60 protein-coding genes, 1 other RNA gene and 7 pseudogenes are annotated in these 56727 nt (G+C 39.6%); 63 read left to right on the forward strand and 5 right to left on the reverse strand.

Going from position 1 to position 56727, the window contains the following annotated elements:
* Window positions 1-21: 21 nt before the first annotated feature.
* Window positions 22-165, reverse strand: a pseudogene (locus B4W83_RS08415) (IS630 transposase-related protein); the annotation flags it as partial.
* 272 nt (window positions 166-437) lie between these two features.
* Here B4W83_RS08415 and comW point away from each other — a divergent pair.
* The 10 genes from comW (at window position 438) to B4W83_RS08465 (ending at window position 7903) form a co-directional block, all read left to right on the forward strand.
* Complete coding sequence (gene comW, locus B4W83_RS08420; protein WP_000939541.1) at window positions 438-674, forward strand: sigma(X)-activator ComW; 237 nt, start codon at window positions 438-440, stop codon at window positions 672-674.
* 230 nt (window positions 675-904) lie between these two features.
* Window positions 905-2191 carry an adenylosuccinate synthase gene (locus B4W83_RS08425; RefSeq protein WP_001832534.1) on the forward strand — a complete coding sequence of 429 codons (1287 nt, stop codon included), beginning with the start codon at window positions 905-907 and terminating at the stop codon, window positions 2189-2191.
* 199 nt (window positions 2192-2390) lie between these two features.
* Entirely contained in the window at window positions 2391-2858 is a 468-nt protein-coding gene (tadA, locus tag B4W83_RS08430; RefSeq protein WP_001110109.1) for a tRNA adenosine(34) deaminase TadA, read from the forward strand.
* 32 nt (window positions 2859-2890) lie between these two features.
* Window positions 2891-2988: signal recognition particle sRNA small type (gene ffs, locus B4W83_RS08435), an RNA gene on the forward strand.
* A gap of 56 nt (window positions 2989-3044) precedes the next feature.
* Window positions 3045-3488, forward strand: a complete 444-nt coding sequence (locus B4W83_RS08440; RefSeq protein ID WP_000701987.1) for a dUTP diphosphatase — start codon at window positions 3045-3047, stop codon at window positions 3486-3488.
* Window positions 3448-4005, forward strand: coding sequence for a histidine phosphatase family protein (locus tag B4W83_RS08445; protein WP_007284855.1), 558 nt, complete (start codon window positions 3448-3450; stop codon window positions 4003-4005). The genes B4W83_RS08440 and B4W83_RS08445 overlap by 41 nt, the downstream gene beginning before the upstream one ends.
* 13 nt (window positions 4006-4018) lie before the next feature.
* The gene (gene radA / locus B4W83_RS08450) at window positions 4019-5380 is read left to right on the forward strand and encodes a DNA repair protein RadA (protein WP_079247629.1); all 1362 of its coding nucleotides are present in this window, start codon (window positions 4019-4021) and stop codon (window positions 5378-5380) included.
* A 72-nt stretch (window positions 5381-5452) separates the two neighbouring features.
* Window positions 5453-5950 carry a beta-class carbonic anhydrase gene (locus B4W83_RS08455; RefSeq protein WP_007285146.1) on the forward strand — a complete coding sequence of 166 codons (498 nt, stop codon included), beginning with the start codon at window positions 5453-5455 and terminating at the stop codon, window positions 5948-5950.
* A 24-nt stretch (window positions 5951-5974) separates the two neighbouring features.
* Complete coding sequence (locus tag B4W83_RS08460; protein ID WP_000749767.1) at window positions 5975-6790, forward strand: PrsW family intramembrane metalloprotease; 816 nt, start codon at window positions 5975-5977, stop codon at window positions 6788-6790.
* 144 nt (window positions 6791-6934) lie between these two features.
* Complete coding sequence (locus tag B4W83_RS08465) at window positions 6935-7903, forward strand: ribose-phosphate diphosphokinase (protein WP_000010164.1); 969 nt, start codon at window positions 6935-6937, stop codon at window positions 7901-7903.
* A 56-nt stretch (window positions 7904-7959) separates the two neighbouring features.
* Here the strand turns inward: B4W83_RS08465 and B4W83_RS08470 are convergent.
* A pseudogene (locus tag B4W83_RS08470) lies at window positions 7960-8807 on the reverse strand (IS630 family transposase).
* Window positions 8808-8919: 112 nt separating this feature from the next.
* On the opposite strand from B4W83_RS08470, the pseudogene B4W83_RS13155 reads away from it, so the two are divergent.
* The 4 genes and pseudogenes from B4W83_RS13155 (at window position 8920) to B4W83_RS13930 (ending at window position 12736) form a co-directional block, all read left to right on the forward strand.
* Window positions 8920-9890, forward strand: a pseudogene (locus tag B4W83_RS13155) (PD-(D/E)XK nuclease family transposase).
* A 334-nt stretch (window positions 9891-10224) separates the two neighbouring features.
* Window positions 10225-10583, forward strand: a pseudogene (locus B4W83_RS08490) (helix-turn-helix domain-containing protein); the annotation flags it as partial.
* Between the two features lie 39 nt (window positions 10584-10622).
* Window positions 10623-11841, forward strand: a pseudogene (locus tag B4W83_RS08495) (IS630 family transposase).
* Between the two features lie 52 nt (window positions 11842-11893).
* Complete coding sequence (locus B4W83_RS13930) at window positions 11894-12736, forward strand: choline-binding protein (protein ID WP_000757031.1); 843 nt, start codon at window positions 11894-11896, stop codon at window positions 12734-12736.
* A 222-nt stretch (window positions 12737-12958) separates the two neighbouring features.
* Here the strand turns inward: B4W83_RS13930 and B4W83_RS13460 are convergent.
* A pseudogene (locus tag B4W83_RS13460) lies at window positions 12959-13454 on the reverse strand (IS66 family transposase); the annotation flags it as partial.
* A gap of 441 nt (window positions 13455-13895) precedes the next feature.
* Here B4W83_RS13460 and polA point away from each other — a divergent pair.
* Both polA and B4W83_RS08515 read left to right on the forward strand, forming a co-directional pair.
* Entirely contained in the window at window positions 13896-16529 is a 2634-nt protein-coding gene (polA, locus tag B4W83_RS08510) for a DNA polymerase I (RefSeq protein WP_000358439.1), read from the forward strand.
* A gap of 84 nt (window positions 16530-16613) precedes the next feature.
* A complete protein-coding gene (locus tag B4W83_RS08515) occupies window positions 16614-17051 on the forward strand; it encodes a CoA-binding protein (RefSeq protein WP_000076468.1) in 438 nt (145 codons plus the stop codon).
* Between the two features lie 226 nt (window positions 17052-17277).
* On the opposite strand, the gene B4W83_RS08525 is transcribed toward B4W83_RS08515, so the two are convergent.
* Window positions 17278-18288 (reverse strand): YeiH family protein, encoded by a 1011-nt coding sequence (locus B4W83_RS08525; protein ID WP_000009161.1) that lies wholly within the window; start codon window positions 18286-18288, stop codon window positions 17278-17280.
* A 148-nt stretch (window positions 18289-18436) separates the two neighbouring features.
* Here B4W83_RS08525 and B4W83_RS08530 point away from each other — a divergent pair, with 148 nt between their 5' ends.
* The 7 genes from B4W83_RS08530 to B4W83_RS08565 all read left to right on the forward strand — a co-directional run bounded on the left by B4W83_RS08530 (window position 18437) and on the right by B4W83_RS08565 (window position 24320).
* Window positions 18437-19606 carry a pyridoxal phosphate-dependent aminotransferase gene (locus tag B4W83_RS08530; protein ID WP_000366350.1) on the forward strand — a complete coding sequence of 390 codons (1170 nt, stop codon included), beginning with the start codon at window positions 18437-18439 and terminating at the stop codon, window positions 19604-19606.
* Window positions 19603-20373, forward strand: a complete 771-nt coding sequence (recO, locus tag B4W83_RS08535) for a DNA repair protein RecO (RefSeq protein WP_000616123.1) — start codon at window positions 19603-19605, stop codon at window positions 20371-20373. Before B4W83_RS08530 ends, recO begins: the two co-directional genes overlap by 4 nt.
* Window positions 20370-21362, forward strand: a complete 993-nt coding sequence (plsX, locus tag B4W83_RS08540; RefSeq protein WP_000717445.1) for a phosphate acyltransferase PlsX — start codon at window positions 20370-20372, stop codon at window positions 21360-21362. The genes recO and plsX overlap by 4 nt, the downstream gene beginning before the upstream one ends.
* A gap of 5 nt (window positions 21363-21367) precedes the next feature.
* Entirely contained in the window at window positions 21368-21601 is a 234-nt protein-coding gene (locus B4W83_RS08545) for an acyl carrier protein (protein WP_000136446.1), read from the forward strand.
* 280 nt (window positions 21602-21881) lie between these two features.
* The gene (locus tag B4W83_RS08555; RefSeq protein ID WP_000976808.1) at window positions 21882-22739 is read left to right on the forward strand and encodes a C40 family peptidase; all 858 of its coding nucleotides are present in this window, start codon (window positions 21882-21884) and stop codon (window positions 22737-22739) included.
* A 112-nt stretch (window positions 22740-22851) separates the two neighbouring features.
* Complete coding sequence (locus B4W83_RS08560; protein ID WP_000748693.1) at window positions 22852-24021, forward strand: PspC-like choline-binding domain-containing protein; 1170 nt, start codon at window positions 22852-22854, stop codon at window positions 24019-24021.
* Between the two features lie 152 nt (window positions 24022-24173).
* Window positions 24174-24320 carry a smi_0057.1 family bacteriocin-like peptide gene (locus B4W83_RS08565; protein ID WP_000425303.1) on the forward strand — a complete coding sequence of 49 codons (147 nt, stop codon included), beginning with the start codon at window positions 24174-24176 and terminating at the stop codon, window positions 24318-24320.
* A 323-nt stretch (window positions 24321-24643) separates the two neighbouring features.
* Here the strand turns inward: B4W83_RS08565 and B4W83_RS13465 are convergent, their stop codons facing one another.
* A complete protein-coding gene (locus B4W83_RS13465; RefSeq protein WP_171042144.1) occupies window positions 24644-24817 on the reverse strand; it encodes a hypothetical protein in 174 nt (57 codons plus the stop codon).
* Between the two features lie 67 nt (window positions 24818-24884).
* On the opposite strand from B4W83_RS13465, the gene B4W83_RS13470 reads away from it, so the two are divergent.
* The 40 genes and pseudogenes from B4W83_RS13470 (at window position 24885) to purD (ending at window position 56566) form a co-directional block, all read left to right on the forward strand.
* Entirely contained in the window at window positions 24885-25700 is an 816-nt protein-coding gene (locus B4W83_RS13470; protein WP_007285090.1) for a GHKL domain-containing protein, read from the forward strand.
* Window positions 25697-26428: a response regulator transcription factor gene (locus B4W83_RS08575; protein WP_001221866.1), complete on the forward strand. Its 732-nt coding sequence runs from the start codon at window positions 25697-25699 to the stop codon at window positions 26426-26428. Before B4W83_RS13470 ends, B4W83_RS08575 begins: the two co-directional genes overlap by 4 nt.
* A gap of 369 nt (window positions 26429-26797) precedes the next feature.
* Complete coding sequence (locus B4W83_RS08580; protein ID WP_000658221.1) at window positions 26798-26926, forward strand: smi_0059.1 family bacteriocin-like peptide; 129 nt, start codon at window positions 26798-26800, stop codon at window positions 26924-26926.
* An 11-nt stretch (window positions 26927-26937) separates the two neighbouring features.
* On the forward strand, window positions 26938-27078 hold the full coding sequence (locus B4W83_RS12990) for a hypothetical protein (RefSeq protein ID WP_001004581.1): 141 nt from the start codon (window positions 26938-26940) through the stop codon (window positions 27076-27078).
* Between the two features lie 110 nt (window positions 27079-27188).
* On the forward strand, window positions 27189-27371 hold the full coding sequence (locus B4W83_RS08590) for a class IIb bacteriocin, lactobin A/cerein 7B family (protein ID WP_000435077.1): 183 nt from the start codon (window positions 27189-27191) through the stop codon (window positions 27369-27371).
* Between the two features lie 19 nt (window positions 27372-27390).
* A complete protein-coding gene (locus tag B4W83_RS08595) occupies window positions 27391-27582 on the forward strand; it encodes a hypothetical protein (RefSeq protein WP_000439598.1) in 192 nt (63 codons plus the stop codon).
* 29 nt (window positions 27583-27611) lie between these two features.
* Window positions 27612-27812, forward strand: a complete 201-nt coding sequence (locus tag B4W83_RS08600) for an SPPN_00645 family bacteriocin-like peptide (RefSeq protein ID WP_001055966.1) — start codon at window positions 27612-27614, stop codon at window positions 27810-27812.
* 192 nt (window positions 27813-28004) lie between these two features.
* A complete protein-coding gene (gene blpU, locus B4W83_RS08605; protein ID WP_001093485.1) occupies window positions 28005-28235 on the forward strand; it encodes a bacteriocin-like peptide BlpU in 231 nt (76 codons plus the stop codon).
* A gap of 2 nt (window positions 28236-28237) precedes the next feature.
* On the forward strand, window positions 28238-28363 hold the full coding sequence (locus B4W83_RS13830) for a PncF family bacteriocin immunity protein (protein WP_007284823.1): 126 nt from the start codon (window positions 28238-28240) through the stop codon (window positions 28361-28363).
* 606 nt (window positions 28364-28969) lie between these two features.
* Window positions 28970-29557, forward strand: coding sequence for a recombinase family protein (locus B4W83_RS08610; RefSeq protein ID WP_001268846.1), 588 nt, complete (start codon window positions 28970-28972; stop codon window positions 29555-29557).
* A 198-nt stretch (window positions 29558-29755) separates the two neighbouring features.
* On the forward strand, window positions 29756-30991 hold the full coding sequence (locus tag B4W83_RS13705) for an N-acetylmuramoyl-L-alanine amidase family protein (RefSeq protein WP_023935473.1): 1236 nt from the start codon (window positions 29756-29758) through the stop codon (window positions 30989-30991).
* Between the two features lie 46 nt (window positions 30992-31037).
* Window positions 31038-32435, forward strand: coding sequence for an N-acetylmuramoyl-L-alanine amidase family protein (locus B4W83_RS08620; protein WP_000725077.1), 1398 nt, complete (start codon window positions 31038-31040; stop codon window positions 32433-32435).
* Between the two features lie 29 nt (window positions 32436-32464).
* Window positions 32465-33511, forward strand: a complete 1047-nt coding sequence (locus B4W83_RS08625) for a DUF6287 domain-containing protein (RefSeq protein WP_000732623.1) — start codon at window positions 32465-32467, stop codon at window positions 33509-33511.
* Between the two features lie 492 nt (window positions 33512-34003).
* Window positions 34004-34132, forward strand: a complete 129-nt coding sequence (locus B4W83_RS08630; RefSeq protein ID WP_000658224.1) for a smi_0059.1 family bacteriocin-like peptide — start codon at window positions 34004-34006, stop codon at window positions 34130-34132.
* Window positions 34133-34143: 11 nt separating this feature from the next.
* Window positions 34144-34299: a hypothetical protein gene (locus B4W83_RS12995; RefSeq protein WP_001004586.1), complete on the forward strand. Its 156-nt coding sequence runs from the start codon at window positions 34144-34146 to the stop codon at window positions 34297-34299.
* Between the two features lie 34 nt (window positions 34300-34333).
* Entirely contained in the window at window positions 34334-34528 is a 195-nt protein-coding gene (locus B4W83_RS08640; protein WP_000180814.1) for a class IIb bacteriocin, lactobin A/cerein 7B family, read from the forward strand.
* Window positions 34529-34555: 27 nt separating this feature from the next.
* Complete coding sequence (locus B4W83_RS08645) at window positions 34556-34756, forward strand: hypothetical protein (RefSeq protein ID WP_000478865.1); 201 nt, start codon at window positions 34556-34558, stop codon at window positions 34754-34756.
* A gap of 8 nt (window positions 34757-34764) precedes the next feature.
* Window positions 34765-34932: a class IIb bacteriocin, lactobin A/cerein 7B family gene (locus tag B4W83_RS08650; protein WP_007284951.1), complete on the forward strand. Its 168-nt coding sequence runs from the start codon at window positions 34765-34767 to the stop codon at window positions 34930-34932.
* A gap of 3 nt (window positions 34933-34935) precedes the next feature.
* Window positions 34936-35151, forward strand: coding sequence for a bacteriocin immunity protein (locus B4W83_RS13485; RefSeq protein ID WP_079247587.1), 216 nt, complete (start codon window positions 34936-34938; stop codon window positions 35149-35151).
* 80 nt (window positions 35152-35231) lie between these two features.
* Complete coding sequence (locus B4W83_RS08660; protein ID WP_000846995.1) at window positions 35232-35411, forward strand: hypothetical protein; 180 nt, start codon at window positions 35232-35234, stop codon at window positions 35409-35411.
* 77 nt (window positions 35412-35488) lie between these two features.
* Window positions 35489-35695 carry a bacteriocin immunity protein gene (locus B4W83_RS08665; RefSeq protein ID WP_000673799.1) on the forward strand — a complete coding sequence of 69 codons (207 nt, stop codon included), beginning with the start codon at window positions 35489-35491 and terminating at the stop codon, window positions 35693-35695.
* A 401-nt stretch (window positions 35696-36096) separates the two neighbouring features.
* A complete protein-coding gene (locus B4W83_RS13490; RefSeq protein WP_000757185.1) occupies window positions 36097-36291 on the forward strand; it encodes a hypothetical protein in 195 nt (64 codons plus the stop codon).
* A gap of 20 nt (window positions 36292-36311) precedes the next feature.
* Window positions 36312-37205, forward strand: coding sequence for a helix-turn-helix domain-containing protein (locus B4W83_RS08675; protein WP_000343893.1), 894 nt, complete (start codon window positions 36312-36314; stop codon window positions 37203-37205).
* A gap of 542 nt (window positions 37206-37747) precedes the next feature.
* Window positions 37748-38044 carry an uberolysin/carnocyclin family circular bacteriocin gene (locus B4W83_RS08680; protein ID WP_000837726.1) on the forward strand — a complete coding sequence of 99 codons (297 nt, stop codon included), beginning with the start codon at window positions 37748-37750 and terminating at the stop codon, window positions 38042-38044.
* 6 nt (window positions 38045-38050) lie between these two features.
* Window positions 38051-39187: a hypothetical protein gene (locus tag B4W83_RS08685; RefSeq protein ID WP_000698831.1), complete on the forward strand. Its 1137-nt coding sequence runs from the start codon at window positions 38051-38053 to the stop codon at window positions 39185-39187.
* A complete protein-coding gene (locus tag B4W83_RS08690; RefSeq protein WP_001232096.1) occupies window positions 39184-39666 on the forward strand; it encodes a stage II sporulation protein M in 483 nt (160 codons plus the stop codon). The genes B4W83_RS08685 and B4W83_RS08690 overlap by 4 nt, the downstream gene beginning before the upstream one ends.
* Window positions 39663-40259, forward strand: a complete 597-nt coding sequence (locus tag B4W83_RS08695) for an ATP-binding cassette domain-containing protein (RefSeq protein WP_000687786.1) — start codon at window positions 39663-39665, stop codon at window positions 40257-40259. Before B4W83_RS08690 ends, B4W83_RS08695 begins: the two co-directional genes overlap by 4 nt.
* Complete coding sequence (locus B4W83_RS08700; RefSeq protein ID WP_000671988.1) at window positions 40240-40731, forward strand: hypothetical protein; 492 nt, start codon at window positions 40240-40242, stop codon at window positions 40729-40731. Before B4W83_RS08695 ends, B4W83_RS08700 begins: the two co-directional genes overlap by 20 nt.
* A gap of 381 nt (window positions 40732-41112) precedes the next feature.
* Entirely contained in the window at window positions 41113-43266 is a 2154-nt protein-coding gene (comA, locus tag B4W83_RS08710) for a peptide cleavage/export ABC transporter ComA (RefSeq protein WP_007284836.1), read from the forward strand.
* A 12-nt stretch (window positions 43267-43278) separates the two neighbouring features.
* Window positions 43279-44628: a competence pheromone export protein ComB gene (comB, locus tag B4W83_RS08715; RefSeq protein ID WP_000801595.1), complete on the forward strand. Its 1350-nt coding sequence runs from the start codon at window positions 43279-43281 to the stop codon at window positions 44626-44628.
* 169 nt (window positions 44629-44797) lie between these two features.
* Entirely contained in the window at window positions 44798-45505 is a 708-nt protein-coding gene (gene purC / locus B4W83_RS08720) for a phosphoribosylaminoimidazolesuccinocarboxamide synthase (protein WP_000043297.1), read from the forward strand.
* Between the two features lie 76 nt (window positions 45506-45581).
* Window positions 45582-45650 (forward strand): annotated as a pseudogene (locus tag B4W83_RS13935) (phosphoribosylaminoimidazolesuccinocarboxamide synthase); the annotation flags it as partial.
* 55 nt (window positions 45651-45705) lie between these two features.
* Window positions 45706-49431: a phosphoribosylformylglycinamidine synthase gene (locus tag B4W83_RS08730; RefSeq protein WP_000361189.1), complete on the forward strand. Its 3726-nt coding sequence runs from the start codon at window positions 45706-45708 to the stop codon at window positions 49429-49431.
* A 93-nt stretch (window positions 49432-49524) separates the two neighbouring features.
* Window positions 49525-50967 (forward strand): amidophosphoribosyltransferase, encoded by a 1443-nt coding sequence (gene purF, locus B4W83_RS08735; protein WP_000220649.1) that lies wholly within the window; start codon window positions 49525-49527, stop codon window positions 50965-50967.
* A gap of 212 nt (window positions 50968-51179) precedes the next feature.
* Window positions 51180-52202, forward strand: coding sequence for a phosphoribosylformylglycinamidine cyclo-ligase (gene purM, locus B4W83_RS08740; RefSeq protein ID WP_001284576.1), 1023 nt, complete (start codon window positions 51180-51182; stop codon window positions 52200-52202).
* Complete coding sequence (purN, locus tag B4W83_RS08745; protein WP_000717485.1) at window positions 52199-52753, forward strand: phosphoribosylglycinamide formyltransferase; 555 nt, start codon at window positions 52199-52201, stop codon at window positions 52751-52753. The genes purM and purN overlap by 4 nt, the downstream gene beginning before the upstream one ends.
* Window positions 52750-53124 (forward strand): hypothetical protein, encoded by a 375-nt coding sequence (locus tag B4W83_RS08750; RefSeq protein WP_001017822.1) that lies wholly within the window; start codon window positions 52750-52752, stop codon window positions 53122-53124. The genes purN and B4W83_RS08750 overlap by 4 nt, the downstream gene beginning before the upstream one ends.
* Before the next feature lie 43 nt (window positions 53125-53167).
* On the forward strand, window positions 53168-53632 hold the full coding sequence (locus tag B4W83_RS08755; RefSeq protein WP_000571266.1) for a GNAT family N-acetyltransferase: 465 nt from the start codon (window positions 53168-53170) through the stop codon (window positions 53630-53632).
* A gap of 1 nt (window position 53633) precedes the next feature.
* The gene (gene purH, locus B4W83_RS08760) at window positions 53634-55181 is read left to right on the forward strand and encodes a bifunctional phosphoribosylaminoimidazolecarboxamide formyltransferase/IMP cyclohydrolase (protein WP_000161905.1); all 1548 of its coding nucleotides are present in this window, start codon (window positions 53634-53636) and stop codon (window positions 55179-55181) included.
* 122 nt (window positions 55182-55303) lie between these two features.
* Window positions 55304-56566 carry a phosphoribosylamine--glycine ligase gene (gene purD, locus B4W83_RS08765; RefSeq protein ID WP_000772219.1) on the forward strand — a complete coding sequence of 421 codons (1263 nt, stop codon included), beginning with the start codon at window positions 55304-55306 and terminating at the stop codon, window positions 56564-56566.
* Window positions 56567-56727: the final 161 nt, after the last annotated feature.

The following is a 56727-nucleotide window of genomic DNA, read 5'->3' on the forward strand; positions in this document are numbered from 1 at the left end:
GACGACTCGCTTTTTCCTCTATAAGTGTCCTTGTTCACGTAAGTTCTTTTCCCACGTGAAGAGAGTTCTGACGCCGACATCAAAAACCTTGGCTGCCTCGACATGGCTGTTCCCCTCTTTGATGTAATCTAATGCTCTCTGTTTAAAATCTGTACTATATGCCATAGCTTTATTATAACATGCTTGTTTGAAACTAAGCAACTATACTATGCGTTTTTCTTATTTTAAGATTTTTACCTCAACTCTCTTTTAGTATTTAACGCAGTTAATAAGGTCTATAATAGTCTAATTTAGGTAGTAAATTTGTTCCTATTCTGTCAACTTTTCCTATTTTTTATCTTATTGAGGTTGGTATTTGTACAATTCAGGAATTATTAATGATTAATTAAAATTTTTTGTTAGAATAAGTTCATAAAAAAGAAAAGGAGTATTTGATTATGTTACAAAAAATTTATGAGCAGATGGCGGATTTTTATAGAAATATTGAAGAAGAGTATGGTACTGTATTTGGTGATAATTTTGACTGGGAACATTTTCATTTTAAATTTTTAATTTATTATTTAGTGAGATATGGTATTGGGTGTCGTAGGGATTTTATCGTTTACCATTATCGTGTTGCTTATCGTTTGTATCTTGAAAAGATGATAATGAAACAAGGTTTTATTTCTTGTTGAGATAGTCTGAGTTAATTTCCGAACAAATTTACTTTTTTATGGCAATATAACAATAAATAGCTGGTAATTTTTCTAAAACATTTTTTAATAGTTGGAAATAGCAAATCTTTCTATTGTTTCTTCTTGATAAAAAGGCGATTTTTTCTTATAATAAATTGTAAGATATAATTGCAGGTGAGAGTCCTGCCATGTATGTGAGAAAGGAAGAGCCTGAGGGCTCAGACAAGATTATGACTTCAGTTGTTGTTGTAGGTACCCAGTGGGGTGATGAAGGTAAAGGGAAGATTACAGACTTCCTTTCAGCGAATGCAGAAGTGATTGCACGTTACCAAGGCGGTGATAATGCAGGGCACACGATTGTGATTGATGGTAAGAAATTTAAGTTGCACTTGATTCCATCTGGAATTTTCTTTCCTGAGAAAATCTCTGTTATTGGGAATGGTATGGTTGTAAATCCTAAATCGCTTGTGAAAGAGTTGAGCTATCTTCATGAGGAAGGCGTTACAACTGATAACTTGCGGATTTCTGATCGCGCGCATGTCATTTTGCCTTATCATATCGAGTTGGATCGTCTGCAAGAAGAAGCTAAGGGCGACAATAAGATTGGTACTACAATTAAGGGAATTGGTCCAGCTTATATGGACAAGGCTGCTCGTGTTGGGATTCGTATTGCAGATCTTTTAGATAAAGATATTTTCCGTGAGCGTTTAGAACGTAACCTTGCTGAAAAGAATCGTCTTTTTGAAAAATTGTATGACAGTAAAGCGATTGCTTTCGATGATATTTTTGAAGAGTATTACGAATATGGTCAACAAATCAAGAAGTATGTGACAGATACATCTGTTATTTTGAATGATGCGCTTGATAACGGTAAACGTGTGCTTTTTGAAGGTGCACAAGGTGTCATGCTCGATATTGACCAAGGGACCTATCCATTTGTTACGTCATCAAACCCTGTGGCTGGTGGTGTCACCATTGGTTCTGGTGTTGGTCCAAGTAAGATTGATAAGGTTGTAGGTGTATGTAAAGCCTATACGAGTCGTGTAGGAGACGGTCCTTTCCCAACTGAGTTGTTTGATGAAGTGGGAGAACGTATCCGTGAAGTGGGTCATGAATATGGTACAACAACTGGTCGTCCACGTCGTGTGGGTTGGTTTGACTCAGTTGTAATGCGTCATAGCCGTCGTGTTTCTGGTATCACTAACCTTTCATTGAACTCTATTGATGTTTTGAGCGGTTTGGATACTGTGAAAATCTGTGTGGCCTATGATCTTGATGGTCAACGTATTGACTACTATCCAGCTAGTCTTGAGCAATTGAAACGTTGCAAGCCTATCTATGAAGAGTTGCCAGGTTGGTCAGAAGATATTACCGGAGTTCGTAATTTGGAAGATCTTCCTGAGAATGCGCGTAACTACGTTCGTCGTGTGAGTGAATTGGTTGGCGTTCGTATTTCTACTTTCTCAGTGGGTCCTGGTCGTGAGCAAACAAATATTTTAGAAAGTGTTTGGTCCTAAGAGATTTTTAAGATTTGTTTAAGATAGGTCGGGTATACTATAGACAGTTACAAGAAGACCTCCTAACTTGTTGTAACAAATATCCTAAACTTTTCTTTTTCATAATAATCTCCCTATAAAGTCACCGCATTCGGTGGCTTTTTTTGTCTTGGGATTCATGATATAATAATAAAATCGATAAGTAGTAAAAGGGAAATTGATGAATTATACAGTTGAAGAAAAAGAAGTCTTTATGAGGGAAGCTTTGAGAGAGGCTGAGATTGCTCTTGAACACGATGAAATTCCAATTGGTTGTGTGATTGTCAAGGACGGAGAAATCATTGGTCGTGGGCATAATGCGCGTGAGGAACTGCAACGAGCGGTTATGCATGCGGAGATTATGGCAATAGAGAATGCGAACCTAAGTGAGGAGAGCTGGCGCTTGCTTGATTGCACGCTTTTTGTGAGCATTGAGCCGTGTGTCATGTGTAGTGGGGCGATTGGACTTGCCCGTATTCCAAACGTGGTCTATGGGGCTAAAAACCAGAAATTTGGCGCTGCTGGGAGTTTGTATGATATCTTGACAGATGAGCGTCTCAATCATCGTGTGGAGGTTGAAACGGGAATTTTGGAAGATGAATGCGCAGCTATTATGCAGGATTTTTTTAGAAATAGACGGAAAAAATAATTTTGCTTTTAAAATGAATAGGAATGTGATATAATAAATAGTGGAGCAACAGTTCTGCGTGAAGCGGGTCAGGGGAGGAATCCAGCAGCCCTAAGCGATTTGAATTGTGTGCTCTTTTTTTCGTGCTTTTTCCGAATAAATAAGATAGAATAATCTAGAATAAATGATAATAGAAAAGAGAAGATGATGAAAATTCGTGGTTTTGAATTGGTTTCTAGTTTTACAGATGAAAATTTATTGCCCAAGCGTGAGACAGCGCATGCGGCTGGTTACGACTTAAAGGTTGCTGTGCGTACAGTTATTGCGCCAGGAGAGATTGTCTTGGTTCCGACAGGGGTTAAGGCTTATATGCAGCCGACTGAGGTTCTCTACCTCTATGATCGTTCTTCAAACCCTCGTAAAAAGGGCTTGGTTTTAATTAATTCAGTTGGGGTCATTGATGGGGATTATTATGGAAATCCTGGGAATGAAGGGCATATTTTTGCACAGATGAAGAATATCACAGATCAAGAAGTTGTTCTTGAAGTTGGAGAACGTGTTGTCCAGGCTGTCTTTGCTCCTTTCTTAATTGCAGATGGAGATGCGGCTGATGGCGTGCGAACTGGTGGATTTGGATCGACAGGGCACTAGAATGAAGATTATCTTTGTACGTCATGGGGAGCCAGATTATCGTGAGTTAGAGGAGCGATCTTATACGGGATTTGGGATAGATTTGGCACCCTTGTCTGAGATGGGACGGCAGCAAGCCCAGGAACTGAGAAAAAATCCTTTACTACCTTCAGCTGAAATAATCATATCTTCTGCAGTCACAAGAGCTTTAGAAACAGCTTCTTATGTGGTTTGTGCTACGGGTCTTCCTTTAAGAGTGGAGCCATTATTGCATGAATGGCAGGTCTATGAAAGTGGCACAGATAATTTTGAAAAAGCTCGTACTATGTTTCTAGAAAATAAGGGGGAGTTACTTCCTAATAGTCCTATTCAATATGAGACAGCTGAAGAGATGAAGTCTCGTTTTCTAGAATGCATGGCTAAGTATCGAGAACATCAGAGTGTGGTAGTTGTTGCTCATCGAATGCTCATGCGCCAGTTTGTGCCAAATGAGAAGATTGATTTTTGCCAAGTGATTGAGTGTGAGTTAGAGATATAGAAAGAGGTTTATCATCGCAAAGAAAAAAGCGACATTTGTATGTCAAAATTGTGGCTATAATTCCCCTAAATATCTGGGACGTTGTCCCAACTGTGGGTCTTGGTCTTCCTTTGTAGAAGAGGTTGAGGTTGCCGAGGTCAAGAATGCGCGTGTGTCCTTGACAGGTGAGAAAACCAAGCCCATGAAACTAGCTGAGGTGACTTCAATCAACGTCAATCGAACCAAGACAGAGATGGAGGAATTCAACCGTGTACTTGGAGGCGGAGTGGTACCGGGAAGTCTCGTCCTCATCGGTGGGGATCCTGGGATTGGGAAATCAACCCTTCTCTTACAAGTCTCAACCCAGTTGTCCCAAGTGGGGACGGTTCTCTATGTCAGTGGGGAGGAATCTGCCCAGCAGATTAAGCTAAGAGCAGAGCGTTTGGGAGATATTGATAGCGAGTTTTATCTCTATGCAGAGACCAATATGCAGAGTGTTCGAGCTGAGGTAGAAAGAATCCAGCCAAACTTCCTCATTATTGACTCCATTCAGACCATTATGTCTCCTGAGATTTCAGGGGTGCAGGGGTCTGTTTCTCAGGTGCGTGAGGTGACGGCTGAGCTCATGCAGCTGGCCAAAACTAATAACATTGCCATCTTTATCGTAGGACATGTGACCAAGGAGGGAACATTGGCTGGGCCGCGTATGTTGGAGCATATGGTGGATACGGTGCTTTACTTTGAAGGGGAGCGTCACCATACCTTCCGTATTCTGAGAGCGGTCAAAAATCGTTTTGGCTCCACTAATGAGATTGGAATTTTTGAGATGCAGTCGGGCGGATTGGTTGAGGTTCTTAATCCGAGTCAAGTTTTCCTAGAAGAGCGTTTGGATGGAGCGACTGGCTCATCAATCGTTGTGACCATGGAAGGGACGCGTCCTATTCTTGCAGAAGTGCAGGCCTTGGTGACACCGACCATGTTTGGAAATGCCAAGCGTACGACGACAGGACTTGATTTTAACCGTGCTAGCTTGATTATGGCTGTTTTGGAAAAGCGGGCAGGTCTTCTCTTGCAAAATCAGGACGCCTATCTTAAATCTGCTGGCGGTGTCAAATTGGATGAACCTGCCATTGACTTGGCCGTTGCTGTTGCTATTGCTTCGAGCTATAAGGACAAGCCAACTAATCCTCAGGAATGTTTTGTGGGAGAACTGGGCTTGACAGGAGAAATTCGGCGCGTGAATCGTATCGAACAACGTATCAACGAAGCTGCTAAGTTAGGCTTTACTAAGATTTATGTACCTAAGAATTCCTTGCCAGGAATCACTCCGCCCAAGGAAATTCAGGTCATTGGCGTGACAACGATTCAGGAAGTTTTGAAAAAGGTCTTTGCATAATCCGTGACAAATTCTCTTAAAAATGATAAGATAGGAGAAATATTTGACTATCAAATTTTCAAGGAGGGAATCGTGTCGTATTTTGAACAGTTTATGCAAGCTAATCAGGCTTATGTTGCCTTACATGGGCAGTTAAATCTGCCACTTAAACCCAAAACAAGAGTAGCTATTGTGACCTGTATGGACTCTCGTCTGCACGTTGCGCAAGCTCTGGGCTTGGCACTTGGGGATGCTCATATCTTGCGGAATGCAGGTGGTCGAGTGACTGAAGACATGATTCGTTCGCTAGTTATTTCCCAGCAACAAATGGGGACAAGAGAGATTGTGGTATTGCACCATACAGACTGTGGTGCTCAGACCTTTGAAAATGAACCTTTTCAGGAGTATTTAAAAGAGGAATTAGGTGTAGATGTGTCAGACCAGGACTTCTTGCCCTTCCAAGATATAGAAGAGAGTGTACGCGAGGATATGCAACTGCTTATCGAGTCTCCCCTAATACCAGACGATGTCACTATCTTTGGTGCCATTTACAATGTTGATACAGGAAGTATGACAGTCGTAGAATTATAAATACTTCATTTAGAAAGAAAGTGTATGAAGAAAAGCAGTATTTTATTTATTTTTATTTTATTGCTATGTATTGGTTTACAGTATGAAACCATCTACTATACGGACGGTTCGAGGTCAGGTGCGGAATATGGACTAATGGGAGTTTCTATCTTTCTAGCTCTCTTTTACATGATTCCGGCTCTTTATTTTCTCTTCCGTATTGGGAAAAAATGGGAATTGCCAAAGAAGGTTTTGATTCTGTCTTTATTGGGAGGGATGTTCCTTTCAGGCTGGTTGTCTAGCTTTGCGAATACCTATATCCATGATTTGCTGGGTATGCTTTTTCCAGATAGTACATTTTTAAATGCCTTTGAAAGTGCTATTGTGGCTCCTTTGGTAGAAGAACCCTTGAAATTATTGCCACTTGTTTTTGTTTTGGCTTTGATTCCTGTGCGAAAATTAAAATCTTTGTTTTTACTTGGAATTGCTTCCGGTTTGGGATTCCAAATGATTGAGGATATTGGTTATATTCGTACGGATTTGCCAGAGGGCTTTGACTTTACTATTTCGCGAATTTTAGAGCGTATCATCTCAGGAATTGCCTCTCACTGGACTTTTTCAGGTCTAGCTGTAGTAGGTGTTTACTTGCTTTACAGAGCCTATAAAGGACAGAAGGTTGGCAAGAAACAGGGCCTTATTTTTCTAGGTTTAGCCTTGGGAACTCACTTCTTGTTTAACTCTCCTTTTGTGGAGTTGGAAACAGAGTTGCCTTTAGCGATTCCAGTGGTTACGGCTATTGCTCTCTATGGTTTTTATCATGCTTATTGCTTTGTTGAGAAACACAATGAGTTGATGACCTAGAATATTTTTCAAAAGAATGATGCAAGGGTACAAATATGGTGCCCTTCTTTTATTTTTGATTGAAAAATAGTGCAAAAAGCGCTACAATGGTAGATGGAAAATCTTGTGAAAAGCACAAGTTATACATATATACCGGAGGAAATCATGTCTTTTTCTGATTTAAAGCTGTTTGCCCTTTCTTCTAATAAAGAATTGGCAGAACGTGTGGCGCAGGAGATTGGGATAGAGTTGGGGAAATCAAGTGTTCGCCAATTTTCAGATGGAGAGATTCAGGTCAACATTGAAGAATCAATCCGTGGGAAACACGTCTTTATCCTACAATCAACTAGTTCGCCTGTAAATGACAATCTGCTTGAAATTTTGATTATGGTAGATGCTTTGAAGCGTGCGAGTGCAGAATCTGTCAATGTTGTCATGCCTTACTATGGGTATGCACGTCAGGATAGAAAGGCGAGAGCGCGTGAGCCAATCACTTCAAAACTTGTCGCAAATATGCTTGAAGTAGCTGGAGTGGATCGTTTATTGACCATCGACTTGCATGCTGCGCAAATTCAAGGATTCTTTGATATTCCTGTGGATCATTTGATGGGTGCTCCTCTGATTGCAGATTATTTTGAGCGTCGTGGTATGGTTGGTTCTGACTATGTGGTTGTCAGCCCGGACCATGGAGGGGTGACTCGTGCTCGTAAGTTGGCAGAATTTTTGAAAACATCTATCGCTATTATTGATAAACGTCGTAGCGTTGATAAGATGAATACTAGTGAAGTTATGAACATCATCGGTAAGGTTGAAGGCAAGACTTGTATCTTGATTGATGATATGATTGATACCGCTGGAACGATTTGTCATGCGGCAGATGCTCTTGCGGAAGCTGGTGCTGTTGAAGTCTATGCAAGCTGTACGCACCCAGTTCTTTCTGGTCCTGCTACGGACAATATCCAAAAATCAGCTATTAAGAAATTGGTTGTTTTGGATACTATCTATCTGCCAGAAGAGCGTTTGATTGATAAGATTGAGCAGATTTCAATCGCTCATCTTCTAGGGGATGCTATCGTACGTATTCATGAAAAACGACCACTTTCTCCACTTTTCGGTATTGAGAAAAAAATTTAATGACCAAGCCTGAGATGGTTCTCAGGTTTTTTCGTCTTTTTTCCGAATAAATATAGTCAATTGAAACAAGAACAAGACAAAAGAGCCTCGTAAAAGGTATTGCAACTTGGTAATACCTTTTTGAGATGCTTTTTGATATGAGCCCATGTCTTCTCAATAGGATTGTACTCAGGTGAGTAGGGAGGAAGGGGTAAAAGTTTATGCCCAAACTCTTCACACAAGAATTCTATTCTAGCTATTCTATTGGAATCTTGCATTATCCATAATAATAACTGAGGGTGTATTTAATGTCGGTAAGAGAAATTTCTGAAAGCAAGCTTCAAAAAAGTCGCTCGTCATTGTTTCTTGGTAAGTTATTGGAGCGATTAACTCACCATTTGTTAGCCCTGCAACCAAAGAAATCCCCTGATATCTTCTTCCAGAGACTTTACCTCCTATTAACTGACCTTTTGATGAGCAACCATATTCTCGATAAAAGTAAGTATCGAATCCTGTTTCATCAATATAAACAGGTGCTAAGTGCTTTAAACTATTAAAATTCTTAAGAAATAAGGATACTTTTTCTGGGTCTTGTTCATAGTAGGTGTGGTTCTTTTTTTCGAGTGTACCCCATAAATTTGAGCGCATAGTGGATAGTAGTTGGATGACAGCCAAATTCAGAAGCTATTTCAGTCAAATAAGCGTCTGGATTGTCAGTAAGATAGTTTTTAAGTCTATCTTTATCAACTTTTCTTGGTTTTGTTCCTTTTACTTGATGGTTTAGCTCTTCTGTTCCCTCTTTTAGCCTTAACCAGCCATAAATGGTATTACGTGAGATTTGGAAAACCTGTGATGCTTTTGTTATACTACCTGTTCGCTCACAATAGCCGAGAACTTTTTTACGAAAATCTATTGAATATGCCATAAGAAGATTATACAACATTGTGTACTGTTTTTGGTTCATTTTACTATAGATAGAAGCAGTGAATCTAGCAAACCTAGATTTAAAAATGTGCTATAATGAAAGGAGAGAAAGAATGATTCTAAGACATCCGGGCATTAGCTCAACCAATGATTTGGACGCTAAGAAAATCTTTAGCAATCCAGAAATCACTTGTCAATTTATCCGCGATATGCTGGATTTACCAGCCAAAAATGTGACCATTTTGGAGGGAAGTAATATTCACGTCTTGCCTTCTCTGCCCTATTAAGCACAAGATTTCTATACCAGTATAGACGTCTTGGCGGAGTTGGATAATGGAACCCAAGTAATCATTGAAATTCAAGTTCATCATCAGAATTTTTTCATCAATCTCCTGTGGGCTTACTTGTGCAGTCAGGTCAATCAAAATCTAGAAAAAATTCGCCAATAAGAAGGAAACGCTCACCAAAGTTATAAACACATCGCATCAGTATACGCAATAGCTATTGTGGATAGTAATTACTTTCAGGATGATCAAGCTTTTCATAGCTTTAGTATGCGAGAGGGAACGACAGGTGAAGTCTTAACCATCACAAACAATGGACAGGAAAACCATCTAGTCAAGATGGTATTCTTGGAATTAAAAAATACAGAGAAACCAGCAAGGATAGCGTTCGCAAGCCATGGTTGGAGTTTTTCGGGAATAAACCCTTTACCCAGCGCCCCGAGCGAGCCATCAGCCAAGCAGACCAACTGCTAGATTACAAGAGCTGGTCCGAGGAGGACAGGAAAATGTTTAGTCAACTACGTATGCGTGAAGAACAAGCCTTACTCGCTCATGACTATGCATTGGAACAAGCGGAGGAAAAAGACTTAGAGCGTGGTCGTGCAGAGGGGATTGAACAGGGACTGGAGCGTGGTCTTGAACGTGGACGAGCTGAAGGGATTGAACAAGGGCGAGAAGAAGGCTTGGAACGTGGGAAACTTTTTGCCTTTCTGGATATGGTTCGCCAAGGACTTCTGACTTCCGAGGTTGCCAGCCATCAGCTGGGTATGAGCGTCGCTGAGTTTGAGTCCTTGCTATGAGGTCACATTTTTTTAATATAGTAGAAAGTTAATGAAATGGCGAGTTATTTCTAAAATACTTGTCATTTTTGTTTGACATTTGGAAGGGGGATAGGATAATACCATAGAAGTGAGTTCTGTCCAACTATCGATATGGATTAGATATGTGAAGTTTGACTCAAAGTTTAAGAAATTTGTGAGATTTTCACTTGGGAGATACGGTATTTGAAGGGTATTTTATCTCACAAAGGTGTTTTTCAACCTTTTTTGAAAAAAATGAAAGCTCTTCTAGGCATAAGAAAACACCTCTGTGTTATACTTGTTGTTCAACCACAAACACAAGAAAGGCACAGAGATGCAAGACAATTATACTACAAAAGCCAAACAAAAGAAGGAAAATCAAATAGAGAAATTGCCTCTTTGCTTGGAAAAGCTCCTCAAACTATCCACACTGAAATCAAGCGTGGGACAGTCTGACAATGTCTTGGAAAAGGGCGCTTCAAAGAGGTTTATTCTACCGACTATGCTCAACAGTCTTATGAAAACAATCGCAGGCGCTCGGTCAAGAAATCAAGCTTAACCAAAGAACTAAAGGAAAAGATTCTCCACTATCATAATCAAAAGTTTTCTCTTGAAATGATGGTTATGGCTAAAGGGGTTAACGTGGGAATTTCAACAATTTACTATTGGATTCATCATGGAAAATTGGGATTAATACTAGACTAAAATCAAAAAGCATTATATAATAGTAATATGAAATCAACTAAAGAAGAAATCCAAGCTATCAAAACACTTTTAAAAGACTCTAGTACAGCTAAATATCATAAACGCCTTCAAATCGTTCTATTTCGTCTGATGGGTAAATCTTATAAAGAGATTATAGAGCTTTTAGGCTGTAATCAAACAACGATTTGACCAACTGTAAAAAAATATGAGGAGTTCGGACGCGATTCTCTCCTTCAAGAAACACGTGGTGGTAGTAACCATGCATATATGACAATTGAGGAAGAGAAAGCCTTTCTTGCCCGTCATTTGAAGGCTGCAGAGGCAGGAGAATTTGTTACAATTGATGCCTTATTTCAGGCTTATACAAAGGAGTTAGGTTCTTCCTACACACGTGATGACTTTTATCAACTCTTGAAGCGCCATGGTTGGCGAAATATTAGGCCACGTCCAGAACATCCCAAGAAAGCAGACTCTCAAACCATTGTCGCGTCTAAAAATAAAATCTCAATTCAAGAAGACAAGAAAGCGCTTTAAAACCAGTAGGCATTTTCGTAAGGTTCGCTTGATGTACCAAGATGAGGCTGGTTTCGGTAGAATCAGTAAACTGGGATCTTGTTGGGCTCCAATGGGAGTAGATCCACATGTCCATAGTCACCATATACGAGAATTTTGCTATTGTTATGGAGCTGTTGATGCCCATACAGGCGAATCATTTTTCTTAATCGCTGGTGGATGTCATACTGAGTGGATGAACGCCTTTTTAGAAGAGCTTTCACAAGCTTATTCAGATGATTATCTTTTACTCGTTATGGACAATGCCATATGGCATAATAAGAGCGCTGAATCGGTCAATCAGGCTCTAAAACTCATCTTAAAACAAGACAAGATTCTGTCCATCACGGCAGATAATGGTACAGAATTTAACCGCTTGTCTGATGTATTTATATCTATTATGCGCACCCCTATGCCTCTTGGGAAAAGGGGAACTGATGAGAATCACAACAGGCTCATTCGGAGATGGTTACCTAAGGGAACTAAGAAAACGACTCCCAAAGAAGTCGCATTCATCTAAAATTGGATTAATAACTATCCTAAAAAATGCTTGAACTACAAATCACCCAGAGAAGACTTCTTGATGGCTAACTTGAACTTGAAATTTGGCTTTTTTGAAAAAATAGGTAAAAAGTTTAAAAACTCGAAGAAAACTCTTGACAAATCCTGCAAATATTTATATAATCTATGGTAGTAAGGTAGTCTTACGAAAAAATATTTTAAAGAAAAACAAAGGAGATAAAACGATGAAAAAAGTTTTATTGACAAGCGCAGTCGCTCTTGCAGCATTTGGTGCTGTACAAGCTGTTTCAGCTGATACAGCAACTTTTAGTGAGGCTAATGTTCAAACATTGCCAAATGCTAAACCTGCAGCTGATGAGAGAACAGAACCAAGTGCAGAAGTTTCTAAACTCTTTAAAGAAGCAGCAGAAGCAGCAGAAGCAGCAGCTAAACGTGGAGAAGAAGCAAGTGGTAAAGTTAATACTACTGAAAATGGTGATTTGACTATTGATGATATTAAGTCTCACCTTGCATCTCAACAATCTCAACAATCTAATAAACAAAGAGTTGTTACCGATAGATATGTTAAGGTTTATGATAAAGAAGGTAATGAACTGAAACTTGATGGTAAAGCAGTTGAGATTAAGTATGAAAAATCAGCTAAAAGTACTGTTGAAGTTAAAACTAAACGTGGAACATATAAATTAACAGTTCGAGTACAAAATGGTAAAGCAACCCTTTTGGAAATTCCTCAACTAGTAGCTTCTGCTGAAAAACCAGCTGCTCAAGCAGCATGGGTTCAATCAGGTTCTCGCTGGTGGTACAAACACGCTGATGGTTCTTACACAACTAATGGTTGGGAAAAAATCAACGGAACTTGGTACTATTTCGACCAAGCTGGTTGGATGGCAACTGGTTGGGTTAAAGATAACGGTACTTGGTACTACTTGAAATCATCAGGTGCAATGGCAACTGGTTGGTATCAAGTTGGTGGTAAATGGTACTACTCATACGCGTCAGGAGCTCTTGCAGTTAATACAACTGTAGATGGTTATAAAGTAAACCACAACGGTGAGTGGGTTAAATAATCCAAGATAATTTAAAACTAGGAGAGTTCTCTCCTAGTTTTTTTGCTCTTTGTTAGCTATAGGGGTAGAGTTTTTGGCATTTTCCTTGCAACTCCGTCTATTGGTTAGAAGAAAATAAAAAGTGAACAAGACGATATTTCAGTTGTAACCGCCTAATAACGAAGTATATTGAAAAATCTCCAGCCTAGAGAACTCACGGATAGTTCCTAATCTGTAGATTTCTTATTTGCACTTTTCTTGTACAACTTTAGCCCATGGTAAATAAGTCTCTAAAACCTCTTTGTTTACGAGAGTTTCCTCGTTCGGAAGACATTCTAGAAGATAGGATAGCTATTTCTTGCTATGTAATTGATGACGTTTAGCTGTTTCCAACAAGCTCATAATAATAGCTCTTGCTTTAGCTCCTTCAAAACTTTGAGAAAACAACCACCCTCGCTTTTTAAAATTTAGCTTAGGCTAAAAGAGTCCACTGGACTCTTTTACTCCGTCCCATAACCAATGATTTAATGGCGCGTTCAGCTAGATTATTGGAAAGGACCAGATGTCCGTCTTTTAAAATGGTCTTAAAGGTTTCTTCATACTTGAGGCTGTATTCAATAGCCCTTCCTAGTTTTGAACCTGCTAAAACTGACTGACATCGACACCAAGCAAAGAAATCTTCCATTAGGGGGTGGAGCTCTTCTTGACGTTTCTGTAGTCGTTCATCAGCTGGCAAAGCATGCAATCGCTTTTCACCTGCTTTTAAGGCCTAGTTTAAGACTAAGTTAGAACAAGGAAAACATTACAATGTAGCCATCATCCACCTTGCAAAAAAACTTATCCGAACCATGTTTTATCTCCTAAAAAAGAGCTACCATTTGACGAACAAAAAGTGATGTAATTTCTGAAATTAACACAAGATTACCTTTGAAAAAAATGGACTTTTTCAAGGGATTTTTGCCGTGCTCTAAAATCATCGCTAAATCATCAAATTGAAATAAGAAATATTTTAGATAAACTATTGACTTTTCTTATAGTTTGTCTTTCATTATAGCACATTTTTAAATCTAAGTTTACTAGTTTCAATGCTTCTATCTATTTATTCGGGAAAAAGTTTGAAAAATACTTGCTCTAGCTCTTCCCAATGGTATTTTTTGATTCTTTCCTTTATAATGGGTGTATGGATAAGAAAAAATTATTATTGATTGATGGGTCTTCTGTTGCTTTTCGGGCGTTTTTTGCACTCTATCAGCAGTTGGACCGTTTTAAGAATGCGGCTGGTTTGCATACCAATGCCATTTATGGTTTTCAGTTGATGTTGAGCCATTTGTTGGAGCGGGTTGAGCCTAGTCATATTTTGGTGGCTTTTGATGCGGGGAAGACGACCTTCCGGACAGAGATGTATGCGGACTATAAGGGTGGTCGGGCTAAGACTCCGGATGAGTTTCGTGAGCAATTTCCCTTTATTCGTGAGTTGCTGGATCATATGGGGATTCGTCACTATGAGTTGGCTCAGTATGAGGCGGATGACATCATTGGGACACTGGATAAGCTAGCAGAGCAGGATGGTTTTGATATTACCATTGTCAGTGGGGACAAGGACTTGATTCAGCTGACGGATGAGCATACGGTGGTTGAGATTTCCAAGAAAGGTGTGGCTGAGTTTGAGGCCTTTACGCCAGAATATCTCATGGAAAAGCTGGGCATTACACCGACGCAGTTTATTGATCTCAAGGCGCTCATGGGTGATAAGTCGGATAATATCCCTGGGGTGACCAAAATTGGTGAAAAGACGGGTATCAAGCTCTTGCTGGAGCATGGTTCGCTTGAGGGAATTTATGAAAATATTGATGGGATGAAGGCTTCTAAGATGAAGGACAATCTCATCAATGATAAGGAACAGGCTTTTTTGTCTAAAACACTAGCGACCATTGATACCAAGGCACCGATTGAGATTGGTTTGGAGGACTTGGTCTATAGTGGTCCAGATGTGGAAAATCTTGGGAAATTCTACGATGAGATGGGCTTCAAACAGCTCAAGCAAGCTTTAAATGTGTCGTCAGCTGATGTGGCTGAGAGTTTGGACTTTACTATTGTTGACCAAATCAGTCAAGATATGCTGAATGAAGAATCTATCTTCCATTTTGAGCTTTTTGGTGAGAATTACCACACGGATGATTTGGTTGGATTTGCCTGGTCTTGTGGAGATAAGCTCTATGCCACAGACAAGCTTGAGCTGTTGCAAGAGCCGATTTTCAAGGACTTCTTAGAAAAAACACCTCTGAGAGTTTATGACTTTAAGAAGGCTAAAGTTCTCTTGCATCGTTTTGGTCTTAATTTGCAGGCGCCTGCTTTTGACAGCCGTTTGGCTAAATACCTCCTTTCGACTGTGGAGGACAATGAAATTGCGACCATCGCTAGTCTTTATGGTCAGACTTATTTGGTTGATGATGAAACTTTCTACGGTAAGGGTGTCAAAAAGGCCATTCCTGAACGCGAGAAATTCTTGGAACACTTGGCTCGTAAGATTGCCGTTTTGGTTGAAACAGAGCATGTTTTACTTGAAAAACTCAGCGAAAATGGGCAGTTGGACCTTCTCTATGATATGGAGCAACCTCTGGCTTTTGTCCTTGCCAAGATGGAAATTGCTGGGATTACGGTCAAGAAAGAGACCTTGCTTGAGATGCAGGCTGAAAATGAGCTTGTCATTGAAAAACTCACTCAAGAGATTTACGAATTGGCTGGTGAGGAGTTTAATATCAACTCGCCTAAGCAGTTGGGCGTACTTCTCTTTGAAAAATTGGGGCTACCTCTAGAATATACTAAGAAAACCAAGACAGGTTATTCGACAGCGGTGGATGTGTTAGAGCGTCTAGCTCCTATTGCGCCAATTGTTAAGAAAATCCTAGACTATCGTCAGATTGCTAAGATTCAGTCTACTTATGTGATTGGCTTGCAGGACTGGATTTTGGCTGATGGCAAGATTCATACTCGCTATGTGCAGGATTTGACCCAGACAGGGCGTTTGTCTAGTGTGGATCCAAACTTGCAAAATATCCCTGTTCGTTTGGAACAAGGTCGCCTCATTCGGAAGGCTTTTGTGCCTGAGTGGGAGGATAGTGTGCTGCTTAGCTCGGACTACTCGCAGATTGAATTGCGCGTTTTGGCGCATATTTCTAAAGACGAGCACTTGATTAAGGCTTTCCAAGAGGGAGCAGACATCCATACTTCGACAGCCATGCGGGTCTTTGGCATTGAGCGTCCTGAGGATGTGACTGCAAACGACCGTCGCAATGCCAAGGCCGTTAACTTTGGAGTGGTTTACGGGATTTCAGACTTTGGCTTGTCTAATAATCTGGGCATCAGCCGTAAGGAGGCCAAAGCCTACATTGATACCTACTTTGAACGCTTCCCAGGTATTAAAAACTACATGGATGAAGTGGTGCGGGAGGCGCGTGATAAGGGCTATGTAGAGACCCTCTTCAAGCGTCGTCGTGAGTTGCCAGATATCAATTCGCGCAACTTTAATATTCGTGGTTTTGCAGAGCGGACTGCTATCAACTCTCCTATTCAGGGTTCGGCGGCAGATATTCTCAAGATTGCTATGATTCAGCTGGATAAAGCCTTGGTTGCAGGTGGTTATCAGACTAAGATGCTGTTACAAGTGCACGATGAAATCGTCCTTGAAGTTCCTAAATCTGAATTGGCAGAGATGAAAAAATTGGTCAAACAAACTATGGAAGAAGCCATTCAACTCAGTGTTCCCCTCATCGCAGATGAAAATGAAGGGGCAACCTGGTACGAGGCTAAATAAAAAGGGGGCTAGTCCTCCTTTTTTGTAGTAGAATTATGCAAGCCTTTTCAAAATGTGCTATACTGATGAAAAAGGAGGATTTCTATGAGTCAAGAATTTATCAATCCAAGTGATGGCGTGATTCGTCAGTATCTAGCAATGAGTAAAACCCTTGCTGTAGTGGGGTTATCAGACCGTGAGGAAACAACCAGCAATCGAGTGACCAAGGAAATGCAGGCTCGAGGTTATAAAATTATTCCAGTCAATCCCAAGGTGGCAGGTGGTGAAATCTTAGGTGAAAAGGCCTATGCTAGCCTAGCTGATATTCCTTTTCCTGTAGATATTGTCAATGTTTACCGTCGCAGTGAATTTCTGCCAGATGTGGCGCGTGATTTTCTCAAGGCTGATGCCAAGATTTTTTGGGCACAGCTGGGACTTGAAAGTCTAGAAGCGGAAGAAATCTTGCGTGCTGGTGGATGTGATGATATCGTGATGAATCGTTGTATTAAGAGAGAACATACACGCTTGATTGAGGAAGCATAAGAAAAAGGTAGCTGATGGGCTACCTTTTGTGTTATACTCAATGAAAATCAAAGAGCAAAGAGGAAATTAGCCGCAGGTTGCTCAAAACACAGTTTTGAGGTTGTGGATAGAACTGACGAAGTCAGCTCAAAACACAGTTTTGAGGTTGTAGATAAGACTGACGAAGTCAGTCACATATATACGGCAAGGCGACGTTGACGTGGTTTGAAGAGATTTTCGAAGAGTATTAGAAAATGCCGATAAGGATCTGTATACCAAGACTAGTGAGGATGATGGCAATCCAGCAGATGGCTCCAAGAAGAATGGATTTTCCACTGGATTTGACCATAGCGACCAGATTGGTTTTGAGACCGATAGCACTCATGGCCATGACAATAAGGAATTTAGAGAGTTCTTTGAGAGGGGTAAAGAAACTACTAGACACACCTAGAGAGGTGAGTAGTGTAGTGAGGAGAGATGCGAGGATAAAGTAAAGGATAAACAGTGGGAAGACTTTTTTCAGTTGTAGGCTTTGCTTGTTTTCTTGTTGGCGACTTTGCCAGTAGGATAGAAAGAGCGTGATAGGGATAATGGCCAAAGTACGTGTGAGTTTAACAATGGTTGCAGACTCGAGGGTATTGCTTTGGTAAAGACTGTCCCAAGCGCTGGCGGCAGCCGTTACAGAGGAAGTGTCGTTGACCGCAGTCCCTGCAAAGAGGGCGAAGCCTTCATTGGATAGATGAAGCCAGGTGCCGAGGGTTGGAAAGATGAGCGCAGCCAAGACATTGAAGAAAAAGATAACGGAAATGGATTGGGCTACTTCCTTTTCCTTAGCATCAATAACGGGCGCTGTCGCAGCAATGGCAGAACCACCACAGATTGAAGAACCTACTCCAACCAAGGTAGCCAGTTTTGTATCCAGGGCAAAGAAGCGCTGGAAGAAGTAGGCAATAATCAGAGCTATTGAAATGGTGGATAGGATGACAGGGAGCGAAGATTGCCCAACTGCGAAGACTTGCGAGATATTGAGACCAAAACCAAGCAAGACAACGGCATACTGGAGCAATTTTTTAGAACTAAAGGTCAACCCAGCATCCAGTTGTTTATAGGACGAGAGAAAGGGATGGAGAAGCATGCCCATAAAAATGGCAAAAACGGGCGCGCCAATGACAGGGAAGAATCCTCCTAAGTACCAAGATACGATAGAAATGAGAAGGCAGGCCAAGATACCTGCTCCATTTTTTGATAGAAATGACATAAAAACCTCCAAATAAAATCTTTTACCATTATAGACATAAAAACAGGAAAAGTAAAGTAGAAAGTGGAAAGTTATTCTATTATGTATTTTTGCGGTCGGGGGGCTTTTGTAGTATAATAGAGATACGTTTTTACAGTAGGAGGTATCTATGGACTTAACTAAGCGCTTTAATAAACAGTTAGATAAGATTCAAGTTTCGTTGATTCGTCAGTTTGACCAGGCTATTTCGGAGATTCCTGGGGTCTTGCGTTTGACCTTGGGGGAACCTGATTTTACAACGCCAGATCATGTCAAGGAGGCGGCCAAGCGAGCGATTGACCAGAACCAATCCTACTATACAGGGATGAGTGGTCTGCTGACTCTACGTCAGGCAGCCAGTGACTTTGTTAAGGAAAAGTACCAACTGGACTATGCTCCTGAAAATGAAATCCTGGTTACAATTGGGGCGACAGAGGCTTTATCTGCGACTTTGACAGCTATTTTGGAAGAGGGAGACAAGGTGCTCTTGCCAGCTCCTGCCTATCCAGGTTATGAACCGATTGTCAATCTAGTTGGGGCAGAGATTGTCGAGATTGACACAACTGAAAATGGTTTTGTCTTGACTCCTGAGATGTTGGAAAAGGCCATTTTGGAGCAGGGAGACAAGCTCAAGGCGGTTATTCTCAACTATCCAGCTAATCCGACAGGAATTACCTATAGTCGGGAGCAGTTGGAGGCCTTGGCAGACGTTTTACGCAAGTACGAAATTTTCGTTGTCTGTGATGAGGTTTACTCAGAATTGACCTATACAGGCGAAGCCCATGTATCTCTAGGAACGATGTTGAGAGACCAGGCTATCATTATCAATGGTCTATCTAAATCGCATGCTATGACCGGTTGGCGTTTGGGACTAATTTTCGCTCCTGCGGCCTTCACAGCTCAGTTAATCAAGAGTCACCAGTACTTGGTGACTGCCGCAAATACCATGGCGCAACACGCTGCGGTGGAGGCCTTGACGGCTGGTAAAAACGATGCGGAGCCTATGAAGAAGGAATATATCCAGCGTCGTGATTATATTATCGAGAAAATGACTGCTCTTGGTTTTGAGATTATCAAACCAGACGGTGCCTTCTATATCTTTGCTAAGATTCCAGCTGGTTACAACCAAGACTCCTTTGCCTTTCTAAAGGATTTTGCTCAGAAGAAGGCTGTTGCCTTTATCCCTGGTGCTGCCTTTGGGTGTTATGGAGAAGGTTATGTTCGCCTGTCTTATGCAGCCAGCATGGAGACTATCAAAGAAGCCATGAAACGACTTGAGGAGTATATGAGAGAAGCATGATTCAGTCTATCACGAGTCAAGGCTTGGTGCTCTATAATCGCAATTTTCGTGAGGATGACAAGCTCATCAAGATTTTTACAGAGCAGGTTGGCAAACGCATGTTTTTTGTCAAACACGCTGGTCAGTCTAAGCTGGCGCCTGTTATTCAGCCCTTGGTGCTGGCACGATTTCTCTTGCGAATCAATGATGACGGACTCAGTTACATCGAAGACTATCATGAGGTCATGACTTTTCCCAAGATTAATAGTGACCTCTTTGTCATGGCCTATGCGACCTATGTGGCAGCTCTTGCAGATGCTAGTTTGCAGGACAATCAGCAGGATGCTCCCTTGTTTGCTTTTTTGCAAAAGACTTTGGAGTTGATGGAAGCAGGCTTGGATTATCAGGTTTTGACCAATATTTTTGAAATTCAAATTTTGACTCGATTTGGGATCAGCCTTAATTTTAATGAGTGTGTCTTTTGCCATCGGGTCGGTCAGGCTTTTGACTTTTCTTTCAAATATGGAGCCTGCCTCTGTTCAGAGCATTATCATGAGGATGAGAGACGTTGCCATCTCAATCCCAATATCCCTTATCTGCTCAATCAATTTCAAGCCATTGATTTTGAGACCTTGGAGACCATTTCGCTCAAGCCCGATATCAAGCAAGACTTACGCCAGTTTATGGATCAGCTCTACGAAGAGTACGTTGGGATTCACCTAAAATCAAAGAAATTTATTGATTCCCTAGCAGACTGGGGACAATTACTAAAAGAGGAAAAGAAATGAAAAAAATCGCAGTAGATGCCATGGGGGGCGATTACGCACCTCAAGCCATCGTTGAGGGTGTCAATCAAGCCCTAGCTGACTTTTCAGATATCGAAGTTCAACTTTACGGAGATGAAGCTAAAGTCAAGCAATATCTGACAGCGACAGAGCGCGTCAGCATCATCCATACGGATGAGAAGATTGATTCAGACGATGAACCTACGAGAGCTATTCGGAAGAAGAAAAACGCCAGTATGGTCTTGGCGGCCAAGGCTGTCAAAGAGGGTGAAGCAGATGCTGTCCTATCGGCTGGGAATACAGGTGCTTTACTAGCAGCAGGATTTTTCATCGTGGGTCGTATCAAGAATATCGATCGTCCTGGACTTATGTCAACCTTGCCGACTGTAGATGGGAGAGGTTTTGACATGCTAGACCTCGGTGCTAATGCGGAAAATACAGCCCAGCACCTCCATCAATATGCGGTTCTAGGTTCCTTCTATGCTAAAAATGTTCGTGGCATTGCGCAACCACGCGTTGGCTTGCTCAATAACGGAACAGAAAGTAGTAAGGGTGACCCCCTTCGTAAGGAGACTTATGAATTACTAGCAGCTGATGAAAGTTTGAACTTTATCGGAAACGTGGAAGCGCGTGATTTGATGAATGGCATTGCGGATGTTGTCGTGGCAGATGGTTTCACGGGAAACGCTGTGCTCAAATCCATTGAAGGGACAGCCGTGGGAATCATGGGATTGCTCAAGACCGCTATTACAGGTGGTGGTCTTCGAGCGAAACTAGGCGCCCTCCTTCTCAAGGACAGCCTCAGAGGTTTGAAAAAACAGCTCAACTACTCAGATGTTGGTGGAGCAGTCTTGTTTGGTGTCAAGGCACCTGTTGTCAAGACTCATGGCTCAAGCGATGCCAAGGCTGTTTATAGTACGATTCGCCAGATTCGTACCATGCTAGAAACAGACGTAGTTGCCCAGACTGCGCGTGAATTTTCAGGAGAATAAAAGAGATGACAGAAAAAGAAATTTTTGACCGTATTGTAACCATTATCCAAGAGCGACAGGGAGAAGACTTTGTCGTGACAGAATCCTTGAGTCTGAAAGACGATTTGGATGCTGACTCAGTTGACTTGATGGAGTTTATCTTGACACTGGAAGATGAATTTAATATCGAAATCAGCGATGAGGAAATTGACCAACTCCAAAGTGTAGGAGATGTGGTTAAAATCATTCAAGGAAAATAGAAATCGGAGTTCCAAGGCATTTGCTTTGGAATTTTTTATTTGGCTTAATACTCTTCGAAAATCTCTTCAAACCATGTCAGCTCTATCTGCCACCTCAAAACAGTGTTTTGAGCAACCTGCGGCTAGCTTCCTAGTTTGCTCTTTGATTTTCATTGAGTATAAGTGACCGTTTAGGAACAGATTTAGTCTTTCTAGGGACAGTAGAAATCTGAGGACAAATAAGGGATATAATGGAGTCAGAAAAAATCAATCTCCAAAAAGGAGAAAAGAAAGGATTTTTATGATGAAAAAATATCTTTATTCTAGTTTGTTAGTTCTTGCAGGAGGCGTTCTCCTAGCAAATACTACGGTAGCCTATGCTGATTCCCCATCAGCAAGTGAGAAAGAAGCGATTGCTCAATTAGTTAATCAAGGCAAGATAAAAGCTGAAGAAGCTGATCAAGTAAAATTGATTGGTTTTGAAGATAAAGAAACCCAAGCAGAGGGCAATCAAGAGAAGAAAGCTTTCAATCAATATCGTGATCCGAAAGGAACATGGATGCAAACCAATGGTAAATGGTGGTTTAAATACGGTTCAGGTGGGTATGCTAAAAATTGGGAACAATTAGATGGCAAGTGGTACTATTTTGATGACCAAGGATGGATGAAAGAAAATACTTGGATTCAACCTGATGGTAATTATTACTACTTATCTGCTAGTGGTGCTATGGTCACTGGTTATCAACGTGTGAATGGTACACCATATTTCTTTAGAGAAAGTGGTGTATGGGTAGAAAATCGTGGGCAAGCTCTTGGTGAATACGCAAAGACATTTGTAGGAAAAATCCCATATGTTTGGGGTGGGGCAGATTTGAATAGTGGCGTAGATTGCTCAGGATTTACGATGGCTATTCATGCTAAGTTTGATATTAGTATTCCTAGAGTAACCTATGGTCAAGCGACAGGAGGAAGCTATGTAAGTAATGGCTCACAACTTCCTGGAGATTTAATATTGTACAATGGCGACCAAGGTTCAAATCAACATGTGGGTATTTATGTTGGTGGTGGCAAGGTAGTTCATGCTCCAGATAGAGGTCAAGATGTTTCTTATATGAATCAATATGGAATGGAACAAAATACAATTCGTAGATATTGGTAATATTGTCTAATTTTTCACAATATTATTGACTTTGACAATGAAAAGTATTAGAATATAGCTAAATAAAGAGGGAAAACCCTCTTATAGCTATTCAATAAAGGAGGAAATGGCTATGAAAAAATCTAAATTACTTACTCTTGGTTTGCTTGCAGGTGCTGGTCTGCTTTTGTCTATCAACCAAGCACAGGCTGCAGATACTTGGGTTAAAAATGGTGCTGACTGGAATCTTTCTCAAGATGGCAGCCTAGCTAAGGATAAATGGGTACAAAATGCTGGGTCATGGTATCACTTCGATAGCGCTGGTAAAATGCAGACAGGCTGGCTCAAAGACGGTGATACATGGTATTCTCTAGCAGATAGTGGTGCTATGCGCACTGGCTGGTACAAGGAAGGCAACACATGGTACTCACTAGCTAATAGTGGTGCCATGCGTACAGGTTGGTACAAAGAAGGGTCTACATGGTACTATCTTCATTTTAGTGGTTCTATGATGACAGGTTGGGTGTTCATAGATGGTAAATGGTCTTACTTTGAAAAATCAGGTGCTATGGTTGCAGATAGAGCTGTTCCAGCCAGTGATGGGGAAAGTTATGTCATTGGTAAGGATGGCTATCTAGCAAATAGAAAAGATGCTGGATACAGTATTCATGATATTGTCAAATTTGGAGATGGGCAAGAATATTTGCTAAATGCTAAAGGTGACGATGTTATTATTGAAAAAAATGCTTGGTATATCAGACCAGAGTTCAAGAAGTTTTCTAATAAATATGGAGATGAGGTTGCAAATACTACCTTAGCTTTAGTGGATAATAAAGAAGAAGGACAAGAAATTGATCCTAAGGCAGTTGTACAGAACTTCCAAAACTTACCAAATCGCTACTACTTTGATGAAAATGGACATCGTGTGATTAATATCCCAGCAATGACAACCTATTCAGATATTAAAAAAGTTGGCAATGATGTCTATTTAGAACATCCAGGTGCACGACTTCGTCTTGGAGCTACCCACTTTACAATCAATAACAATAAACTATACTATTTAGAAAATGAGCAAGGTAAGCTCAAAACAGGTTACTTTGTATTGATTGATGATGGTATGGCTACAACCCACTATCACATCCTAGCCTATGCGGATCAATCTGGTGAAATTCTTAAGATGAAACGCTTGCCATCAGGAGTTTCAGATTATCTGGATAAAGAAATCGATGGTTTATATGGTGAAAAAATTAAAATTGAATCTCCACACTCAAACGAATATTATAAAGTGGTTGTGGTTAAATAAAAATAACATCTTCACAACTAATCGTTAACGCTCTAACCAATATACCATTTTCAGGAGGCTTTAGATTTCTTGTATTTTAAAAGGAAACTAAAGCCTTTTGTAGATGGAGCAGGGGATAGAGTTATCTATAAAATAATGAAAAGGAGTCTGTCATGGAAATGAAAAATACATTTGTAGAATTGGAACAATTTGAAGAGTTAACTCCAGAGGTTTTGGAAGAAGTGAATGGTGGAGGGATTTTTGAAGATACCGTAAAATGGTGCGATAAATTATTTAGTACGGGTAGACACTTTGCTTAAATTCACAGTATTCGTTAGAGATTAGATTTATTTATGATTATTTTAGAATTCTTAGTTTCTGTGCTATATATACTGTTGGTAGTCGTTTCAACCATGGTTCCTACTATTTATTTGGGTGCTCAAATTTCCCCAGAATTTTATAAAAAACGTTATTGGGTCCTTGTATTTTTAATTAGTTTATCTGCTCGCCAAACATTTGGAGAATTATTTCATATAGGAATCATTCTCTTCTTTTACTGTATTTTTTTACTAGTATTGCACAAGGGAAAAGGGGAAGCTTTTTTTCTTTCTCTGTATCTTTTTCTCTTCTTTCAAAGTATTCGTTATTTATTTTTGACAATTTGGATTCGTGTATTATCTGGTGAGCCTTGTTGTTTTGTAGATTCGTTTTCCACTTTATATAGATCTGTATTTGATTTATTATCAATATTTCTATGTTCTACAATTATGAAACGTTGTTCTTTGGATTTGGATTTATTCTTTTCAGATGCTTTCAAAACCCACTATTATAAGAGTTTTTTCATTATCCTACCTCTGACTGGATTTAGGATATTCTCTTCGTTTATGACCAATAGAAATAGTTCGTTCTACGTTCGTTTTGATACGACCATTTCTCTCCTGATTTTCATTCTCTTTTTCTCTTGGCTCTTTTACATCAAGCATTTGGAGCAGGTTTATCGTGATGAGCAGACCATTCAGAGACAGGAAGATGAAAATCGTTCCTTGCAAGGAATGGTGGATAAGTTGGGACATCTCTATGATGAGGTTCGAGGTTTCCGTCATGATTTTGCGGGAATTGTCGCCAGCATGGAGCCTGCCATAGCAAATCAAGACATGGCTGAGGTATCTACCATTTATCAAGATGTCTTTCTAAAGACTAATGAAAAGCTGAGGAAGGCGGATTACACGGCCTTTAATCTTCACAATATCCATGATATAGCTATTCGCAATACCTTGGCAAAAGCCATGATTGTGGCAGATAAGCAGGGAATTCATTTTAGTTTGGAGACGGTGGGGGTTGTCGAAGAGCTGGCATTGCCTATGTTGGAGGCTATCCGTATCCTCTCTATCCTCACGACAAATGCTTTAGAAGCAGCCAGTGAGGCTGAAAATCCGCAGATTCGGGTTGCTTTATTGGCAGGTGATAGGAGTGTCCGTTTTATCATTGAAAACACTCGTAAGAAAGAAGAACTGAATCCCAGTATTCTCAGTCAAAAGGGTTACTCTACCAAGGATAACCACAGTGGACTGGGCTTGGCAACCTTGGAGGACATGGTTTTTCATTATGATTTAAACTTAGATACCCAGCTAGGAGAGACGACTTTTAGACAAGATTTAGAATTGCCATTTAAGGATGAGAAACGAGGGGGAGAGGAATGAGAATTTTAGTTTTGGAAGACGATAGAGTCCAGCAAGGACGGATAGAGCAGACTTTACTAGATATCGGTCGCTCTCGCAATTTAAGATTGGAAATTGATATTGCAAAAAACTATGGGGATGTTGAAAAGTATTCTCAGTATTTTGACCATTACCAGCTCTATTTATTAGATTTAGAGATTGATGGAGAGCGTGAACGGGGCTTTCAGGTTGCTCAACAGGTTCGGGAGCGGGATCCTTTTACAAGCATTGTCTTTGTGTCCACGCACTCGGAGGCCTTACCTCTAGCTTTTCGCTACCACTTGTCTGCCTTGGATTTTATTTCCAAGGATCAGCCAGAGGCGGACTACTGTCATCAGCTGGAGCGCTGTCTGGACTATGTACTGGCAGTAGATAAGAGGGAAAATATGCGTCTCTTTACCTATAGTTTTGAGGGAAGACGGGGCTTCACTCTGCCCTACCATGAAATTTTAGCCTTTGAAACTTCAGTGGAATCCCATCGTATCAAGGTCTATTATGCCAATCATTCTATCAAGACCATTTATGGCAGTCTCAAGGATATCGCTGCCAAGGCTGAAAAAGATTACTTTGTCTATGCCAATCGCAATACGTTAGTCAGTTTACAGGCTATTGAAGAGATGACTGCCACAGAAGTGACCTTGTTAGAAGGCTTGCATTTCCCCGTATCACGAACAGCCAGAAGAACCCTTAAAAAATATCTTAATGTCTAATATCTGTTAGATTTGAATGAGTTTATCAATAAGAATATCGGAAAATTTTCTGATATTCTTATTTTTTGACTTCTTTTTCGAATAGATAAGTAAGAGGAAAAGAAAAGGAGTTTGCTTCATGTATCTACCGATTTTCTATTCATGGTATATTAAATTATTTTTCAAATAAAATTTAATTTAGTTGTACATTTTCGAAATTTTTTTCGAATAGATAAGTAAGAGGAAAAAGAAAGGAGTTTGCTTTATGTATCTACCAATTTTCTATTCATGGTTCATTAAATTATTTTTTAAATAAAATTTAATTTAGTTGTACATTTTTGAAATTTTTTTCGAATAGATAAGTGAGAAGAAAAAGAAAGGAATAAAATAATGAAAGAACATTATTACGGATTTGTTGAGCTAACTTCGGAAGAATTGACCGATATTCAAGGTGGAGAAAATTGGACGAAGACCCTTGTAGATTGGTACATTGGATTTCGTAGAGGTTTTGGTTTTTAGGAGGATAAGAGATGAATGAAATGAATGATAAGTATACTATTGAAGTATTAAAGGAAAGCGACTTAGCCTTGCTGGTGGGTGGTAGTGAGGCAAGTTACCAACATGGTTTAATGGTGGGGTTCATTTTACGTCGTGCGTTATTTGGATTCTAAGATAATATTTAGAGAGTGAAGCTTACCTACAACAATGAACAGAATATATGAAAAAGGAAATACAAATAACTACCTTTTTCAATTGTTAAGAATCAAAAAAGGAGAATAAGATGGAACAAATTAAAAATATGGAAAATAATTTTCATGTAATGAGTCATGAGGAATTGGCCGATGTAGAAGGAGGCTTGCTATTTGGTCTGGTAGTAGTTGGAGGAGTCGCAATTGCAGGAACATTTTTATTGGGTGCGGTAGATGGTGCTTCAGGAGCACATGCTAAGCGTCGTGGACGTTAACAGGGAAGGAAGAGCGCTGATGGAACGCATAATAGAAAGTTGGATTACTAGGGTAGAGAATTTTTACAGTTTGCAGTCAATTCCTGTGAAAGTATTCATTTTCATAGTTGGAGTAGTTGGGATTTATGCTTTAGGGACATTACTTTTAGGACCGGTTTATTGGGCGGGGCAGAAGTTTGGCGAAACAATTTACAATTATTTGTTTCAATAAAAAATTATAGATAAAGAGGAACAGACATAATGAATATGATAAAAATTGAAGAAAAATTTACAAGTCTTACAGAAAAAGATTTGGCAACAGTAGAGGGTGGTCGAGTGTCATGGAGAGGTAATATTAACATCGATGTCCACAAAGTGATTGATAGTACGGGAAGATTTTTCGGTGGTATCTATAATGCTGGTAGATCATTTGGGCGAAATGTTTACAATGCATTTTATTAATATAGTTTATTAAAATGAATATCATATATTATATTTTTGAATTCGTTTTCGAATAGATAAATAAGAGGAATACAGGGAATGATTATTTCAGTAATTCAAGATTTGGATGAAACAATTTAATAAACACTGCTATACCAAACTTGTCAAGTTTGCAACAAGACAAGCATTAAAATAAAAAAGGAGGCATTCGTTATGAATACAAAAACGATGTCACAATTTGAAATTATGGATACTGAGATACTTGCTTGCCTTGAAGGTGGCGGATGCAATTGGGGAGATTTTGCCAAAGCAGGTGTTGGAGGAGGAGCAGCACGAGGTCTTCAGCTAGGAATTAAAACAGGAACATGGCAAGGTGCAGCAACTGGTGCTGCGGGAGGAGCTATATTTGGAGGTGTGGCCTATGCAGCGACATGTTGGTGGTAATTATGGATTTTAAAAGTTTTATTATTGGTTTAGTAGTTGGTATATTTGGTCCCTATATGGATGATCTAATTAGAAAAAAATTTTTAAAGTCTTCGGAGAAGAAAACAGAAAAATTTGTCAAAAAATAATCAAAACGATAAATGATGAATCTGATTCAAAATTATCTTGCACATGTAAAGAGGACCATCTCTCCTCTTATCAGGTAAATAGGAATCTTGCAGTAGCGAATCAAAAAAGGAGTAACTATGAATCGTAATTTAGAACGGTGTTATCTATTCTGACTATGAATAGATCATACCAGAGGTGGCTTATAAATAGCGGGGACATTAGAAATTGAAGTAACTTTAAATAGGATGTCGTAAATGTTGCTATCAATGATTTATTTGTCCCAAGCTTGCCTAGGGTGTCAGTAAAAAATCAATTTCCTTTCAAAATAGCATATTTTTAGTAGGTAGGACGTTTGTTCTGCCTATTTTTTGCTAAAAAGTGCAGTTGAAGTGTCTATTTGCATCATTTGGAGTTTTACATGTATTTTTGATAAAAAATAGGTATAGAAATTAGGAAAGTTGAAGAAAAGGAATGAAGGAGGTCTTAGTTTGTGATTTTTTACATACTTTTAAGGCTTGATGAACCAGTTTGAACTAATATATAATTGCTAGAAATTGAATACACTACTCCTTGAGGGCATTTTGCCCTTTTTTATATTTTACAATAAGTGTAAAAGGAGAGTTTTTATGCGTTACGGTTATGTTCGAGTATCTACAAGAGAACAAAATATTGATAGGCAATTTTCAGCATTGGTAGAAAACAAATTATCAAAAGAGAATATTTTTATTGATTACGTTTCAGGAAAAGATTTTGACAGAATGGAATATCAAAAATTATTAACTACCTTGAAAGAAAATGATGAATTGGTTATTAAATCAATTGATAGGTTGGGAAGAAACTATGATGAAATTTTAGAACAATGGCAAGCAATTACTAAGAAAAAGAAAGTAAATATAACTGTTTTAGATTTCCCCTTATTAAATACAAAGAATAGCAATGATAATATCACAGGAAAACTAATCTCCGATATCGTTTTACAAGTCCTATCTTATGTGGCACAGTTTGAAAGAGAACAAATCAAACAAAGACAAATGGAAGGAATACGGGAAGCACAGAAAAAAGGGAAGAAATTCGGCAGACCAAAATTGGTTGTTCCGAATAATCTCCCTGATGTGATAGCTCAATATAAGAAAAAAGAAATAACCTTACGAGAAGGTGCAGACATCTTAGGAGTATCAAAAAGCACCTTTCACAATTGGATAAAAAATTCATAGTTCTTGTCAAAAAACCTAGGATTTTTTGGACAGAAAATACAGTCTATTTTAGAAGCGTTTTCGTTAGAAAAAAGGTTCTAAAATCCAGCATTTTGACCAATTATTATTACACTTCCATTTTATCAAGTTTGTCCAAAAAAGTCTAGATTTTAGGACAAACTGATTATTTTACAATAAATAAAAATAGGGGGACACGAAATGGACACCAAAGCTAAAAAGTTCACACTTGCAACGATTTCAGCTCTATCACTTCTTGGGGTAGGAATTGTTACATCACAATCAGTAGTTGCTAATGATAGGCTGGTTTCCACTCAAGCAATCAAAGGTCAATCCTACAATATCTTAAACTCTGAGGTCACTAGTACTTCTTCTGGTACTACTCTAGTTGGGATTGAAGGGACTTTCTTAACGCCAGATAAACAGGCTATCTTAGATCGTATCAATGCTATTCGAAAAGAGGCAGCAGATGAAGGTCTAGTTACTAGCTATGTTCCGATCAAATGGTCAACTGAACTAGAAAAAACAGCCTTCGTTCGGGCAGCAGAAGCTTCTGTAACTAGGCATCATAAACGTTTATCTAATAAAGATATTTGGAGTGCCTGGCCTTCAGGGAATTTTTCACTAGCCGAAAACTTAGCTTGGAACTATGATGGATTTATGACAGCTATTAATCAATGGTATGACGAAAAAGCAGATTACGTCAAATCTCGTAGTGGGGCAAGTGTATCTGGTCAAACTGGACACTACGAATCCTTAATCAATTCAGAATTGACCTATATGGGTTTGGCAGCCTTTGAAAACCCTGTCACTCAAAATGGATGGATTACCGTTGCACAAAGTTTCGGAACATCATCTGGTGGCTCTGAAGAATTAGCTGGTGGTTATGGAAAGGCCATTCAATATACAGAAGCAAATTCTTCTCAGATTCAAACATTTGCGACTAAGGCGAATCTTTTTGACAAAGACTTGAAGGCAATCGGAACTCATACCAGTAAGAAAACAAAACAAGGTAAGTCTAACGGGACTAATAAACCAGGTTTCTTTTTTCAAATGCAAGATATTGGTAGGGGTATGGGTTTTTGGCGACAATCTGGTTCTCGTTGGTGGTTTATGCAACTTGATGGGTCTTACCCTTACAATCAGTGGGCAAAATTAGATAATATCTGGTATCACTTCGATAGTTCAGGTTGGATGCAAACTGGCTGGATAAAAGACAACGGCACGTGGTACTATCTCGACGGTTCAGGTGCTATGAAGACTGGTTGGTTCAAGGATAACGGTAGTTGGTATTATCTTGATAGCTCAGGTGCTATGAAAACAGGCTGGATGAAGGTATCTGGGAAATGGTACTATGCCTATAGCTCTGGTGCCCTAGCAATCAATACGACTACACCAGACGGCTATCGCGTCAATTACAATGGAGAATGGGTATAGGATAAGATTATAAAAAATAGATAAAAAGAAAAGGAATACAAAAATTATGAAAAAAATCGTTTTAACGACTACAGCAGTTTTATCACTCCTAGCAACAGGAGCTACAATTTCAAGTGTCAATGCAGCAAGTGGCGTCCCGATGGTCAAGTTCTGGTCTCCTGCAGCTAATGCTTATGTTGAAGAACCTGCTCCTGGGTATCGTGATACAGATTTAGTCGCAACAGATGTGACGCTTGTAGAAAAAAGAAAAGCACAACTTGGAGCATTTTCTGATGGTGAATTTACAACGGTTGATTGGGTAGATAATGCTTATAGACAAGAATTCTCTAAGCAATTTGCAAGTTTTGAATCCAACGGCATTGCTACATTCAACGGTAAAACAATTGTCTTTAAAGCAACAGACTATGGTATCTATACCATGAAGTTTGAATTAAATGGTACTCTCTATAAGTTAACTGCTGATGTCAGAGAAAATCTAGGAAAAGGAGGTCCTTTTTACACTTATGTAACCAAACTAGAAGTCTTATCAAATAATCAAGCAAATACTATCTCGAATACGAGTACTGAAAAACAAATAGAAGCAACAATTACAAAGGTTGAAATTCATCATTTTGGATTTAATTTTGAAGGTGTACTCTCAGAGCCACTACAACACGGAGGAGATAATGCAGCTAGAGGAAATGTTACTCTAATTGATAAGGCTACCGGAAAGATTGTGTACCAACATAATAATGATGTCATCTTTAGTGGTCTAACTAATGACGTCAACGACCAATTTCTTTTGCCTTTAATTTATAGTAATAAATTTAAAGGGGATGTTTTCGATATCAGACAGTTTCCTGCCGGAACATACATCTTGGAGATGTCTGGAGAAGCTGGCTCTCCGCACGATCACTCAGTTGATAATAGAAAACGTGTCTTTAAAGTTAGAAAAGAGGTGACTATCGGAAATCCTTCAACAAATTCAAATACTAACACCACAACTCAATCAGGTTCGAATTCATCTAGCTCGTCAACTTCTACAAGTTCGTCATCTGGAAACTATTCTAACACGGATACAACCATGACGACCCATCAGTCTAAATCTACTTGGATGTATTCGAATGGTCGCTGGTGGTATAAACACGAAGATGGCACTTATACAACTAATGACTGGGAAAAAATCAATGGTGTTTGGTATCGTTTTGATAACTCTGGTTGGATGCAAACTGGCTGGGTAAAAGACAACGGCACGTGGTACTATCTCGACGGCTCAGGTGCGATGAAGACAGGTTGGGTCAAAGATAACGGTAGCTGGTACTACCTTCAAGATTCAGGAGCTATGAAAACAGGCTGGATGAAAGTATCTGGCAAATGGTACTATGCCTATAGCTCTGGTGCACTCGCAATCAATACAACTACACCTGACGGTTATCGTGTCAGTTACAACGGTGAGTGGGTATAAAAACAATTTCAAATTGTAAGATTAAACATATGAAAAAATTATTTCTATTCAGTATTAGTATATTAGCTATCTCTATTTTAACGGCTTGCCAACATCAGAGTGAAAACACTTCTGCAACAAGTTCTGAAGCAATTGCTTCAAGTACTAGTTCAACTTTTTCTACATCGGAAGAGAAGAAACCTGATTACACCCTATATAATCCTGTTCTTAAAGAATATGCCAAAGTATTAGATGGTTCGTCAACTTCACATACAGAGATCAATTCAAAAGCAAACTTAAAAAACACTTATCCTAAAGAATATTCTGGATTACAGTATAGCTTGTATGATTTAGACCAAGACGGTACGGACGAACTTTTGATTGCCCTAAAAATGGATTCTAACTATTACGATTTATTAGATATTCGAACTCTTAAAAATGGTGAAGTTATTCGACTGACCAATGCAGAAAACAATCTGGACTTTATTGGAGAGCGAGTACATTTTAATCCTTTAGAAAATGGTTATTTTCAATTATCTACCCGAGTATCTACTAATCAAATCCAACTTAAACTATACAAGTTGAATCAGGATGGAACACTGTTAGAACTAGTCATTGAATCAGATACAGAAGAGGGACTGGGGACAAAACCACCTTCCCTTGACATAAGATCTTTCTTTTGGAAATCTGTCACAAGTCTTATAAATGGAGAAACAAGCCTTCCGTCAGAAAGTAAAGGGATGGATATTACTGCAATTCAAAATGGAGATTTTTCTAGTGTCGCAGGCACTTGGAGGAATCGTACAGGTATTGAATTTACTTTCGACAAAAATGGTTTAGTAAGTGATCATTCCAAGATTTCAATTGAACATGCTAAGGAAATTGACCACTATCTCAAGGCAAGTTCTGTTTCTAAAGATGGAGGTGCTGGTGCAGCTATTGCCTTTTTACCAGCAGGAATCCCTATAACCATGTCTGTCACCTCTTCTTCAGATAATGGCTATACTGACTCGTCTGATATTACACAAGACCGCTTATGGTTTGGACACCAACTTATCAATGGTAGTACCGAGGGATTTTTTTACAAGGTAGAATAGTTTTAATAGACTTACAAATTTATCAATAAGAATGTCGGAAAATTTTCTGATATTCTTATTTTTTTGACTTCCTTTTCGAATAGATAAGTAAGAGGAAAAAGAAAGGAGTCTGGTTTATGTATCTACCGATTTTCTATTCATGGTACATTAAATTATTTTTTAAATAAAATTTAATTTAGTTGTACATTTTCGAAATTTTTTTCGAATAGATAAGTAAGAGGAAAAGAAAAGGAGTTTGCTTCATGTATCTACCGATTTTCTATTCATGGTATATTAAATTATTTTTCAAATAAAATTTAATTTAGTTGTACATTTTCGAAATTTTTTTCGAATAGATAAGTAAGAGGAAAAAGAAAGGAGTTTGCTTTATGTATCTACCAATTTTCTATTCATGGTTCATTAAATTATTTTTTAAATAAAATTTAATTTAGTTGTACATTTTTGAAATTTTTTCGAATAGATAAGTGAGAAGAAAAAGAAAGGAATAAAATAATGAAAGAACATTATTACGGATTTGTTGAGCTAACTTCGGAAGAATTGACCGATATTCAAGGTGGAGAAAGTTGGGTGAAGACCCTTGCAGATTGGTACATTGGATTTCGTAGAGGTTTTGGTTTTTAGGAGGATAAGCGATGAATGAAATGAATGATAAGTATACTGTTGAGGTATTAAAGGAAAGCGACTTAGCCTTGCTGGTGGGTGGTAGCAAGGAAAGTTATCAACGGGGTCTAATTACAGGTCTATTGTTACGCGGTATATTTATTGGAACCCCATTTTTTAGAAGATAAGATTTAGAAAAAATAGAACAAGAGGAGAAAAAAGATGACAAATTTTGACAAAATGGAACAGAACTTTGTAGCTCTTACAGAAGAAGAGTTGATGGCTGTGGATGGGGGAGCATTGCCTCTTGTAATCGCCGGAGTGTCTATCTGGAAGATAGGTGCAGCAGTAGCAGGTGGAGCAGCAGCGCTTTTTGCTGGAGGAGCAGCTTTGGGGTATTATGCGAATAGACCATAATCTGATTGTAGTCAGAGAGGCATTTCTATGTTTTTAAAAAAAGAAGTGATATTATTAGGGGTATTGTTATCGCTACGTATTATTTTTACTATCGTTCAAATTTTAATTGATTATAAAATATTATCTGGACAGTATAGTATAAATTTTATGGATATTTCAGAAGTATTTACTTATCCAATACTCATTTTAATCATTTACATAGCAATAAAATATAATACAAAGGAGTAATGACGAATATGAACTTAGAACAATTTTATCAATTATCTGACGATGAATTAGTGGGAACAAAAGGTGGTTTTGGTCTTACGGAAGCAGTTGGGATTGCAGGAGTACTGAATGCTGCTGTACAAATTTTTAATGCTGGTTACAAATTTGGTTCAGATTTGGCTCGTCGTGGGCGTTAGATAATGAATAATCGCAACCTTAATCTCAATACATTGTTACCTAAACTAGCCACTATATTTCCTTTGTTGGGAATAATTCTTAATGTCGCGCTTCATGTGATTCGTACAGGTTCGTTAGTATACTTTAATTGGCAATGGACTTTGGTTGGTTTGCTTTTCTCAGCATATTTTGGTATTTTTCGCAAAGATTTGTCAAAAAATAATCAAAACTATAAATGAAGAACATGAATCAAAAGGATTTTGTGTATATGAATGGCAGCGTTTTCCCGCCATTCTTGTCAGGTAAATAGGAGCTTTCTATGAAAACATTTTTATTAGGCTTTACTGAGGGTTATTTTACCGTATCGCTCATAATCTACATCGCAACGTATTTGATTTTGAGAAATCCAATCAATACCCTATTTTATCCAGAAATTTACCCTGTTTTATTTGGGCTCTTTTATCTAGGATATAAGGTCAATAAAAAGCGAGTAGAGTAAACAGTTAAGAATGACTTGTTAGTCTGCGCTAAAATGGCTAGGCTAGAATCTAGGAATGCATCACATTGGAGTTTAATATGAAATTTGTTAAATCAATACTGAAAGTTTGGCCTGAAATCATGGTATTACTTAGTTCGATGTCTTATATCATCATCAGATTAGTAGCTGATATGAATAAAGTATCTTTACCTACTTGGTTTGATAGTTTCAATATACCAACGATTGCATTATTTATGATGGTCTTCATTCTTTTATACAGAAGTAAAGAAAAAAAGAATGGATAAATTTGAGGTAGTAGACGTTCTATAGGGAATAGGTGTCTTATAGTAACGAATCAAAAAAAGGAGTAACTATGAATCGTAATTTAGAACGGTGTTATCTATTCTGACTATGAATAGATCATACCAGAGGTGGCTTAGAAATAGCAGAGACATTAAAAATTGAAGTAACTTTAAATAGGATGTCGTAAAGGTTACTATCAATGATTTATTTGTCCCAAGCTTGCCTAGGGTATCAGAAAAAAATCATTTTCCTTTCAATAGCATATTTTTAGTAGGTAGGACGTTTGTTCTGCCTATTTTTTGCCAAAAAAGTGTATTTGAGCTGTTTATTTGGAGTTTTACATGTATTTTTTGATAAAATTTGATAAAATAGGTATAGAAATTAGGAGAGTTGAAGAAAAGAAATGAAGAAGGTTTTAAGATATTTTTTAGTATTTGTTTTTCTATTTTTGATGAATATTTTCATCTTTAAGATACTAGCAACTCTGGGATTTCAGCTGACAATGAGTGAAAAGAGTTATATTGTACCACCGCTGTTTTCGATTATCGTTTTGTACATGATTGACAAAAGAATTAGGAAGAAAAAGAAATCTTTGTAATCAACTTAAGGAGTATTACTATGGATGAGTTGAAACGTGAAATTGGTTATAAAATCAAAACTATTAGGCGATCTTGTGGAAAAACTCAGATAGATATTTGTGGTGATGAATCAGAGTTGACGATTCGTCAGCTAGCACGTATTGAAAATGGGCAAGTTTTAGCAACACTTCCTAAATTATTATTGATTGCGGATAAACTTGGAGTATCATTACAGAATATTGTGGATGTTAAGGTTATAGAGATTCCAAAAGGATTCCTAAAACTCAAAGATGAGCTGATTCATTCTCAAACCTACGCTGATAAGGGAAGAATCGAACGAAAAGAAGCTATACTTGAGGAAATATATGAAAACTATTATGAGAATTTGCCTGAGGAAGAGCAGTTAATTGTGGATGTGACACAAGCTCGTTTTGATATTTATGGTAGTTCAGATGTGACCTACGGTTTAGGGTTAGTGGAAGAATATTTCCAGCAGTTATTAAAAAAGAAATATTTTTCTGTAAATGATTTGTTGATTATTGAATTGTATTTCTTTTGTTGTGCTATGGGATTAGAAGATAAAGAACATTTTGAGGAGTTAGCTCAAAAAGTATTGCTATGTTCAGAATATGAAGATAAGGCTAGCCTAGCTCAGATGGAAAAAGTTCTTCTGAGCCTATTTATCCAAATTCAGACAGAAGATAGTCTGATATATATTCAAACATTTGAGAAAATTATTGCTAAAACAAGACATGTTTTTTACCGACCTCATCTATTTTTGCTAAAGGCAAAATATGCTTTATTTGTAGACAAGAATATTTTAGAGGCAGAAAGTTTCTATGAAAAGGCAATTTCTCTAGCAGAATTGCTAGATGATCAGATATTAGTTCAGAGAATCTTAGAAGAAAAACAAATAGATTTCCCAACAACCTGACTTCTAAGTCATGTTGTTTTTTTCATGTTTTTGTTATATTAAACCTATAAAGAAAACGCTCTCAAAAAGAAAGGAGGTTTATTATGGTTGGAACGTTATTTGTCCCTTTAAGTATAAGAGTTTGGTTCTATCTATAATATCAGGTAGAGATTAATGGAATAAAGTATTCTTATATTGGATTAAAGGAATGTTTTAATAGGTTTCCTACATTAGTATAGAGGATGAAACTCAATTTTCAATGATATAAAAGAGTGATTTGGAGATTGTGAGGGTTGAGTATGTTTATTTATGATGTAGGAAGTGTAAACTAAAAAGGAGGTAGTAATCGTATAAAAGTTAAATAGACATTATCTTTTATTGAGTCTTAGTGATATAAAAGTAATTTGATAATCTAGGAAAATGTAGTAGTAATTTATTTATTATAGATATGTTAATAAAAGTAGTATAAAATATAGACGAACATTTGAAGAGAGTTAGGAATACAACATGTGCGAATTAACTCTCAATAAAACATACATAATATACAAAAGGAGTACACTAAAATGAAATCTAAAAGAATGGAATTTCATAATAAATTTCTCATTGTTTCAGCAATGTTAGCAGTCATTAGTTGGTTAAGCTTAGGTGTTGTTTCTTTTCCTATGTTGGCTGGGACATTAGGAATTTCGACAAAAGCTGCTGCTACTGTAGTCAATTTGATTAGTGCTTATAGTACAGTTACAGCAGTAATTTCAATTGTAGGTGCAATCACAGGAGTAGGTTCTATTGGTTCGGGTATTGCAGCAACAGTTCTTTATATATTGAAAAAGAAGGGTGCTGCTAAAGCAGCTCTATGGTAGAACTAGATGAAAATACTTTCTAAAAAAGAATGTGAAAGTATTTTAGGTTATCTTAATTTTATTGGGATAACCCTTTTGTTTTTTGTTATCATAAGTTTGTCAATCTATTTTAAAAGCTATCTTCCTTTTCAAGGGAAATTATTTTTACTTTTTTTGGTAGTAGATTACGCTACTTTGAATCGTTATAATATGAAACTGCCTATCCAAAGTAAAAAAATAAATACTTTCTATATAAGGAAAAACTATATTTTTCTCTATCTTCTTGCCATTGTCAAGAAATATTATTCTTTCCAAATTTTACAATCATTCATTTATTTATTTATTTTGTATTTTCTAGATATTATTGGATATTTTTATTTATACATTACTCTTTGTTTGATAGTTATTCAAATTATTTCTTTAATTCTACCTAGTTTGTTTTCAATTATAAGTAAATTGTTCTTATTTTTATCTATAGGACTATTGTCTATAGAACAAGGACAAGTTGTAATTTATGTCATACTACTCAATTATTTTATTTTAGTTATGGGGATATTAGATAATCACGCGAGTAATTTCTATTTTAAAAGCAGTCGAATGAGCCAAAAAAGATTTCGTAGCAGTCTATTTATATTGCTTCGTTTTTGTTGGTTAAATAAAGGGTTAACTTTTTCTTTTATTTTGATTAGTATTCTTCTTTCCTATCTATTTTGGTATATGATGACGATGTTATCAATTGATGGTACAAAAATACCAATATTGTTTCTTTATACCTCAATATATATCACATTAATGGAGGCAATAATAGGGAATCATAAATCCTCAATTGGGGTAGATCTAGCTTTACTTCAATTATCTGCTCTTAATCATTCTAAAATGAATTTCTTTTTTAAGAATGCACAACTAATGATGTTGACGCATTTAATCTCTTTCTTACAATTTTCATTGTTGTTATGTTTGATTCCGGTGACAAGTTATAGTAATGATATAAAAAGTATTTTGTTGAATTTGTTATTGATTCCATTCAATTATTTTATAGCCTATGTCTATTATAAGAAAGCTCTATTTTTAATTAAAGGTACAGTTAGTTTATTGAGATGGAGTTTTCTGGTTTTATATTGTTTTCTGATATTATTTGTAACTTTAGTAGGGGGCATTAGATGAGAAAAAGTGGTTTTCTGATTTACTATGTGTTATTTTGTACGGTCTGTTTTTCACTAGGTTTACTTTTAAGCTTTATATTAAAAAGTGAGACTTTTGCTACTATACCTCCGAAACTGGAATTACAATTTACATTGACAGTTTTACAGGCAAATTCTACAAATTTTTTGCTATATCTATTCTGTTTTCCGATTTCGCCCTTATTGCAACTTTTTGATTTGCTATCTTTAGGAATACAATTGGGTATATCTGGTCAGATGATTGGAATAGTAGCTACAATAAAAGGAATATTACCTCATGGTCTTATTGAAATACCGAATTTTATTTGGTATCAAGGTATGAGTCAGTATCTTTTATACCGATTATTGAAGGATAGGGGAATTGAAAATATACTTATTTATATAAAAAGTAATTTAAAATGGTATATCATTTCTTATATTTTATTAATTTTAGCAGCGTTGATAGAGGGAATTAAATTATGAAAATTGAAAATGAATCTAAAAGTTATGATAAATGTATACTGAAAAATATATCACTAGAGATTGATAAGGGAATTTACAGAGTTGAAGGAGAGAATGGTTCAGGAAAGAGCACCCTTCTACAACTTTTAGCTGGGCTAGAGACTTTTGATAGTGGTTTAAAGAATTGTGTCTCCAAAGATGTACTATACCTTGATACCAATCAGCTTGGGGTTATTCCATTTACTATAGAAGAAAATTTGCAGTTGTTGTGTGATTCTTTTCAAATCCATCTATCATTTGAGGATAAAGAACAAATTAATACTTTTTTTGATAATAAAATCGGAGATAACTATATGACAGCATCTACTGGAACAAAATTCAAATTAGGCTTATCCTTAATTTTTGCTAAAAATTGGGATTATATTTTTATTGATGAGACCTTATCAACAGTGGATGCAAGAAGTATTGATATGATTGCTAAACGTTTAATTTCCATGAAAGAAAGCTCTACTATTATATATGTATCTCATAATTTATTGAATCAAGAATTGATTAGCAAATCTCAAAGGATTTTAATAGAGGAAGGACGGGTTTATGAAATTTCAAACAAATAATAGTTTATACAAATTAATGAATCTGATTATTTATCTTTTTCTTTTATATTTGTTTATTGATTTACTGATGAAGTCGGGAATTTTAGATGAACAAATTGATAAATTATCTGAACTATCTAATCTTTTTACAATTAAAATAGAAACAATATTGACAGTGATTTCTGTTGTTTTCACATTTATAGCAACTCTTATTGAATATGGATTTTCTCTCTTTCTGATTACATTATTTTTTGATAAGGATAAGAGGAACTTTGGAGATATTCTTTTATCTAAAAATATAACCTTAAGTTTTAGCATTTTACTTTGTTACTTATTTAATCCATCGGATATAAAGTTTGCTTATTTCAGCATATTGACAGTATTACTAATTGGGATAACAAATTATGCGAGATTTAAAAATTTAAGATTGACAGTAGTATTTTCTGTACCATTTTTATTTAATGCTATAGTGTCTATTATAAATAGTTTTTAGAAATACTAAAATTTCTTTTCTTTACTTAATAATGACACGAAATCATTTCGGTTTTATTAACTTGGAATTCTTATATTTTCTAGGTAGAACGTTTGTTCTGCCTATTTTCTTTATCCAAAAAGTGCAGTTGGGAGGGAGATAGGCGCATTTGGGGAGGAAGTCCAGTTTTTGTTTGAGGATTGGGGTAAGATAGTTGTTATCAGATGAGTTTATACTCTTCGAAAATCAAATTCAAACCACGTCAACGTCGCCTTGCCGTATATATGTGACTGACTTCGTCAGTCCTATCTACAACCTCAAAACAGTGTTTTGAGCAGCCTGCGGCTAGTTTCCTAGTTTGCTCTTTGATTTTCATTGAGTATTAGGAAAAAGGAGATGAAGATGAAATTTGGGAAACGTCACTATCGTCCGCAGGTGGATCAGATGGACTGCGGTGTAGCTTCATTAGCCATGGTTTTTGGCTACTATGGTAGTTACTATTCTTTGGCTCACTTGCGAGAATTGGCCAAGACGACCATGGATGGGACGACGGCTTTAGGCTTGGTCAAGGTGGCAGAGGAGATTGGTTTTGAGACGCGAGCAATTAAGGCGGATATGACGCTTTTTGACTTGCCAGATTTGACTTTTCCTTTTGTTGCCCATGTGCTTAAGGAAGGAAAATTGCTCCACTACTATGTGGTGACTGGGCAGGATAAGGATAGCATTCATATTGCCGATCCAGATCCTGGGGTGAAATTGACCAAACTGCCACGTGAGCGTTTTGCGGAAGAATGGACAGGAGTGACTCTTTTTATGGCACCTAGTCCAGACTACAAGCCTCATAAGGATCAAAAGAATGGTCTGCTCTCTTTTATCCCTATATTAGTGAAGCAGCGTGGCTTGATTGCCAATATCGTTTTGGCAACACTCTTGGTAACCTTGATTAACATTGTGGGTTCTTATTATCTGCAGTCTATCATTGATACCTATGTGCCAGATCAGATGCGTTCGACGCTTGGGATTATTTCTATTGGGCTGGTTATCGTCTATATTCTCCAGCAGATTTTGTCTTACGCTCAGGAGTATCTCTTACTTGTTTTGGGGCAACGCTTGTCGATTGATGTGATTTTGTCCTATATCAAGCATGTTTTTCACTTGCCCATGTCCTTCTTTGCGACACGCAGGACAGGGGAAATCGTGTCTCGTTTCACGGATGCTAACAGTATCATCGATGCACTGGCTTCGACAATCCTTTCGATTTTCCTAGATGTGTCAACGGTTGTCATTATTTCTCTTGTTTTATTTTCACAAAATACCAATCTCTTTTTCATGACTTTATTGGCACTTCCTGTCTATACAGTGATTATCTTTGCCTTTATGAAGCCTTTTGAAAAGATGAATCGTGATACCATGGAAGCCAATGCGGTTCTGTCTTCTTCTATCATTGAGGACATCAACGGTATTGAGACTATCAAGTCTTTGACCAGTGAGAGTCAGCGTTACCAAAAGATTGACAAGGAATTTGTGGATTATCTGAAAAAATCCTTTACCTATAGTCGGGCAGAGAGTCAGCAAAAGGCTCTGAAAAAAGTTGCCCATCTCTTACTCAATGTCGGCATTCTCTGGATGGGAGCTGTTCTGGTCATGGATGGCAAGATGAGTTTGGGGCAGTTGATTACCTATAATACCTTGCTTGTTTACTTTACCAATCCTTTGGAAAACATCATCAATCTGCAAACCAAGCTTCAGACAGCGCAGGTTGCCAATAACCGTCTGAATGAGGTTTATCTGGTAGCTTCTGAGTTTGAGGAGAAGAAAACGGTCGAGGATTTGAGCTTGATGAAGGGAGAGATGTCCTTCAAGCAGGTTCATTACAAGTATGGCTATGGTCGAGATGTCTTATCGGACATCAATTTGACCATTCCACAAGGTTCTAAGGTAGCTTTTGTGGGGATTTCGGGGTCAGGTAAGACGACTTTGGCCAAGATGATGGTTAATTTTTATGATCCAAGTCAGGGAGAGATTAGTCTGGGTGGTGTCAATCTCAATCAGATTGACAAAAAGGCTCTGCGCCAGTACATCAACTATCTGCCTCAACAGCCCTATGTCTTTAACGGAACGATTTTGGAGAATCTTCTTTTGGGAGCCAAGGAGGGGACGACTCAAGAGGATATCTTACGGGCGGTCGAATTGGCAGAGATTCGGGAGGATATTGAGCGCATGCCACTGAATTACCAGACAGAATTGACTTCGGATGGGGCAGGGATCTCAGGTGGTCAACGTCAGAGAATTGCTCTGGCGCGTGCTCTCTTGACAGATGCGCCGGTCTTGATTTTGGATGAGGCAACTAGCAGTCTGGATATCTTGACTGAGAAGCGAATTGTCGATAATCTCATGGCTTTAGACAAGACCTTGATTTTCATTGCTCACCGCTTGACCATTGCTGAGCGGACAGAGAAGGTTGTTGTCTTGGATCAGGGCAAGATTGTTGAAGAAGGAAAGCATGCTGATTTGCTTGCACAGGGTGGCTTTTACGCCCATTTGGTCAATAGCTAGAAAGAGGAGAGGATGAAACCAGAATTTTTAGAAAGTGCGGAGTTTTATAATCGTCGTTACCATAATTTTTCCAGTCGGGTGATTGTCCCCATGTCCCTTCTGCTTGTGTTTTTACTTGGATTTGCAACATTTGCAGAGAAGGAGATGAGTTTGTCTACTAGAGCTACTGTCGAGCCTAGTCGTATCCTTGCAAATATCCAGTCAACTAGCAACAATCGTATTCTTGTCAATCATTTGGAAGAAAATAAGCTGGTTAAAAAGGGAGAACTGTTGGTTCAATATCAAGAAGGGGCAGAGGGTGTCCAAGCGGAGTCCTATGCCAGTCAGTTGGACATGCTCAAGGATCAAAAAAAGCAATTGGAGTATCTGCAAAAGAGCCTGCAAGAAGGGGAGAACCACTTTCCAGAGGAGGATAAATTTGGCTACCAAGCCACCTTTCGCGACTACATCAGCCAAGCAGGTAGTCTTAGGGCTAGTACATCGCAACAAAATGAGACCATCGCGTCCCAGAATGCAACAGCTAGCCAAACCCAAGCTGAAATCGGGAACCTCATCAGTCAAACAGAGGCTAAAATTCGCGATTACCAGACAGCTAAGTCAGCTATTGAAACAGGTGCTTCCTTGGCCAGTCAGAATCTAGCCTACTCTCTCTACCAGTCCTACAAGTCTCAGGGTGAGGAAAATCCGCAAGCTAAAGCTCAGGCTGTTGCGCAGGTTGAAGCGCAACTTTCTCAGTTAGAATCTAGTCTTGCTACTTACCGTGTTCAGTATGCAGGTTCAGGTACCCAGCAAGCCTACGCGTCTGGTTTAAGCAGTCAATTGGAGTCTCTCAAATCCCAACACTTGGCAAAGGTTGGTCAGGAATTGACCCTTCTAGACCAGAAAATCTTGGAAGCAGAGTCAGGTAAGAAGGTACAGGGAAATCTTTTAGACAAGGGGAAAATTACGGCGAGTGAGGATGGGGTACTTCATCTCAATCCTGAGACCAGTGATTCTACCATGGTAGCAGAAGGTGCCTTACTAGCCCAACTCTATCCGTCCTTGGAAAAAGAAGGGAACGCCAAACTTACAGCTTATCTCAGTTCGAAAGATGTAGCAAGGATCAAGGTCGGTGATTCTGTTCGCTATACTACGACTCATGATGCCAAGAATCAATTTTTCCTAGATTCTACTATTACAAGTATTGATGCGACAGCTACTAAGACTGAGAAAGGGAATTTCTTTAAAATCGAGGCGGAGACTAATCTAACTTCGGAGCAGGCTGAAAAACTTCGATATGGGGTGGAAGGTCGCCTGCAGATGATTACGGGCAAGAAAAGTTATCTGCGTTATTATTTGGATCAATTTTTGAACAAAGAGTAATGTTCGTGTTTTTAGAGTTAAATGATTTTAAAACTGTGAGAAAGATGTTTCTTGCAGTTTTTTCTTTATGATTTTTGACGTCACTACGCTATTTATTCGGTTAAATTCTTGTATTTTTTGGTTTTTTATGGTAGAATGTGCTCAAGTAATACGAAAGGCGAACTTTAAAATGTCAAAACAATTGATCTATTCGGGAAAAGCTAAAGATATCTATACAACAGAGGATGAAAATCTTATTATTTCAACTTACAAGGACCAGGCGACTGCTTTCAATGGTGTCAAGAAGGAGCAGATTGCAGGTAAGGGAGTCTTGAATAATCAGATTTCATCTTTTATTTTTGAGAAGTTAAATGCAGCTGGTGTAGCGACTCACTTTGTGGAGAAGCTTTCAGACACGGAGCAACTCAATAAAAAGGTTAAGATTATTCCTTTGGAAGTCGTGCTCCGAAACTACACGGCTGGTTCCTTTTCAAAACGTTTTGGTGTAGACGAAGGAATCGCATTTGAGACTCCGATTGTCGAATTTTACTATAAAAATGATGATTTGGATGACCCGTTTATCAATGACGAACATGTGAAATTCCTACAGATTGCGGATGACCAGCAAATCGCCTACTTGAAGGAAGAAACTCGTCGTATCAATGAACTTTTGAAGGTCTGGTTTGCTGAGATTGGACTTAAGTTGATTGACTTTAAGCTAGAGTTCGGTTTTGACAAGGATGGCAAGATTATCTTATCAGATGAATTTTCACCAGATAACTGCCGCTTGTGGGATGCGGATGGCAACCACATGGATAAGGATGTTTTCCGTAGAGGATTGGGAGAACTAACCGACGTTTATGAAGTTGTTTGGGAGAAGTTGCAAGGTTTGAAATAATCTGTTTGCAACGGAAAACCTTCGTCTCTCAACTAAAAGGACTCAGGCTGAAAAGGTCCCCCAGACCTTTTCACTCCGTAGGGGATTAGGAGAGCTAACAGACGTTTATGAGATTGTTTGGGAAAAGTTGCAGGAATTGAAATAACAACCTCAAGGTCGTTGGGAACATTGCAAGAGCTGAAATAAAGGAATAAGGATTGATGGATAAACGTATTTTTGTTGAAAAAAAGGCTGATTTTCAGGTCAAGTCAGAGAGTTTGGTGAGAGAACTCCAGCATAACTTGGGACTTTCAAGCTTGAAAAGTATTCGTATTGTGCAAGTCTATGATGTCTTTGATTTGGCGGAGGACTTGTTTGCACCTGCAGAGAAGCACATCTTCTCTGAGCAGGTGACCGACCATGTTTTAGATGAAGTATCTGTGCAGGCGGATCTTGCTAATTATGCTTTCTTTGCCATTGAAAGCCTGCCAGGGCAGTTTGACCAGCGTGCAGCTTCTTCGCAAGAAGCCTTGCTTTTGCTGGGAAGTTCGAGTGATGTAACGGTCAATACAGCACAATTGTATTTGGTCAATAAGGATATTGATGCGACTGAGTTGGAAGCGGTCAAGAACTACTTGCTCAACCCAGTTGATTCTCGTTTCAAGGACATCACGACAGGGATTGCCAAGCAGGAATTTTCTGAGTCAGACAAGACCATTCCTAAATTGACTTTCTTTGAAAGCTATAGGGCAGAAGACTTTGCTCGCTACAAGGCCGAGCAAGGGATGGCCATGGAAGTGGATGATTTGCTCTTTATCCAAGACTACTTTAAGTCAATCGGGCGCGTGCCGACGGAAACAGAACTCAAGGTTTTGGATACTTACTGGTCTGACCACTGCCGTCACACGACTTTTGAGACAGAGTTGAAACAGATTGATTTCTCAGCTTCTAAATTCCAAAAGCAATTGCAGTCAACCTATGACAAATATATCGCTATGCGTGATGAGTTGGGACGTACGGAAAAACCGCAAACCTTGATGGATATGGCAACTATTTTCGGTCGTTATGAGCGTGCCAATGGACGTTTGGACGACATGGAAGTGTCAGATGAAATCAATGCTTGCTCAGTAGAAATCGAAGTGGACGTTGATGGTGTGAAAGAACCATGGCTCCTAATGTTCAAGAATGAAACTCACAACCACCCAACGGAAATTGAGCCATTTGGTGGGGCTGCTACCTGTATCGGTGGAGCCATTCGTGACCCATTGTCAGGTCGCTCATATGTTTACCAAGCCATGCGGATCTCAGGTGCTGGTGATATTACAGCACCGATTTCAGAAACTCGCGCTGGGAAACTGCCACAACAAGTCATTTCTAAAACAGCGGCTCATGGTTATTCTTCATACGGTAACCAGATTGGGCTTGCAACAACCTACGTTCGTGAATATTTCCACCCAGGTTTCGTTGCTAAACGTATGGAACTTGGTGCCGTTGTTGGTGCGGCTCCCAAGGGCAATGTTGTCCGTGAAAAACCGGAAGCGGGCGATGTCATTATCCTCCTCGGTGGTAAGACTGGACGTGACGGTGTCGGTGGTGCGACAGGTTCTTCTAAAGTTCAAACGGTTGAGTCTGTAGAGACTGCTGGTGCTGAGGTTCAAAAAGGGAATGCCATCGAAGAACGCAAGATTCAACGTCTGTTCCGTAATGGCGATGTCACTCGTCTGATCAAGAAGTCTAATGACTTTGGTGCTGGTGGTGTCTGTGTAGCTATCGGTGAATTGGCAGACGGTCTTGAAATCGACCTTAATAAGGTGCCTCTTAAATACCAAGGATTGAATGGTACCGAAATTGCCATCTCTGAATCTCAAGAACGGATGGCAGTCGTGGTTCGTCCTGAGGATGTAGATGCCTTCGTTGCTGAATGTAACAAAGAAAATATTGACGCTGTTGTGGTGGCGACAGTGACGGAAAAACCAAATCTTGTCATGCACTGGAATGGTGAAACCATTGTCGACTTGGAACGCCGTTTCCTTGATACCAATGGTGTGCGCGTGGTCGTTGATGCAAAGGTTGTAGATAAGGATGTCAAACTCCCAGAAGAACGCACAACAAGCGCTGACACACTGGAATCAGATACTCTTACGGTTCTATCTGACCTCAACCATGCAAGTCAAAAAGGATTACAGACTGTCTTTGACTGCTCTGTTGGACGCTCAACGGTTAATCACCCACTTGGTGGTCGTTACCAACTCACACCAACTGAGGCATCTGTGCAGAAATTGCCAGTTCAACACGGTGTGACTCATACTGCGTCGGTCATTGCTCAAGGTTTCAACCCATATGTAGCTGAATGGTCTCCATACCACGGTGCTGCTTATGCGGTTATCGAAGCAACTGCTCGTTTGGTGGCTGCTGGTGCCAACTGGTCTAAGGCTCGTTTCTCTTACCAAGAATATTTCGAGCGGATGGACAAGCAAGCAGAGCGTTTTGGTCAGCCAGTAGCCGCCCTTCTAGGCTCTATTGAAGCTCAGATTCAACTTGGCTTGCCATCTATCGGTGGGAAGGACTCCATGTCTGGTACCTTTGAAGAATTGACCGTTCCGCCAACCTTGGTTGCATTTGGGGTGACGACGGCAGATAGCCGTAAGGTGCTCTCTCCAGAATTTAAAGATGTTGGGGAAAATATCTACTACATCCCAGGTCAAGCCCTCTCTGCAGAGATTGATTTTGACTTGATTAAGAAAAATTTTGCTCAGTTTGAAGCAAGCCAAGCTGACCATAAAGTGACGTCTGCATCAGCTGTCAAATACGGTGGTGTAGTTGAAAGTTTGGCTCTTGCTACCTTTGGAAACTATATTGGTGCAGAGGTGACCTTGCCTGAACTTAAAACAGCTTTGACAGCTCAATTAGGCGGCTTTGTCTTCACATCTCCTGAAGAAATCGTTGGATTGGAGAAGATTGGACAAACAAGTGCAGACTTTACACTAACTGTCAATGGTGTGAAGCTAGATGGACACAAACTTGACAGTGCCTTCCAAGGAAAACTGGAAGAAGTTTACCCAACAGAATTTGCCCAAGCCAAAGAACTAGCTGAAGTAGCAGCTGTAGCATCAGATGTTATGATTAAAGCAAAAGAAAAGCTTGAAAAACCGGTAGTTTATATCCCAGTCTTCCCAGGAACCAACTCAGAGTATGACTCAGCTAAGGCCTTTGAAAAAGAAGGTGCAGAGGTCAACTTGGTGCCATTCGTGACCTTGAATGAAGAAGCCATTGTCAAGTCTGTTGAAACCATGGTTGACAACATCGGCAAGGCTAATATCCTCTTCTTTGCAGGTGGCTTCTCAGCTGCGGACGAGCCAGATGGTTCAGCCAAGTTTATCGTCAATATTCTGCTCAATGAAAAAGTCCGTGTGGCTATTGATAGCTTTATTGCCCGTGGTGGCTTGATTATCGGTATCTGTAATGGATTCCAGGCCTTGGTCAAATCAGGTCTTCTTCCATACGGGAACTTCGAAGAGGTCAGCAGTACTAGCCCAACCCTCTTCTACAATGATGCCAACCAACACGTGGCCAAGATGGTGGAAACTCGCATTGCCAATACTAACTCACCATGGCTTGCTGGAGTGGAAGTTGGTGAGATTCATGCCATTCCTGTTTCGCACGGTGAAGGGAAGTTTGTCGTGACAGCTGAGGAATTTGCAGAGCTCCGTGACAATGGTCAAATCTTTAGCCAATATGTTGACTTTGACGGCAAACCAAGTATGGACTCTAAGTACAATCCGAATGGTTCTGTCCATGCCATCGAAGGAATTACCAGCAAGAACGGCCAAATCATCGGTAAGATGGGCCACTCAGAACGCTATGAGGAAGGTCTTTTCCAAAATATCCCAGGAAATAAAGACCAGCACCTGTTTGCGTCAGCGGTTAAATACTTTACTGGAAAATAAGACTTGCAGATGTTTTAATAGATAGTATCAGTAATGTAAAAGTCATGTAGATTTAGCTCTTGGTGCTACACAAATAAAAATTAGGTATAAAAAATGACATACGAAGTAAAATCTCTTAATGAAGAATGTGGTGTTTTCGGTATTTGGGGACATCCAGATGCTGCTAAATTGACCTATTTTGGTCTCCATAGTCTTCAGCACCGTGGTCAGGAGGGGGCAGGAATCCTCTCCAACGATCAGGGACAATTGAAGCGCCATCGTGACATGGGACTTTTATCAGAAGTCTTCAGAAATCCTGCTAATTTGGATAAATTGACAGGAACTGGTGCGATTGGGCATGTGCGTTACGCGACTGCTGGCGAAGCTTCTGTTGATAACATCCAACCCTTCCTCTTTCGATTCCATGATATGCAGTTTGGTTTGGCTCATAATGGAAATCTGACCAATGCAGCCTCTCTCAAGAAAGAACTGGAACAAAGAGGCGCGATTTTCAGCGCGACTTCGGACTCGGAAATCTTGGCCCACCTCATTCGTCGCAGTCACAATCCTAGTCTGATGGGCAAAATCAAGGAGGCGCTCAGCCTTGTCAAAGGTGGCTTTGCTTATATCCTGTTGTTTGAGGATAAGTTGATTGCTGCGCTTGATCCTAATGGCTTCCGTCCTCTTTCTATCGGGAAAATGGCTAACGGAGCGGTGGTTGTTTCCTCTGAAACTTGTGCTTTTGAGGTTATTGGTGCAGAATGGATTCGTGATTTGAAGCCAGGTGAGATTGTGATTATTGATGACGAGGGCATTCAGTATGACAGCTATACAGATGATACCCAGCTGGCAATCTGTTCTATGGAGTATATCTACTTTGCTCGCCCTGATTCTAACATTCATGGTGTCAATGTCCATACGGCACGTAAACGTATGGGTGCTCAATTGGCGCGTGAATTCAAGCATGAAGCAGATATTGTGGTCGGTGTGCCCAATTCTTCCCTTAGCGCGGCTATGGGATTTGCGGAAGAATCTGGTCTGCCAAATGAAATGGGACTTATCAAGAACCAATACACCCAACGTACCTTTATCCAACCGACTCAAGAATTGCGGGAGCAAGGGGTGCGGATGAAACTGTCTGCTGTTTCAGGCGTTGTAAAAGGCAAGCGTGTGGTTATGATTGATGACTCTATTGTACGTGGGACGACCTCTCGTCGTATCGTCCAGCTTTTGAAAGAAGCGGGTGCGACTGAGGTTCACGTTGCCATTGGTAGTCCAGCGCTAGCTTATCCATGCTTCTATGGAATTGATATCCAGACTCGTCAGGAACTGATTGCGGCCAATCATACGGTTGAAGAAACTCGCCAAATCATTGGTGCGGACAGTCTGACCTATCTTTCTATTGAGGGGTTGATTGATTCAATTGGGATTGAAACGGATGCGCCAAATGGTGGTCTCTGTGTCGCTTACTTTGACGGTGACTACCCAACACCTCTCTACGACTATGAAGAAGACTATCGTAGAAGTTTGGAAGAAAAGACCAGTTTTTACAAATAGACAATAGATCCTCCATTAAAGAAAAGGAATATAAAAATGACAAATAATAATGCTTATGCTTCACGTCTCACCACTGACTAAAAGCTAAAGCATTTGTCAGTAGACGCTTTGTCCTATAGGATTAAAGCTAGAGGCCTGACTAGTATTTTTAAATAAAATAATTGTTTATCTAAAAATACGTTGCAATCTTCTCAAAGAAAAGGAAAAATAAAATGGCAAATAAAAATGCTTACGCTCAATCGGGTGTGGATGTTGAAGCGGGTTATGAAGTTGTTGAACGGATTAAAAAACACGTGGCTCGTACGGAGCGTGCAGGTGTCATGGGAGCTCTGGGTGGCTTTGGTGGCATGTTTGACCTTTCAAAAACAGGTATCAAAGAGCCAGTCTTGATTTCGGGTACTGACGGTGTTGGAACCAAGCTCATGCTGGCTATCAAGTACGACAAGCACGATACCATCGGTCAGGACTGTGTGGCCATGTGTGTCAATGATATCATCGCTGCAGGTGCGGAGCCCCTCTATTTCCTTGACTACGTAGCGACAGGCAAGAATGAACCAGCTAAGCTAGAGCAAGTGGTTGCTGGTGTGGCAGAAGGTTGTGTGCAGGCTGGTGCTGCACTCATCGGTGGGGAAACTGCTGAAATGCCGGGCATGTACGGCGAAGATGACTATGACTTGGCTGGTTTTGCGGTCGGTGTAGCTGAAAAAAGCCAAATCATCGACGGTTCAAAGGTGGCAGAAGGAGATGTTCTTCTCGGACTTGCTTCAAGTGGGATTCATTCCAATGGTTACTCCCTCGTCCGTCGTGTCTTTGCGGATTACACAGGTGATGAAATCTTACCAGAATTGGAAGGCAAGAAACTCAAGGAAGTTCTTCTTGAGCCGACTCGTATCTATGTCAAGGCTGTTTTGCCACTCATCAAGGAAGAGTTGGTCAACGGCATTGCCCACATCACTGGTGGTGGCTTTATCGAAAATGTCCCTCGTATGTTTGCAGATGACCTAGCTGCTGAGATTGATGAAAGCAAAGTTCCAGTGCTTCCTATTTTCAAAGCCCTTGAAAAATATGGTAAAATCAAACATGAAGAAATGTTTGAAATCTTCAATATGGGTGTGGGACTTATGCTAGCAGTCAGCCCTGAAAATGTAGGTCGTGTCAAAGAATTGCTGGATGAACCAGTCTATGAAATTGGTCGCATCGTCAAGAAAGAAAACGAAAGTGTCATCATCAAATGAAAAAAATAGCGGTTTTTGCCTCTGGTAATGGCTCAAATTTTCAGGTGATTGCCGAAGAATTTCCAGTGGAGTTTGTTTTTTCAGACCATCGTGACGCCTATGTGCTCGAGCGTGCAGACAAGCTCGGCGTTCTGTCCTATGCTTTTGAACTCAAGGAGTTTGAGAGCAAGGCAGACTACGAAGCAGCCCTTGTCGAACTCTTGGAAGAACACCAGATTGACTTGATTTGCCTAGCAGGCTACATGAAAATCGTTGGGTCAACCTTATTGGCAGCCTATGAAGGTCGAATTATCAACATTCATCCAGCCTATCTGCCAGAATTTCCAGGAGCTCATGGGATTGAGGACGCTTGGAATGCTGGTGTTGCAGAGAGCGGCGTGACCATTCACTGGGTGGATTCAGGTGTGGACACTGGTAAGATCATCAAACAAGTGCGTGTACCACGGCTAGCTGATGATACGATTGACAGTTTTGAAGAACGGATTCATGAAGCCGAGTACAAGTTGTATCCGGAGGTGCTGGATAGCTTGGGAGTGGAGAGGAAGAAATGAATATTGACCACTACTATATGGAGTTAAAGAATAAGTTATCTAACAGACCAACCCTACTGGATAATACTAATGATTTTCTTTTTGTTTTAGTAAATACAGTGAAAGCTATGATAGAAAATACTGATAAAAGTCAGCTTTCAGAGTTAGATAAAATTTTAGATGGTGTCACAAGTCAAGAATTAAAACTTGCCTATGATTTCTGTCAAGGGAGATTCGGTCAAGCGGGTTTTTCTTATCGTAGGCACCCGAATTATTTTTATTTGTCCAGTTTAATTGCGACTTTTCCAGAATTTGAGTTGTCTAAAGCAGACCGAGATTATCTCAAAGGAATGATAAATTTTGATAACTACCTTTTATATGAGTTGGATTAGTCTTTAATCAACTCAAAACCCTATTTATTCAAAAGGAGAAAAAATGATTGAGCTGAAATTAGTAGATGAGAGCAGTTTTCAGGCAGTGCTGGATTTGAAAATATCTGAAGCTGATGAACGAGCACGTTTTGTGGCTCCAAATGTACGCTCTTTAGCTGACGCATGGCTCTACCGGGAAAATGAAGATGTGTTTCCGAGGGCAATCTATTGGGATAAGCAAGTGGTTGGCTTTCTCCTGCTGGAAATAGACAAGGATGAAGCAGAATACTTTATCTGGCGGATAATGATTGGTCAGCAGTACCAAGGAAGAGGTTATGGTCGAAAAGCCTTGGAAGTTCTAATCAAAGAGGCTCAGATGGATAGCACTTGCAATCATATTATCGCAGATTATGTGGTTGGAAATGAAAAAATGAAGCACCTGTTGACTAGTTTGGGTTTTCAGGAAACAGGATTTATAGAAGAAAATAACGAAGTCGCTATGCGCTTGGACTTAAAGAAAGAGGAATAGAATGACGAAAAAAGCCTTAATCAGCGTCTCAGACAAAGTGGGCATTGTTGAATTTGCCCAAGAACTTAAAAAACTTGGTTGGGATATTATCTCGACAGGTGGGACCAAGGTTGCCCTTGATAATGCTGGGGTGGACACCATTGCCATCGATGATGTGACTGGTTTTCCAGAGATGATGGACGGTCGTGTCAAGACCCTTCATCCAAATATCCATGGTGGGCTCCTTGCTCGTCGTGATTTGGATAGTCATTTGGAAGCAGCTAAGGATAATAAAATCGAGCTTATTGACCTTGTAGTGGTCAATCTCTATCCCTTTAAAGAAACGATTCTCAAACCAGATGTGACTTATGCTGATGCGGTTGAGAACATCGATATCGGTGGGCCATCTATGCTTCGCTCGGCAGCGAAGAATCACGCCAGCGTGACAGTTGTGGTGGATCCTGCGGATTATGCTGTGGTTCTTGACGAATTGGCAGCAAATGGAGAAACAAGTTACGAAACGCGTCAACGTTTGGCAGCCAAGGTTTTCCGTCACACAGCAGCTTATGATGCCTTGATTGCAGAGTATTTTACAACTCAAGTGGGTGAAAGTAAGCCTGAAAAGTTGACTTTGACCTATGTTCTCAAACAAGCTATGCGTTACGGTGAGAACCCTCAACAAGACGCGGATTTCTACCAAAAAGCTTTGCCAACAGACTACTCAATTGCATCCGCTAAACAGCTCAACGGTAAGGAATTGTCCTTCAACAATATCCGTGATGCGGATGCTGCTATCCGTATCATCCGTGACTTCAAAGACCGTCCAACCGTTGTGGCTCTCAAACACATGAACCCATGTGGAATCGGTCAGGCTGATGACATCGAGACTGCTTGGGACTACGCTTATGAGTCTGACCCAGTTTCTATCTTTGGTGGTATCGTTGTTCTTAACCGTGAGGTAGATGCTGCGACAGCCGAGAAGATGCATGGTGTTTTCCTTGAAATCATCATCGCACCAAGCTATACGGATGAGGCGCTAGCTATTTTGACCAACAAAAAGAAAAACTTGCGTATCCTTGCCTTGCCATTTGACGCTCAAGAGGCTAGCGAAGTGGAAGCAGAATACACAGGTCTAGTCGGTGGACTTCTCGTGCAAAATCAAGACGTGGTCAAGGAAAGCCCAGCTGACTGGCAAGTGGTGACCAAACGCCAACCAACTGAGACAGAAGCGACAGCTCTTGAGTTTGCTTGGAAAGCTATCAAGTACGTCAAATCAAACGGAATCATCGTAACCAATGACCACATGACACTTGGTGTCGGTCCGGGTCAAACCAACCGTGTGGCTTCCGTTCGTATTGCCATTGACCAAGCCAAAGACCGCCTTGACGGTGCTGTTCTTGCTTCGGATGCCTTCTTCCCATTTGCGGATAATGTGGAAGAAATCGCCAAAGCAGGAATCAAGGCCATCATCCAGCCAGGTGGGTCCGTCCGTGACCAAGAATCTATCGAGGCTGCGGATAAATATGGCTTGACCATGGTCTTCACAGGCGTGAGACATTTTAGACATTAAGAACACTAAAGGGAAGAAAACAGTTTCTTTCCTTTTTTGCTTTAAAAATGCTTAATAAAACAAGATTAAAACGAACGTTTGTGTTATAATGTTAGTAAATAATTCGCAAAAGAGGTTGTGAGATGAAACTACTTGTTGTCGGTTCGGGTGGTCGTGAACATGCGATTGCTAAAAAGTTGCTTGAATCAAAAGACGTTGAAAAAGTATTTGTAGCTCCTGGAAATGACGGTATGACTCTGGATGGTCTGGAATTGGTAAATATCTCTATTTCCGAACATTCTAAATTGATTGAGTTTGCAAAAGCCAACGATATTGCTTGGACCTTTATAGGGCCAGATGACGCCCTTGCAGCTGGTATCGTGGATGATTTTAACCAAGCTGGTCTCAAAGCCTTTGGTCCGACAAGATTGGCGGCAGAGTTGGAGTGGTCCAAGGATTTTGCTAAGGAAATCATGGTCAAATACGGCGTTCCGACAGCAACCTATGGCACATTCTCAGATTTCGAGGAAGCCAAGGCCTATATCGAAAAGCAGGGTGCGCCTATCGTAGTCAAGGCGGATGGCCTGGCGCTTGGGAAGGGTGTCGTCGTTGCGGAGAGGGTTGAGCAAGCGGTCGAAGCAGCTCACGAGATGCTTTTGGACAATAAATTTGGTGACTCAGGTGCGCGTGTGGTTATTGAGGAATTCCTTGAAGGAGAGGAATTTTCACTCTTTGCCTTTGTCAATGGGGACAAGTTCTACATCATGCCAACAGCGCAAGACCACAAACGTGCCTATGATGGCGATAAGGGGCCTAACACTGGTGGGATGGGTGCCTATGCGCCAGTTCCACACTTACCACAGAGTGTAGTTGATACAGCGGTTGAGACTATTGTCAAGCCAATCCTTGAAGGGATGATCAAAGAAGGCCGTCCGTATCTTGGCATCCTCTATGCAGGGCTTATCCTGACAGCAGAAGATCCTAAAGTCATCGAGTTCAATGCTCGCTTTGGAGATCCTGAAACACAGATTATCTTGCCTCGTTTGACATCTGACTTTGCACAAAATATTACAGATATTCTGGATAGCAAGGAGCCAAACATCACCTGGACGGATAAGGGTGTGACTCTGGGTGTGGTTGTCGCATCCAAGGGCTACCCGCTAGACTATGAAAGGGGCGTTGAGTTGCCAGCCAAGACAGAAGGCGATGTCATCACCTACTATGCAGGGGCTAAGTTTGCGGAAAATAGCAGAGCACTGATCTCAAACGGCGGACGAGTTTATATGCTCGTTACCACAGCAGCCACCGTCAAAGAAGCCCAAGCCAGCATCTACCAAGAACTATCCCAACAAAAAATAGAAGGACTCTTCTACCGAACAGATATCGGAAGCAAGGCAATTAAGTAAAGATATAAGAATAACGCGCCGTAGTCGCCAAACACGATAATGGTCGTCGTGGTGAAAAGACCAGAACAGTGAATGTTCTGGTCAGGGGGAAACTTTGAGACCTTAGGCTCAAAGTTTAGGAATGAAACCGAAGGTTTGCTTCCGTCCCCACCACCTAAGAC

Origin of the sequence: Streptococcus pseudopneumoniae ATCC BAA-960 = CCUG 49455, from assembly GCF_002087075.1 — a bacterium.
In the GTDB taxonomy this organism is placed as follows: domain Bacteria; phylum Bacillota; class Bacilli; order Lactobacillales; family Streptococcaceae; genus Streptococcus; species Streptococcus pseudopneumoniae.

Coding starts and splice junctions, on each gene's coding strand:
- B4W83_RS08560 (WP_000748693.1), top strand. CDS start 22,852: ATGAAAAAATCTAAATTACTTACTCTTGGTTTGCTTGCAGGTGCTGGT.
- purC (WP_000043297.1), top strand. CDS start 44,798: ATGTCAAAACAATTGATCTATTCGGGAAAAGCTAAAGATATCTATACA.
- B4W83_RS08640 (WP_000180814.1), top strand. CDS start 34,334: ATGACAAATTTTGACAAAATGGAACAGAACTTTGTAGCTCTTACAGAA.
- blpU (WP_001093485.1), top strand. CDS start 28,005: ATGAATACAAAAACGATGTCACAATTTGAAATTATGGATACTGAGATA.
- B4W83_RS08700 (WP_000671988.1), top strand. CDS start 40,240: ATGAAATTTCAAACAAATAATAGTTTATACAAATTAATGAATCTGATT.
- tadA (WP_001110109.1), top strand. CDS start 2,391: ATGAATTATACAGTTGAAGAAAAAGAAGTCTTTATGAGGGAAGCTTTG.
- B4W83_RS13470 (WP_007285090.1), top strand. CDS start 24,885: ATGACCAATAGAAATAGTTCGTTCTACGTTCGTTTTGATACGACCATT.
- purD (WP_000772219.1), top strand. CDS start 55,304: ATGAAACTACTTGTTGTCGGTTCGGGTGGTCGTGAACATGCGATTGCT.
- plsX (WP_000717445.1), top strand. CDS start 20,370: ATGAAAAAAATCGCAGTAGATGCCATGGGGGGCGATTACGCACCTCAA.
- B4W83_RS13930 (WP_000757031.1), top strand. CDS start 11,894: ATGAAAAAAGTTTTATTGACAAGCGCAGTCGCTCTTGCAGCATTTGGT.
- B4W83_RS08730 (WP_000361189.1), top strand. CDS start 45,706: ATGGATAAACGTATTTTTGTTGAAAAAAAGGCTGATTTTCAGGTCAAG.
- B4W83_RS08465 (WP_000010164.1), top strand. CDS start 6,935: ATGTCTTTTTCTGATTTAAAGCTGTTTGCCCTTTCTTCTAATAAAGAA.
- B4W83_RS13485 (WP_079247587.1), top strand. CDS start 34,936: ATGAATAATCGCAACCTTAATCTCAATACATTGTTACCTAAACTAGCC.
- B4W83_RS08425 (WP_001832534.1), top strand. CDS start 905: ATGACTTCAGTTGTTGTTGTAGGTACCCAGTGGGGTGATGAAGGTAAA.
- purH (WP_000161905.1), top strand. CDS start 53,634: ATGACGAAAAAAGCCTTAATCAGCGTCTCAGACAAAGTGGGCATTGTT.
- B4W83_RS08515 (WP_000076468.1), top strand. CDS start 16,614: ATGAGTCAAGAATTTATCAATCCAAGTGATGGCGTGATTCGTCAGTAT.
- purN (WP_000717485.1), top strand. CDS start 52,199: ATGAAAAAAATAGCGGTTTTTGCCTCTGGTAATGGCTCAAATTTTCAG.
- B4W83_RS08650 (WP_007284951.1), top strand. CDS start 34,765: ATGAACTTAGAACAATTTTATCAATTATCTGACGATGAATTAGTGGGA.
- B4W83_RS13830 (WP_007284823.1), top strand. CDS start 28,238: ATGGATTTTAAAAGTTTTATTATTGGTTTAGTAGTTGGTATATTTGGT.
- B4W83_RS13490 (WP_000757185.1), top strand. CDS start 36,097: ATGAAGAAGGTTTTAAGATATTTTTTAGTATTTGTTTTTCTATTTTTG.
- B4W83_RS08690 (WP_001232096.1), top strand. CDS start 39,184: ATGAGAAAAAGTGGTTTTCTGATTTACTATGTGTTATTTTGTACGGTC.
- B4W83_RS08575 (WP_001221866.1), top strand. CDS start 25,697: ATGAGAATTTTAGTTTTGGAAGACGATAGAGTCCAGCAAGGACGGATA.
- B4W83_RS08440 (WP_000701987.1), top strand. CDS start 3,045: ATGAAAATTCGTGGTTTTGAATTGGTTTCTAGTTTTACAGATGAAAAT.
- purF (WP_000220649.1), top strand. CDS start 49,525: ATGACATACGAAGTAAAATCTCTTAATGAAGAATGTGGTGTTTTCGGT.
- B4W83_RS12995 (WP_001004586.1), top strand. CDS start 34,144: ATGAATGAAATGAATGATAAGTATACTGTTGAGGTATTAAAGGAAAGC.
- B4W83_RS08675 (WP_000343893.1), top strand. CDS start 36,312: ATGGATGAGTTGAAACGTGAAATTGGTTATAAAATCAAAACTATTAGG.
- B4W83_RS08445 (WP_007284855.1), top strand. CDS start 3,448: ATGGCGTGCGAACTGGTGGATTTGGATCGACAGGGCACTAGAATGAAG.
- B4W83_RS08600 (WP_001055966.1), top strand. CDS start 27,612: ATGAATATGATAAAAATTGAAGAAAAATTTACAAGTCTTACAGAAAAA.
- B4W83_RS08590 (WP_000435077.1), top strand. CDS start 27,189: ATGGAACAAATTAAAAATATGGAAAATAATTTTCATGTAATGAGTCAT.
- comB (WP_000801595.1), top strand. CDS start 43,279: ATGAAACCAGAATTTTTAGAAAGTGCGGAGTTTTATAATCGTCGTTAC.
- B4W83_RS08625 (WP_000732623.1), top strand. CDS start 32,465: ATGAAAAAATTATTTCTATTCAGTATTAGTATATTAGCTATCTCTATT.
- B4W83_RS08755 (WP_000571266.1), top strand. CDS start 53,168: ATGATTGAGCTGAAATTAGTAGATGAGAGCAGTTTTCAGGCAGTGCTG.
- B4W83_RS13705 (WP_023935473.1), top strand. CDS start 29,756: ATGGACACCAAAGCTAAAAAGTTCACACTTGCAACGATTTCAGCTCTA.
- B4W83_RS08545 (WP_000136446.1), top strand. CDS start 21,368: ATGACAGAAAAAGAAATTTTTGACCGTATTGTAACCATTATCCAAGAG.
- B4W83_RS08530 (WP_000366350.1), top strand. CDS start 18,437: ATGGACTTAACTAAGCGCTTTAATAAACAGTTAGATAAGATTCAAGTT.
- B4W83_RS08460 (WP_000749767.1), top strand. CDS start 5,975: ATGAAGAAAAGCAGTATTTTATTTATTTTTATTTTATTGCTATGTATT.
- B4W83_RS08525 (WP_000009161.1), bottom strand. CDS start 18,288: ATGTCATTTCTATCAAAAAATGGAGCAGGTATCTTGGCCTGCCTTCTC.
- B4W83_RS08595 (WP_000439598.1), top strand. CDS start 27,391: ATGGAACGCATAATAGAAAGTTGGATTACTAGGGTAGAGAATTTTTAC.
- B4W83_RS08680 (WP_000837726.1), top strand. CDS start 37,748: ATGAAATCTAAAAGAATGGAATTTCATAATAAATTTCTCATTGTTTCA.
- B4W83_RS08660 (WP_000846995.1), top strand. CDS start 35,232: ATGAAAACATTTTTATTAGGCTTTACTGAGGGTTATTTTACCGTATCG.
- B4W83_RS08555 (WP_000976808.1), top strand. CDS start 21,882: ATGATGAAAAAATATCTTTATTCTAGTTTGTTAGTTCTTGCAGGAGGC.
- B4W83_RS08695 (WP_000687786.1), top strand. CDS start 39,663: ATGAAAATTGAAAATGAATCTAAAAGTTATGATAAATGTATACTGAAA.
- recO (WP_000616123.1), top strand. CDS start 19,603: ATGATTCAGTCTATCACGAGTCAAGGCTTGGTGCTCTATAATCGCAAT.
- comA (WP_007284836.1), top strand. CDS start 41,113: ATGAAATTTGGGAAACGTCACTATCGTCCGCAGGTGGATCAGATGGAC.
- B4W83_RS08665 (WP_000673799.1), top strand. CDS start 35,489: ATGAAATTTGTTAAATCAATACTGAAAGTTTGGCCTGAAATCATGGTA.
- B4W83_RS08630 (WP_000658224.1), top strand. CDS start 34,004: ATGAAAGAACATTATTACGGATTTGTTGAGCTAACTTCGGAAGAATTG.
- B4W83_RS08750 (WP_001017822.1), top strand. CDS start 52,750: ATGAATATTGACCACTACTATATGGAGTTAAAGAATAAGTTATCTAAC.
- polA (WP_000358439.1), top strand. CDS start 13,896: ATGGATAAGAAAAAATTATTATTGATTGATGGGTCTTCTGTTGCTTTT.
- comW (WP_000939541.1), top strand. CDS start 438: ATGTTACAAAAAATTTATGAGCAGATGGCGGATTTTTATAGAAATATT.
- B4W83_RS08620 (WP_000725077.1), top strand. CDS start 31,038: ATGAAAAAAATCGTTTTAACGACTACAGCAGTTTTATCACTCCTAGCA.
- B4W83_RS08565 (WP_000425303.1), top strand. CDS start 24,174: ATGGAAATGAAAAATACATTTGTAGAATTGGAACAATTTGAAGAGTTA.
- B4W83_RS08645 (WP_000478865.1), top strand. CDS start 34,556: ATGTTTTTAAAAAAAGAAGTGATATTATTAGGGGTATTGTTATCGCTA.
- B4W83_RS12990 (WP_001004581.1), top strand. CDS start 26,938: ATGAATGAAATGAATGATAAGTATACTATTGAAGTATTAAAGGAAAGC.
- B4W83_RS08580 (WP_000658221.1), top strand. CDS start 26,798: ATGAAAGAACATTATTACGGATTTGTTGAGCTAACTTCGGAAGAATTG.
- purM (WP_001284576.1), top strand. CDS start 51,180: ATGGCAAATAAAAATGCTTACGCTCAATCGGGTGTGGATGTTGAAGCG.
- B4W83_RS08685 (WP_000698831.1), top strand. CDS start 38,051: ATGAAAATACTTTCTAAAAAAGAATGTGAAAGTATTTTAGGTTATCTT.
- B4W83_RS08610 (WP_001268846.1), top strand. CDS start 28,970: ATGCGTTACGGTTATGTTCGAGTATCTACAAGAGAACAAAATATTGAT.